This window comes from Inquilinus limosus, from assembly GCF_002195995.1.
Taxonomy (GTDB): domain Bacteria; phylum Pseudomonadota; class Alphaproteobacteria; order DSM-16000; family Inquilinaceae; genus Inquilinus; species Inquilinus limosus_C.
Genome location: NZ_NHON01000013.1, coordinates 1 through 55,774, shown reverse-complemented (window position 1 = coordinate 55,774; position 55,774 = coordinate 1). Strand labels below are relative to the sequence as shown.

Sequence of the window (55,774 nt, the reverse complement as noted above, 5' to 3'; positions counted from 1 at the left end):
TCGTCCGCCCTGCCCTTGTCCTGCTTGTTGAGAGCAGCCTCGATCGCGCGGTCGACAATGCCCCCCTTCGGGTATGGCGCGTCGGGTTCCGGCGGCGGTCGGTCAAGTGCGCCATCAAGCCATCGCTCGCCGTTCAGCCAAGTCGCCGGATGTGGGATGAACCGCTCCTCGGTGGCTTCCGACCGCTTGGCAAAGGCATGTGCCGCGGCCACCAGCGCTGACGGCTCGGCCTTCTTGAGGGCAGATCGCCACGCCTTCAGCGCCTGCCCTCTGCCGATGTGCCTGGGATAGGCTTGATAGAAGCCCTCGAACTCACGATCCGCCGAAGGGGGATCAGGGGGTTTTTTCTGGCATATGGCTTCTGGGTGTGGGGGTGGTTGTGAAGCCACCCCACCTACCACCCTGGGGGGTGGCGGAATTTTTCCTTTATTTCCAGCCGCTTGGCTCCTCCTCGATCCGGGTACACTTCCGCCCGTCAACGCCGCTGTTTCTCCGTCCTTTCGCTTCTTCTCGTCCGTGGTCATACGCCTGGAGTAGATCGTGCCGTTGCGGGATCGGCTGAACACTCCGGCTTCTTCCAGCTCATGGGTCAGCGCCCGTACCTGGTCCACCGGAGCTCTGGCGAGCGCCGCAAGCTGCTCGTCACTCGGCTTCTTTCCGTTCACGAGAAGATGCCCATGGGGATCGGCGCGATGCATGATCGCGAGCATTTCCATCCACAGACCGCGGGCGGCCAGGCTGCACATACCGAGCAGCTGGTCGGCCTGCCAATCCGAGGGGAAAAACTTCATCCACGGGCGTTTGGACGGCACTCTCAGCGCCTCCAGTCGAGGTCGCTGAAGCGCTGACGCTCTCCGTCCCAGTGCGACCGGACGGTGCATTCGCGGCCGTGCCGGTTCTTGGCGACGATCAGCTCGGCGATGCCCTGCATCTCGCGCAGCTGCTCGTCATAGGCTTCACGGCGCGCCATGAACTTGGCGCTCTCTTCACCCTCCCTTCGTTCCGGCTCCCGCAGGTAGTAGTCGGGCCGGTAGATGAACACGATCTGGTCGGCGTCCTGCTCGATCGAACCGGAATCGCGCAGGTCGCTCTTCAGGGGCCGCTTGTCGTCTCGCTTCTCCACCTCGCGGGAGAGCTGCGACAGAGCGATGATCGGCACGTCCAGGTCTTTGGCCGCCAGCTTGAGGTCGCGGGTGATGCGGCTCACCTCCTCAACGCGATTCCTGGTGTCGCCGCCAACGAGGAGCTGGATGTAATCGACCACGATCAGTGCCAGGCCGCGGCGACGCTGCAGCCGGCGGGCGCTCGCCACCATGGAGGCAACGGTCTTATGCCGGCCGTCGTCGATCTCCATAGGGAGCTCCGCGATCTCGGCGCCGACGGCGCAGATACGGCGCCAGTCCTCCGGCGTGAGCGGCCCGCTCTGCTGCCGGTCGATCGGGATGCCGGTGCGGGCGGCGATGATCCGCTGCCCGATCTGCTCGCGGGACATCTCGTGGCTGTAGAAGGCGACGAAGCCGCCGGCCCGGGCGGTCGCCTCGGCGGCATTGATCGCCAGCGCGGTCTTGCCCATGCCCGGGCGCGCCGCATAGACGATCAGGTTGCCGTTCCGGGCGCCGCCCAGCGCCTTGTCGAGATCGCCGACTCCAGTCGGCTTGCCGGCGATGGCTGCGTCCCCGCGCATCACAGCCTCGAGGTGCTGCAGCGTCGAGCGCATGACGAGGCCCATATCGCGCAGCCCCTTGTCGCCGCCGCCCCGCTGCTCCAGGTCCGCCAGGGCCGTTTCGGCATCGCGGAGGACCGTCGTGGCATCCTTGCCGTCGACGGCCTGCTGGGCGAGCCGTTGCGACAGGGTGATCAGGGCCCGGCGCATAGCGTTGTCAGCGATCTTCCGAGCGTAGCCAGCCAGCGTCCGGAAGTCGGTTGCCGCCATGCTGCCGCGCATGGCTCCGATCGCGTTCTGCCACTCCTGGGCCTTTTCGCCCACGCCCATGATGGTGATGAGGTCGGCGGTCGTCACAGGCGTGCCGCGGCCGTCGATTTCGATCAGCGCACGGAACAGCGCTCCATAGCCGTCGTCATGGAAGTCGTCCGGCCGCACGATCTCGGCGCATTCGGCGACGCGGCTGGGCGCCTGCAGCAGTCCCTCGAGCAACCACTGCTCGGCCTCGATATCCTGCGGAGCGCCGTCTGGTCGAAACGGGATGACGGTCAAGCTCAGAGCCTCCCCAGGCCGAGGACAAAGAACAAGACGTTGGCCTGGTTTCGGCCGATCTCGCCGCGCGCATAGGCATCGACGATCGCCTGCCGGGCGGCCTGCGGCCCCGCCTCGGCGTACACCGTGTAGATCTCGACCGCCTTGGGGTCCGTCGGTGGCGTCATCTCAGCGATGGCGGCCAGGCGTCGCTCGAGCTCCTCCGGCGAGGTGGCCGCCCCCGGCAAGGCGAAGGGATCCGGGTCCGGGTCATCAGGCAGGTTTTCGGGATCGCTCCAGGCCGCATGGTCCAGCGGCCACCCCAAGATCTTCGCGATCTCGGACATCGCCGCCGCCTCGATCTGCTCCAAGGTCGGGTCAATGCCCCGGGCGATGCTGTCGAGCGCCCGCGCTAGCGCATCACCGACGTGCTCGAAGCCATCGGCTGCACTCGCGAGCACTCCCTTACCAAGGGAGTGGTTCTCAGGCGGGTCCTCGATGTCGCGGGGCGTCATCGGGCCGCCTCGCCGTCGCGGATGCGCCGGTACTCCTCGGCGCGCTCGTGGTGATACCGGCCGCGTGCGGCGTCGACCTCCGCACGCCACGTGTGCCATTTGACCAGCCAGCCGGCGAGGATCCGCCGTCGGTCACGCCACGCGCCGCGCAGCTTCTGCATCCCGTGCTCTCCTGAGCTCGGCCTGGAGCGCGGCCACGTCGGCGGCGACGCGATCCAGACGAGAATCGATGTCGGTGGCGCCGGCGATCGGCGCATAGAGGAAGTCGAAGAAGGCCCGGCCCCACCTGGCGAACATGCGATCCATGTGCCGGTTCGAGGGCCGCTTACCGGCCAGCCACCCTCGCGCCGTGACCTCCTCCACCCCGAAATCAGTCGCCAGCCGCTTGGCTGCGTGCTTCGGATAGAGGCTGCGCAAATGGGCGGCCAGTCGAGGGCCGATTTCGTCATGCGCGAGGTCGAGCGAGGTCATTTCCTTATCGCTTTTGGATGAGGCAATCAGCATTCGAGTTCTCCATCTTTGCGGCATGGAGAACGCGGTTACTCAGTTCTGGATTGAAGGCGGCGCGGGAGGTGCGAACTCCCGCGCGCCGCACCCGGTCAGCGGGCCGCGCTCCGCGGAGATCAAAAATATCGAGATCGGAAGCGTGCCCGCGGCGGCTCCCCAGCGCCCGGCGCGGTTCCGGTGCGGCCGGGGCCGGACAGAAGGGATCCGGCCCCGGCGCGAGGCGGACAACCAGATAGGAGAAGCGGCCATGCCGAAGATCGTCAGCATCCTGCGGCGCCTGTGCGCCGGCTTCGCCGCTCTCCCGCAGGGCTGGAATCGTGAGATGATGGTCGTGTGACGGGCGCCAAATGGAGGGGAATATGTCAGAGGACCTCAGTCTCAGCGAAGTGTTCATGGCCGAGCGAGACGTCTTGCCGATCGTGGTCGCTGCCATTGCAAAGCAGATCAGCATCGACCTTCCTCGCCTGTCCGATGATCTCGAAAAAGCGGCTCAATCGATCGACCTCTCCGGGCCGTATCAGGAGCGGGTGCGCGATTTGGTCGAAGCGCTCGCAGGACGACTTCGCCACATTTCATCACGCGTCTAGGCCGCGCGGCCGCGCTTCGGATGGGGCGGGCTAGCCCAAGGGCCTCGGCATCGTAATGCTCGGTCATGCGGCGCACTCCTCGCGCCGCTTCTGCCGAAAGTCGCTGACGGATACGGCGCCAGCCGTCTCGTCGACGATCTTCAGCAGGGTCGGAACCGAGGGCGTTTGCTTGCCGGTCTCGATCCTAGAAAGCGATGCCACAGAGATGCCAATCCGCGACGCGAGGGTCTGCAGCGACAATCCCGTTGATCTGCGATATAGCCGGAGAGCGTGAGGCATCATTCATATTTGCGCCAAACGGAAATGAACGGCAAGACATTTTCGGATCACGATAGCGACAAAAGTTTACGCATTCCGTAAAATGGGCATCATGCCAGTGCCAAGCCGATCACCAGCCGAACGTGAGCGCCACTTCATCCGCGAATGGCGCAAGGCTCGAAACCTGACGCAAGGTCAGTTGGCGGAAGCCATAGGCACGTCGATTGCCAACATCTCCCGAATTGAGAGCCACAAGCAGGCGTATACACAGGACATGCTTGAGGCCATCGCGAGGCATCTCGGGGTGGCCACGCCCTTCTTGTTAGCCGGGCCGCCGGATGAAGAAGGAGATGGCCCGTATGTCGCCCCAAGCACATCGCAGGCGCTCCTGCGCACAAGGCGAATCACGGTCGTTGGCTTTGTGGGTGGCGCCGATCTAATTGACTACACATCTGAAGATAAGGCCCGCGGATTAGTTTTCGGCCTACCCGCAATGGCGGATGATATAGAGGCGATAGTGGTCAGGGGCGGAACTCTTTCCCCAGTCTATCGTGAGGGCGATATATTGGTATATAGACCAAGCGATAGCCGCCCCTCTCCCGATATGCTAGGCGACACTTGCGTTGTGGGATTGCCAGATGGCCGCAAGTTTTTAAAGACGCTCTTACCCGGATCATCAGCCGATCTATTTACACTCGCAAGCCTCAACCACGCCATCCCCCCTATGACTGACGTCGCTGTACAGAGTGCTGCTCGCGTTGGGCTTCGACTTAGCGGTCAGTTCCTAGCTAGCCTTAGCCGGGACCAGTCGTAAGGCACCCATCGCTCGCAGCCCGCGCCAGAGCTCGTCGGGCTGGGCGGTCACCGCGCCGTCCGGAGCGAGCATCACCCCAGCGGCAAAATCTCGGCCACACTTTCAGTGGACGAAAGCCGCTAGCGAATAGCGGCTTGACCCGGAAGTTACGTTTAACGTAAATTCCCTCGTCAGCCACCGCTGACCGCCCTTAGAGGCGCCCACTGGGGAGGTAAGCAAAATGCCTCGTGACGTCATTCCCGCCGAGCTCTCAGCCTCGGCTTCCGACCCCTTCTTCGCGGTCCATGCCAAGTTCAAGGCCGCGGACGATGCCTATCTCGCCGCGGAGACCCGCCTGAGTGAGGCCGAGGATGCTGCGAAGGCCAAGTATGGCGAGCACGCGCTGCTCCCGAAGGCCAGGATCGGCGCTATCACCGAGACCCGCGAGCCGGTCTTCGTGTTCACGGAGGAGGGGATCAAGAAGCACATCGCCCGCGAGATCCAGCATTTCCGCTGCGTTGCGCATGGCAGCGGCGATGACGCCCGCGTCGCCACCGCTCCGGGCGAGATGACTCCCCTGTCCGAAATCATCGAGCGCCTGAATGCGAAGAGAGAGCGGCTGAGAGCGGAGATGGCGGCAGACGAACAGCGGATCCATGCGATCCGCGAAGAGTTCGGCATGTACGCGCTCGAAGCCGCCCAGAGCGAAGCGGGCGATGCGATCAACGCCGCGACCGACGAGTTGCACGCCTGCCGCCCGACGACGCCGGCGGGGGTCGCCCTGAAGCTCCGCACGTTGGCCGACAACTTCATGTGGGTCCACGATCTGAGCGACGACTATGAGGGAGGGGCTTTCAAGGCCGTCCTCTCCGACATCGAGCATCTCCAGGCTAACGCCTGATTGGGAGTGCCTCGCGCGGGCCCACGCCCGCGCGTGCACGGCGCGCTGCGCATCCCTTCTTCAGTCTCACGAGGAAATCACCCATGACTCCTCTCGACGGCCAAGCCGCCCCATCCCTGCCGAGCGGCGCCGACACCACCTTTGCTCCCGCGGCGATTGTACAGCGCGGGTATGAGACGGCGCAGGGCCGGAAGCATCTGCGCCCGCCAACCCCTGAGGAATTCGACGCCGCAGCCTGGATTGCCCAGGCCCGCCAAGCCGGCATCGTCCTCAGCATCGGTGAGCTCGACGAGCTGAAGTTTGATCTGTCGGCGGCAGATCGGAGCGTCTTCCGCGGGCTGATGTCTGTCGGCGTCACTCTGTGGATGCAGGCTGTGAAGGCCGAGCTCCGCCGGGAGGAAGCCAACCCCGGGACGGGCGCGGGCCCGTGCGTGCACGCGCACACCTGACGCGCCGCGCGCTGCGCACACACGAGGCATCACCCACACAGTTTCACGAGAAAATCATCATGGCCCCTCTCGACGGCTCTGCCGCTCCCTCCTTGCCCGGCGGCGATGACGCTGCCCTCCTCTCCCTCGCCCGGATCGTCTGGCGCGAAGGCGCCGCCCTCGACGCAGCCAAGGACATCGACGAGAAGACCTTCAACCGGACCTGCGACCGGCTCAACCGGATGCGCGACCAGATCCTGGCGACCCCGGCGCGCACTGCCGCCGGCGCCGCCGCGAAGCTCCGCATTGGGCTCTGGCCGGACCTTCTGTCCAGCGATGGCGCCGCCGTCATCGTGAATCGCGAGCTGGACCCGGGCGAGCGCATGATGCTCCGAGTCCTTTCCGACCTCGATGCCATGGCCGCGGCGCAGAGAGGGGGCGCTGTATGACCGAGAACGTGATCCCGCTGCCGCCCACCGGCCGCCTGTCCGACCTGATTGGGCGTGACGTCGACCTGAAGCCATCGCGGTTCGGCCGCGGGCATGAGTTCATTGGTCTCTGCCCGTTCCATGACGAGAAGACGCCCAGCTTCACGGTCAACGACAGAAAGGGCACGTACCAGTGTCTTAGCTGCGGCGCCCATGGCGACGCGCAGCATTACGCCGAGGTTCGGCCGTGGCTTCTCAAGCGCGGCGCAGACGGCAAGCCGCAGGCTTGCCTGACCGGCTACGGCGACCAAACGCCCGGCAGCGTCGGGGATCAGACTGGCGCGCCGACCAGCGGCGCTATCACCAACTTCCGCTTCGGCGAGATGGTCGGCGCCATAGCGAATGCCCTCTCGGCCTTCACGGAAGAGGAGCGGCTGGCCCTGCTCGAGCGGTGGCCGGAGGCGGGGCGCCAGATGCCGGTGGCCTTCGAGATCGTCGCCCAGGTGCGAGCCGGCATCGCCAGCGCCGCGCCGCGGCCGAGCGCCTGACCAAGTGAGCGATCACCGCCGCAGTTGTCCTCCGGGGCGGCTGCGGCGGGTCGCGCTTCTGAACCACACGAGCATCACCGCATGGATTGCATCACGCTCATCATTCTCGCTGGCGCCGCCTGCATCGCCCTCGGCATCGGCGCCGGCTACTGGCTGGGCGCGAACGCCCTGCCGCCGATGTAGGGCCGCACCGATGACCGCCGCCCCTCAGAAGCTGCCAGGCGCCGGCTACCGCCGCACGCCCGACAGCGCCACCCGCATCGTCGTCTCGTTCGACCGCGACACGTTCGAGCAGATCAGGCAGCGCGCCGAGCGGGAGCGAACGTCGTTCGCCGAGCAGGTGCGCACGCTGGTGGAATGGGGCCTGGAGGACTGCGAGGGATGATGGCGAACGCAAGCCCCCGCCCGGGCTACTACGGCCACAAGCTGGCGCAGCCGGTCGAGCAGGCCGACGAGCCCCAGCCGGTGGAGGGCGCCGACGAGATCGCCGCGGTGGTGAAGCTGCGGCCGAAGCAGATCTATCGCATGGTCGAGGCCGCCCGACGCGGCCAGACGCCGGCTGCCGACGCCATCCCCGTCCGCAAGGTTCCGGGCGTCGGCTTGGTCGGTGATCGCGTCCAGCTGCTGCGGTGGTATGATCGCGTGGTGCGCGGCATTCCCGCGGCCTAGCAGCAGGGCAGCATGGCGGCCATCAGCCGGTGCAGTTGGAAGACGGCCAAGGGCGAGACGCGCACCGGCTACACGGTCGACTGGCGCGATGCCAACGGCGTCCGCCGGCGCAAGCAGTTCAGCGGCCAGGGCGCTCTCAGGAAGGCCAAGGCCTATCGCAGCGTCGTTGAGGCGACGCCGGAGGCGATCGAGGAGCCTGCGGCCAGCGCGGCGCCCGAGCCGACCCAGACCATCACCGTCAAGGACGGGTGCGACGCCTGGATCAAGGCAGTCCAGGATCTCGGGCGCACCGAGGCGACCTGGTCGAAGTACGAGCAGCACCGCGACAACCACATCGTGGCGGCGATGATCGAGCGCGACGGCAAGCCCGTGGCGTTCGGTTCGCTGCAACTCGGCCAGGTGACAGGGCCCGACTGCGAGGCGCTCAAGGCCGCGCTGGTCAAGAAGACCTCGGTGCCGATGACGCGGCGGGTGATGTCGTCCGTGCGGATGATGTTCGCGCATGCCCAGCGCGCGGGCACGATCCCGGCCAGCCCGGCGCAGGCAACCCGAGTCGTCGCCGCGACCGGCACCCGGAAGCGGGTCCAGATCCCGGAGAAGCCAGAGATCAAGAGCCTCCTGGGGACGGCCGCGACCGAAGCGCCCGATCCGCCGACCTTCACCGAGGTCTGGGTCAATATCGGCGTGTTCGGAGGGCTCCGGCCATCGGAGCTGCGCGGCTTGGCCGTGGAGGATCTGACCCTGGCTGGCAAGAACCCGGGCGCGATCGTCCGCCGTAAGGCCGATGAGAAGTGCATGCTGGGCCTGACCAAGACGGAAAACGGCGATCGGTTCATCACGTTCGGCCCGCAGCTCGTCGCGCTGCTGAAGCGCTGGCTGCTGGTGCTGCCGCGGTCGTCGGCGCTGCCGGATCCATCGCGGCCGAACAAGACCGTCCACCTCCTGCTGCCGACGTCGCTCGGCACGGCGCAGACGCACGCGAACGTCACGAACCGCATGTGGGTGCCGCTCTGCCAAGCGGCCGGCCTGACCCGGCGGGCGAAGTCCAGGAAGGGCGAGACGATCTTGCGGCCGAGCTACCCGCTCAACACCCTCCGGCACATCCACGCCTCACTGCTGATCGAGCGCGGCATGACGCCGAAGCAGGTCCAGATGCGGATGGGCCACAGCTCCATCCAGATCACCTATGACCTGTACGGGCACCTCTTCGACCAGCGGGACGCGGATCGGAAGATCGGGGTGGCGCTGGAGCGGGAGTTGCTGCGCTGATCCCGCAAACTTGCATTCAGAGGTCGAGCAGAACGCGGAGGTCCGAACCATACCGCCAATCGCCGACACGCTGGCGGGGGAATGGTAGCTGGCTGGTCGCGCGCAAACTATCCTGATAAAAGAGTGAAGGCGGCGTCCCTTGCGGGACCCGCCTTCTGATATTGTCCACGGTAGGGGTGCGAACACAACCTATCCGCAGCTCACCGTTCAATGATATAGCGCGGATTTTCCAAATGCAATTACCAAATTTGCCAGACGGCCCCGGTCTTCAGATAATTTCATCCGCGATGCAGCCAGAGCGCCTAATGCGCTATATGCCGGCCGCAGGATATAATAATCAAATGGCGTTTCAATATTATCTTTGGAACACCGTTCTGTGCGAAAGTTTTCACATATCGTTGCATTTTGCCGAAATCGTTTGTCGCAATGCTTTTAACAATGCGTTGATAAAAAGGATCGGTCCGGAGTGGTACTTGAATCAGACATTCCGGAATCTCCTTGATCAACGGCGTCGAGATGAGTTGGACGAAGCGTACTCCAAAGAGAAGGGACAGCACGGCCAGCAGCTGACGTCGCATCATATTGTGTCCGCCCTAATGTTCGGGTTCTGGGAACACCTTGCAACCAAAAGGTTTGAAAGATTCCTATGGGCCAAGGGGGCGCGAGAAATTTTCCCGTGCGTTCCAAGCCACGCAACGCGGGACGACATCCAGTCATGCATTGAGGATGTCAGAAGATGGAGAAATAGAATTGCGCATCACAGAGCGATTTTCGACAAGGGGCCGATGAAAAAGCACACTGAGGTTCTAAAACTTATCGAGTGGATATGTGGAGACACTAGAAAGTGGGTTGCCTCGGCATCCAAGGTTCCAGTTGCAATTGCACTCCGGCCACCCAGAGCATAGATGTTATACATCTAATCGTCGCGAACGTTTTGAGCGATCATTCTCCGGAGCCCTTGGCCGGCTGCTCGGCCAGGAACGATAGACAGTGTCTCTCGCGGCGTGCCTTCTCATGTTCAGCAATGGCGGATCGAAGCCAGACGATCGGCCAGACGGCGAGCTAAGTCATTGATTTCGGCTGCCAGCTCAGGGGAATCATAATCCCTTGGTCGGGGGTTCAAATCCCTCCCCAGCTACCATCGAATTTCCCGAACGTCCCCGCGGTTTTCCGTGTCGGGACAAGGGCTTGGAAGGCGGAGAGACCGGTCGCGGTTCTCCGCCTTTTTCGTTCGCATCCGTTCTAGCGACCCGATCGCGCTCCGCCTTTCTCCATCAAGGCCAGCAGGCCCTTCAGCAGCGCCGTCGGGTCCGGTGGGCAGCCGCGGATGTGGAGATCCACCGGCAGCACGGCGGCCACCGCGCCGGCGGTCGCGTATGACTCCGCGAACAGCCCCTGGCCGGCGGCGCAATCGCCGACCGCGACCACCCATTTCGGCGACGGCGTGGCCGCATAGGTGCGTTCGAGCGCCTCGCGCATGTTGAGCGTGACCGGCCCGGTCACCAGCAGCACATCGGCATGGCGCGGCGAGGCGACGAAGCGCAGGCCGAACCGCTCGAGGTCGTAGACGGCGTTGTTGAGAGCGTGGATCTCCAGCTCGCAGCCATTGCAGGAGCCGGCATCGACCTCACGGATCGACAGGCTGCGTCCGAGCCGCCGGCGGGCGGCGACGTCCAGCGATGCGGCCAGCGCCGCCAATTCGGGATCATCCGCGGACGGGCGGGGCTCGGTCAGCGGCGGCCGGATCAGGCCCTGGAAGAGATGCCGGCGCATGGCGTCCTCAAAGGTCCTGCCCCGCATAGGAGCAGTTGAAGGATTTGTTGCAGAGCGGGAAGTCGGCCACGATGTTGCCCTCGATCGCCGCCTCCACCAGCGGCCATTGGAACCAGGACGGATCGCGCAGGCGGCCGCGCAGCACCCGGCCGTCCTCGTCGAAGCGGACCCAGGCGAGGATGTCGCCGCGGAAGCCCTCGACCAGGGCGAGGCCCTCGCCCGCCCGGCTCGGCAGCTCGACCCGGACCGGCCCCTCGGCCAGGCGATCCAGTATCCCGGCGATCAGCGACAGGCTCTGCTCGATCTCGTGGATGCGGATCCAGACCCGGGCGTTGACGTCCCCCTCCTGCAGCACCGGGACGTCGAAGGCGAGCATCCGGTACGGCCCATCGCCGGAGAGGCGCCTGGCGTCGAAAGCCCGGCCGGAGGCACGGCCGACGAAGCCGCCGGCGCCGAAGCGGCGGGCCAGGGCGGCGGTGACGGCACCGGTCCCCACCGTGCGGTCCTGCAGCGACGTGGTGTTGTCATAGAGCTCGACCAGTGGCGGGAAGCGCAGCCGGATCTCGTCGACCAGCCCCGCGACCGCTTCGAGCCCGCGGCCGTCGGGATCGACCGCGACCCCGCCGGGAACCACCCGATCCATCATCAGGCGATGGCCGAAGGCCTGGCCGACGGCGCGCAGCACCCGCTCCCGCAACACGCCGGTATGGGCATGCATCAGGGCGAAGGCGGCGTCATTGCAGATCGCGCCGATGTCGCCGAGATGGTTGGCGAGCCGCTCCAGCTCCAGCATCAGGGTCCGCAGCCAGGCCGCGCGGAACGGAACCCTGACGCCGAGACCGGCCTCGACCGCCTGGGCGAAGGCGCAGGCATAGGCGACCGTGCTGTCGCCCGAGGCGCGCCCGGCCAGCCGGGCCGCGTGGCCGGGCGTCGCGCCGGCCATCAGGCTTTCGAGGCCGCGATGGACGTAGCCGAGACGCGCTTCGAGGCGGACCACCGTCTCGCCATTGGCGGTGAACCGGAAATGCCCGGGCTCGATGATGCCGGCATGCACCGGGCCGACCGGGACCTGGTGCAGGCTCTCGCCCTCGACCGGCAGGAACGGATAGGCCCCGCCCCCCTGCCCCGGCGGCCGGCTGCCGAGCGGCTGCCGCACGCCCCAGCGGCCGTGGTCGAGCCAGGGGCGGGGATCCGGCGCGCCGACCGGCTCCAGCCCGAACAGGTCCCGGATCGCCCGTTCAAGCCGGATCGCCGGCGGATGCAGCCACCCGACCGAGGGGAAGCTCTCATCCGGGCAGTCGAGGGTCGCCGTGGCGATCTCGCTCGCCGCCTCGTCCAGCAGCGCCATGTGCACCTGCGGCCCCCGGGACCGGTCGCCCCAGAGGTCGAGCAACGTCAGCCCGCCCTCGCCCAGGCGCTCCGCCGCGGCGGTCCAGGTCGCGGCATCGACCTGGACCCTCGGCCAGCCGCCGGCGCCGTCGATGGCGCGACCCGTGCGGAGGATGTCGCCCAACGCCTGCATCCTTCCCCTCCTCAGCCCAGGAGTCCCGCGACGTGCTGGAACCAGGCGGTCAGCGGCGGCGGCAGGTAGAGGCCCGCGGCCAGCACCAGCCCGAGATGGCCGAGCATCGGCACGGTCGAAGCCTGGATCGGCGCGGAGGATCCGGTCGGTTCGCCGAAGGCGAGGCCCTGGACACGAAGCAGCAGCGCCCCGAAGGCGATAAGCAGGCCGAGGACCAGCGGCACCGCCAGCAGCGGCTCGCGGGCGAAGGTCGAGCTGACCACCAGGAACTCGCTCATGAAGACGCCGAGCGGCGGCAGGCCGGCGATGGCGACGACGCCGGTCACCAGCCCCCAGCCGAGCACGGGGTGGCTTTCCGTCAGGCCGCGGATCTCCGTGATCTTCTGCGTGCCCTTGACCTGGGCGATATGGCCGACGGCGAAGAAGATCGCCGACTTGGTCAGGCTGTGCATCGTCATGTGCAGCAGGCCGGCGAAATTCGCCAGCGGGCCGCCCATGCCGAAGGCGAAGGTGATGATGCCCATATGCTCGATCGAGCTGTAGGCGAACAGCCGCTTGATGTCGCGCCGCCGGTACAGCATCAGCCCGGCGAACAGCAGCGAGGCCAGGCCCATCACCGCCATCAGCGGCCCCGGCGCGATCGCCGCCGGATGGGCGGCCAGCAGCATCTTGAAGCGCAGCACGGCGTAGAGGGCGACGTTGAGCAGAAGCCCCGACAGCACGGCGGAGATCGGCGTCGGGCCTTCGGCATGGGCGTCGGGCAGCCAGGCATGCAGCGGCGCGAGGCCGACCTTGGTGCCGTAGCCGAGCATCAGGAAGATGAAGGCGAGGTTCAGCAGCGCCGGGTCGAAGGCGGCGACGCGGTCGATCAGCACCGTCCAGACCATGGCCTCCAAACCTTCGCCGACGACCGGCTGCGCCGCCATGTAGACCAGGATCGTGCCGAACAGCGCCATCGCGATGCCGACGCTGCCGAGGATGAAGTACTTCCAGGCCGCCTCGATCGCCTCCGGCGTGCGGTACAGGCCGACCATCAGCACGGTGGTCAGGGTCGCCAGCTCGACCGCCACCCACATCAGGCCGATGTTGTTGGCGACCAGGGCCAGGTTCATCCCGAACATCATCGCCTGGTACATGGCGTGGTAGAAGCGCAGATGGCCGGGCGTCAGCCGCCCCGTCTCCAGCTCATGCGCGATGTAGCTGGCGCTGAACAGGCTGGTGGTGAAGCCGACGAAGGTGTTCAGCACGACGAACACGATGTTGAGGTCGTCGACCAGCAGATAGGGGCCGGGCTGCGGCTTGCCCAGGAACAGCAGCAGCGCCGACAGCAGGGTGAGCAGGCTGGCCAGCACGTTCAGCCGGGCAGAGAGCCGGTAGCCCGGCAGGAGCGCGAGGAGTGCCGCGGCCCCGGCCGGGATCAGAAGCACCAGGAGCACGGGATTCACCGCAAGGGCCGTCATCGACGCTCTCCCCGGAAGCGGTCGAGCGCCTGCACGTCCACCGTGTCGAAGCGCTCGCGGATGCGGAACAGGAAGACGCCGATGACGATGAAGGCGATCAGGATCGAGAAGGCGACGCTGATCTCCACGACCAGCGGCATGCCCTTGGCGCCGGCGGCGGCGAGGACCAGGCCATCCTCCAGCGACATGAAGCCGACCACCTGGCTGACGGCATTGCGCCGGGTGACCATCATCAGCAGGCCGAGCAGCAGCACCGAGAGCGCGAAGGCCAGGTCCTCGCGCGCCAGCGGGTTCGCGGCCGCCGTGACCCGGAGCATGACCACCATCGAGAGGGCGACGAGCCCGATCCCCGCGAGCATGGTCGGACCGATACCGACCACCGGCTCGATCTCGCGGTGGATGCCGAGCCGGGCGACGATCCGGTGCAGCGCCACCGGGATGATCATCGCCTTGAACAGCAGCGCGATCACGGCGGTGACATAGAGATGCGGCGCGTCCTGGATATAGGCCTGCCACGCGACCGAGAGCGAGAGCACCAGGGCATGGATGGCGAAGACGTTCAGCAGGGCGTAGAGCCGGTCCTGGTACAGCAGCATGAAGCTGACCAGAACCAGGCCGCCGGCGAGAAGATGCGCGACGTCGAAGGTCAGGCCGTCCATCTAGAGGCTCCGCGAGACGAACAGGAGCAGCGTGCCGAGCAGGCCGAGCATCAGCGCCGCGCCGAGGAAGTTCGGCACCCGGAAGACGCGCATCTTGGCGACCGCCGTCTCGAACACGGCCAGGGCGAAGCCGCCCACCGTCAGCTTGCCGGCATAGGCGGCGATGCCCACGGCATAGGCGGCCGGGCCGGCGCCGGACGGCGCCATGCCCCAGGGGGCGAAGACGCAGGCGATCAGGGAGATGTAGAGCAGCAGCTTCAGCGACGCGGCGAGCTCGATCACCGCCAGGTGCCGGCCGGAATATTCCAGCACCATGGCCTCGTGCACCATGGTCAGCTCGAGATGGGTGGCCGGGTTGTCGACCGGGATCCGCGCGTTCTCGGCGATCGCGACCGCGATCAGGGCGACGAGCGCGAGCCCGAGCGACACCCTCAGCCCCACCTCCGGCGACAGCATCATGCCGGCGACCGTCGACAGCTGGGTGGAGCCGGCGACCAGGGCCAGGGTGAAGACGATCATGATCAGGGCCGGCTCGGCCAGGGTGGCGATCATGGCTTCGCGGCTGGACCCGATGCCGCCGAAGCTGGTGCCGATGTCCATGCCGGCCAGGGCCAGGAAGAAGCGGGCACTGCCGAGCAGCGCGATGATCGCGATCAGGTCGGCCGACCAGCTGAACACCAGGCCGCGGGCGAAGGTCGGCACCAGCGCCGCCGCGACCCAGGTGGCGGCGACGATCAGGTAGGGCGCCACCCGGAACAGCCAGGAGGCGTGCCCGGCCAGCACCACCTCCTTGCGCAAGAGCCGGATCAGGTCGCGATAGGGCTGCAGCAGCGGCGGCCCGCGGCGGCGCAGCAGCCGCGCCTTCACCTTGCGGACGAAGCCGGTCAGGAGCGGCGCCGCCAGCAGCACCAGCATCATCTGCAGGCCCTGCACCGCGAGGTCGAGGATCACGCCCATATCGACAGCACCAGCAGCAGCGCCACGAGCATGAGGAAGACCAGGCTGAGATAGCGGCGGATGGTCAGGAACTGCAGGCGGTTGAACCGGTCGGCCAGGACCGCGACCGTGCCGGCGATCGGGGCATAGATCAGGTCCCAGACGAGATCGCGCACCTCGACCCGCAGGCGGGCCGGCCTCATGTCGCCGGGGGGCGGCATCTCGACATGCTCCCGCGCCCGGAAGACGACCGCACCGAAGACACGGCGGACCGGCTGGGCGAAGCTGCCGGCGCTGTATTGCGTCGCCGGGCTGGGATCGGGGAAGCCGCAATCCCAGGCCGGCGCCCGGCGCAGGCCGCGGGAGGCCAGCCGGTGGATGGCGAAGGCGGCGAGCGAGGCCGAGACCGCGATGAAGAGGAAGACGAGAAGGCCGTTATAGGAGCTGCGGCTTTCGCCGACCGGGACGATCGACAGCCAGGCGACCGCGGTCTGTCGCGGCATTTCCGCCCCGACCAGGCCGCGCACCGCCGGCGCCAGCGCGTCGATCGCCAGGCCGGGCAGGACGCCGAGGACGAGGCAGAGGCCGGCCAGGCCGGCCATGGCGCCGAGCGACCAGCGATCGACCTCCCGCGCCCTGGCGGCCTCCTCGGAACGGGGCCGGCCGAGGAAGGCGATGCCGAAGACCCGGACGAAGCAGGCGGCGGCCAGCGCCGCGGCCAGCGCCAGCAGGCTGCCGACGGCGGGGACCATCAGCTTCAGCCCCCATTGCGGCAACTCCGGGCTGAGCAGGATGGCCTGCAGCGTCAGCCATTCGGAGACGAAGCCGTTGAACGGCGGCAGCGCCGAGATGGCGGCGCAGCCGACCAGCATCACCAGCGCCGTCACCGGCATCCGGTGGATCAGCCCGCCGAGGCGCTCGAGGTCGCGCGCGCCGGTCGCCGTCAGCACGGCGCCGGCGCCGAAGAACAGCAGCGACTTGAACACCGCGTGGTTGACGCCGTGCAGCAGGGCGGCGGTGAGCGCCAGGGCGGCCGCCGCCTCCATGCCGTTGGCCCGGAACGCCAGGGCCAGGCCGAGGCCGACGAAGACGAAGCCGATGTTCTCGATCGTGCTGTAGGCCAGGATCCGCTTCAGATCGGTCTGCATCAGCGCCGACAGGACGCCCAGCACGGCGGTCAGCCCGCCGATGGCGAGCACCACTTCCCCCCACCACCAGTCGGGCGGGCCGAGCAGATCGAACACGATGCGGATGAAGGCATAGACCGCGACCTTGGTCATGACGCCGCTCATCAGCGCGGAGACGTGGCTCGGTGCCGCCGGATGGGCCAGCGGCAGCCAGACATGCAGCGGCGCCAGCCCGGCCTTCGATCCGGCCCCCACCAGCACCAGGATCAGGGCCGCTGCCGCCACCCACCCCGGACGGCCGGCGGCGCGGATCGCCTCGAAGGCATAGCCGCCCTCGGCCCCGGCGAGCAGGCCGAAGGCCATGAGCAGCGCCAGGGTGCCGAAGCTCGCCATCAGCAGGTAGACGTAGCCGGCGCGGAGGTTCTCGCCGTCGTGGTGGTGCGCCGTCACCAGCGCCCAGGACGCCAGCGACATGAACTCCCAGCTCAGAAGGAAGGTGAAGGCGTCGTCGGCGAGGATCACCAGGGTCATGCCGGCGAGGAAGGCCGGGAAGAACGACAGCACGCGGTGCGGCGCCGATTCGTGGCGGCCGTAGCCGAGGCCGTACCAGCTCGCCGCCGCGGCGCCGAGACCGACGATCGTCAGGAACAGCGCCGACAGGGCATCGACCCGGAACCTCGCCCCGATCCAGGGCAGGCCGAGGGGCAGCGCAATCGTCTCGGCCACGGCGTCGCCGGAGAGGAGATGGACCAGGCCGGCCGCGCCGGCCACGACCGAGACGGCGAGGCATCCGGCATAGACCACCCGCATCGCCGCCTGCCTCCCAACGGCGACGGCGTAGGCGGCCAGGCCGAGCAGGATCGCCACACACCAGAGTGCCGTGCCGACGACCATCGATCGCTCCCCGCTATCCTTTCAGCCGGACCCCGCGGCCGCCGCCCTGGCTGGCCGCGCCGTCGCCGATCAGCTCGATCCCCGCGGAGTCGAGGGCGCCGACCAGCTTCACCAGGGAATCGACATTGCCGCGGATCACCCCGCCGCTTCCCTCCATGCGCTGGATGGTCGGCAGCGACAGACCGGACAGCTCGGCCAGCATGCGCTGGTCCATGCCGAGCAGGGCCCGGGCCGCCCGCAGCTGGGCCGAGGTGATCATGTATCAACCATCACTTATGCGATTCAGAAACTCATATATGCTGGATATACCTGTGATAATGCCATTTCAAGCTGGACTCTCGATAATCCGCGCATGAGCATGCCGTGACGTCGCCTCGGCTTCACCGCGGGCGAACGGAGACCCTGCGGATCGCAGTCCACGGGACGGGAGGAGTGCCAGATGCCGGCGCGCGAACTCTACGGGCGGTATCGGCAGCGGATCGAAGCCCTGGCCGCTCGGCCACCACAGCCGAGCGATGCCTGGTTTCCCGAAATGCAGCAGATCCTGCGCAGCTTCACCGAGGATGCCCGGGTCCTCAGCCCCTCGCGAACGCATCTCCTGTGCTGGGAGCTCTGCGAGCAGTTCGAGGAGGAGGCCTATCGAGCCGCGACGCTCTACCGGAGGGATGTCCTGATCGCCGCGGTCAAGGGCTTCGAAGGGATTGCGGGGGACCGGTGACCGATGCCGTGCCACAGGGGGTCGGCATCCCGACAGCGGACATCGACCGACCGCCGGGGATCTCCGCGCTTTAGGGCGCGCAGTCACCGCACAGCCGCCTCAGCCCCGGATCGGGTTGGCCTTGGCGAAATGGCAGGCCGCGAGATGGCCGTCGCCGGCCGGCGCCAGGGCCGGCCGTTCGCGGGCGCAGATCTCCTGCGCCAGCGGGCAGCGGGTGCGGAAGCTGCAGCCGGACGGGATGGCCGACGGGCTGGGCACGTCGCCCTGCAGGATGATCCGCTTCTGCGTCCGGTCCGGGTCCGGCTCCGGCGCGGCCGACAGCAGCGCCTGGGTGTAGGGGTGGTGCGGCGCGCCGTAGACCGCCGCCTTCGGCCCGGTCTCGACGATCCGCCCGAGATACATCACCGCGACCCGGTCGGCGATGTGGCGCACCACCGCCAGGTCATGGGCGATGAACAGGTAGGACAGGCGCTTCTGCTCCTGCAAATCCTGCAGCAGGTTGACGATCTGGGCCTGGATCGAGACGTCGAGGGCCGAGACCGGCTCGTCCGCCACGATGAAGGCCGGGTCGACCGAGATCGCCCGGGCGATGCCGATGCGCTGGCGCTGGCCGCCGGAGAACTGGCGCGGGTAGCGGTCCATGGTCGAGGGCGGCAGCCCGACCTGGCGCAGCAGCTCCGCCACCTTGTCGCGACGCTCCTTCCGCGACCGGACCAGGCCGAACACCTCCAGCGGCTCGGCGACGATGTCGGCGACGCTGCGCCGCGGGCTGAGCGAGCCGTAGGGGTCCTGGAAGATCATCTGCACCTGCCGGCGCATCGCCCGCATCCGGCCGCGCGACAGCCCTGTCAGCTCGGTACCGTCGACGAAGACCTGGCCGGCGCTGGGCTCGATCAGCCGCAGCAGCAGCCGGCCGAGCGTGGACTTGCCGCAGCCGGATTCGCCGACCAGCGCCAGCGTCTCGCCGCGGCGGATCTCCAGCGACACATCGTCGACCGCCCGCACCGCCGGGCGCGGTGGCCCGAAGCCGAGGCCGCCGCCATCCTGGAAGGTCTTGGCCAGCCCCTCGGCCCGGACCAGGGTCTCGGTCGCAGCGCCGGTCATCGCATCGCCCTCGCGCCAGGCGCCGGCTCGGCGGCGGAGGCTGCCGCAGCCGTGACCCAGCAGGCGGCGCGGTGCTGCGGGCCGAAATCGAACATCGGCGGCCGCTCCACCGCGCAGCGGTCGACCCGCAGCGGGCAGCGCGGCTGGAACGGGCAGCCGGCGCCGAGGCTGCCGGCCTGCGGCACCGATCCGGCGATCTGGTAGAGGCGCCGCCGGTCGTCGTCGAGCCGCGGGATCGATTGCAGCAGCCCCTGGGTGTAGGGGTGCGATGGCCGCCGGAAGATCGAGCGGACATCGGCATCCTCGACCACCCGGCCGGCATACATCACGATCACCCGCTCGCAGATGTCGGCGATGACGCCGAGATCGTGCGAGATCAGCAGCACCGCCGTGTTCAGCGTGGCGCGGATCCGCTTCATCAGGTCCAGCACCTGGGCCTGGATGGTGACGTCCAGCGCCGTGGTCGGCTCGTCCGCGATCAGCAGTTTCGGGTTGCAGGCGATGGCCATGGCGATCATCACCCGCTGGCGCATGCCGCCGGAGAACTGGTGCGGATAGGCGCCCAGCCGGCGCTCCGGGTCGGGCATGCCGACCAGCCGCAGCATGTCGACGGTCTTGCGCCGCCGCTCCTCCCGGCTGGCATGCTCATGCAGCAGGATGGCCTCGCCGATCTGGTCGCCGATGGTCATGACCGGGTTCAGCGAGCTCATCGGCTCCTGGAAGATCATGGCGATGTCGCGGCCGCGGATCTCCGGCATTTTCGCCCGCGGCAGGGCGAGGAGATCGACGCCGTTGAACAGGATGCGGCCCCGGGCGATCCGCCCCGGCGGCTCCGGGATCAGGCGCAGGATCGACAGCGAGGTCATCGACTTGCCGGAGCCGGATTCGCCGACGATGCCGAGCGACCCGCCGGCCTGGATCTCGAAGCCGACGCCGTCGACCACCCGCAGCGGCGCCGCCTTCGGGCCGAATTCGACGGCCAGGTCCTCGACCTTCAGCAGGGGCGCGGTCACGGGGCGGTCTCCGGGTCCAGGGCGTCGCGCACCGCATCGCCGAACAGGTTGAAGGCGAGGACGACGCAGGTGATGGCGAAGCCGGCGCCGATGATCGGCCAGGGCGACCCGAACAGGTTGTTGAGGCCGTCGCGGATGATGTTGCCCCAGCTCGGATTCGGCGGCTGGGTGCCGAGCCCGAGGAAGCTGAGCGAGGCTTCGAGCCGGATGGCCGAGGCCACCCACAGCGTCACCAGCACGACGATCGGCGCCGCGATGTTCGGCACGATGTGGCGGAAGATGATCACCGGGGTGCTGACCCCGACCGCCACCGCGGCCTCGATATAGGGCTCCTGCTTCACCGCCAGGGTCTGGGCGCGGGCGACGCGGGCGAAGCCGGGGACGAAGGCGACCGTCAGCACCGCGACGACGTTCCAGAAGCCGCCGCCCAGCGCCGCGGCGATGATGATCGCCAGCAGCAGCTCCGGGAACGCCAGCAGCAGGTCGACGAGGCGGGAGATGACGCGGTCGACCGCGCCGCCGAAATAGCCGGCGACGACGCCGAGCGTGGTCCCCACGATCGCCGCCAGGGCCGGCGACAGCAGGCCGAAGATCAGCGAGTTGCGGGAGCCATAGATCATCCGGGACAACACGTCGCGGCCGAACTGGTCGGTGCCCAGCCAATGCGTCCATGACGGGCCCTGGTTGATCTTCAGGATGCTCTGCGCCAGCGGGTTGTAGGGCGCGATCCAGGGCGCCAGCACCGCCACGACCACGAAGATCGCGATGACCAGGGCGGCGAAGATCGTGGCCGGCCGGCCCAGCACGATCCGGGCCAGGATCGCCAGCCGGTTCGGGGCCGGGGCGATGATTTCAGTGGTGTCGAGGATCGCGGCCATCACGCCACCCGGATCCGCGGGTCGATGACGATGTAGACGAGGTCCATCACCAGGTTCACCAGCACCACGAACAGGGCGAAGACGATCACGCCGCCCTGGATCACGGCGTAGTCGCGCTCGGTGATCGCGCCGATCAGCAGCTTGCCGATGCCGGGGCGGTTGAACACCAGCTCGATCGCCACCGACCCGGACAGCGTCGCCAGCAGGCTGAGGCCCATGCCGGTGGACAGCGGCAGCAGCGCGTTGCGCAGCCCGTGCCGGTAGATCACCCGCCGCTCGCTGGCGCCCTTGGCCCGCGCCGTCCGCACATAGTCCTTGCCGAACACCTCGAGCAGCGAGGTGCGGGTCAGCCTTCCGAGGAAGGCGGCCTTGACGAAGGCCAGCGTCATCGCCGGCAGCACGATGTGGTGCAGCCGGTCGACGAAGCCGTCGCCGCCGCCATTGATCGGGAACCAGCCGAGATTGAGCGAGAAGGTGATCAGCAGCAGCGCGCCCAGATAGAAATCCGGGATGGCGTAGCCGATCAGCGAGAACACCCGGACCCCGGCATCGGGCATGCGGTTGCGGTGGGTCGCCGCCAGCACGCCCAGCGGGATGCCGGCGACGAGGCCCATCACCATCGCCGCGACCGTCAGCTCGATCGTATAGGGCAGGTTGTAGGCCAGCAACTGCAGGACCGAGGTGTTGTTCATCAGCGACCGGCCGAAATCCAGTGTCAGGACGCCGCCGAGGAAGTCGAAATACTGCTGCCAGAGCGGGACGTTCAGCCCCATCTTCTCGCGGAACGCCGCGATCTGGTCCGGCAGCGCATTGTCGCCCAGCGCCGCCAGCGCCGGGTCGCCCGGCAGGATGCGCATGCAGACGAACACCAGCGTCAGCACCAAGAGGATGGTCGGAACCGCATCCAGCAATCGCCACATCAGATACCGCGCCATGGCGGGCCCTCCCCTGCGGGGTCAGACGACGGTCTTGGTCGCCCGGTGGAAGCGCCAGCGCGCATACCCGCTCTTGATCGGGTAGCCGAGATCGACATTGCCCCGGCGCGCGGTGGTGAAGGACAGGGTGGACAGGCCGATCAGCGGCAGGTCGCGCAGCACCTGCAGCTCGATCTTGCGGCAGAGACCGTCATAGGTCGCGAAGTCGGTCGCCTGCAGGGCCTGGGACAGCAGGTCGTCGATGCCCGGCATGACCACGCCGTAATGGCTGTAGTTGCCGCCGCCCTTGCCGTCCGACTTGACCTCGGACTGCGCCGACAGCTGCTGGAAATACAGCTGGGTCGGAATCGGCGGGTAGCTCGACGAATGCATCGCCAGGGTGTTCTTGTCCGAGCGGTTGTCGGCGTGATAGGCGGTGTGGTCTTCGATCCTCAGATCCATGTTGAAGCCGGCCAGGCGGATCTGCTCCTGCACGATCAGCATGGTCGAGGAATAATCCTCGCGCTGACTGCACAGGGACGGGAAGCTGATCCCGTCCGGATGGCCGGCCTCCGCCAGCAGCGCCTTCGCCTTGTCCGGGTCGTAGGGGTAGCGCAGCTCCTCCGGCAGGTCCCCGGTCTTGAAGCCGGCCGGGAAGAAATCGGGCTGCAGCCCCGCCATGGTCCCGCCCATCGGCGCCAGCGCCTGGGCCACGGCCGGGCGGTCGATCGCATGCATCAGCGCCTGCCGCACCTTCAGGTCGTCGAAGGGCTTGCGGGTCAGGTTGATGTGCAGGGTGTTGAACGACCCCGGCACGGTCATGTCGATCTTCAGCGACGGGTCGCGCTGCTGCATCGAGGCGACCCAGCCGGGGGCGCGCACCGCCTCCATGATGTCGATATCGCCGGACAGGAGGGCCAGCGTCCGCGCCGAGGTGTCGGCGATGTAGACGCATTCGACGGTGCTGATCTTCGCCTTCTGGCCCCAATAGCCGTCATGGCGCTTCATCACCGTGCCGACCTGGGTGTCGAACTTCACCAGCTCGTAGGGGCCGGTGCCGACGGCGTCGGTGCCGAAGGCGTCGCCCATCTGCTCGGCCGCCTTCTTGCTGACGATCGAGGTGTTGTTGTTGAACACCGAGGAGCCGAGGAACAGCGCGTCCGGGCTCTTCAGGGTGATGGTCACCTGGTAGGGTCCGTTCGCCACGACATCGGCGATGTTCGACAGGATCGTCGTGTTGGTGCCCGAGGTCATCGCGCGTTTGAACGAATAGACCACGTCCTCCGAGGTCATCTCGCCGAAGCCCTTGTGGAACTGCACGCCCTGGCGCAGCTGGAAGGTCCAGGTCCTGGCGTCCGGCGACGAATTCCAGCTGGTCGCGAGCGTCGGCAGGAACTCCTCCGGCTTGATCGCGAAGGTGCCGTCCTCGGGGCGGACCAACTGCTCGTAGATCTGCTCGGTCGCCCAGTTGTCCGAGCCCTGGGTCGTCAGGTTCGGGTCGCTGCTGCGCGGCCCCTTCGCGGCGATGCCCATGCGGATCACATCCGCGTTCCGGGACGCGTCCTGCGCCCGGGCGCCGCCGAAGCCCGCCAGCGCCGCCGTGGCGACGCCGAGCCGAAGCATATTCCGCCTGCTGAACTCCATGGCCGTCTCCCCTGTCTCTTATCGGCGCCCGCGCGTATCGCTTTCAGCGCCGCTTGTTGATTTCCGCCTCGTCGACCTCGAGCCCGAGCCCCGGGCCCTGCGGGATCGCGAAACGGCCGTCTGCCGGCCGGGGCGGGTCCTTGAACCCGGCATCCATCCGGCCGGACGCGTCGGCGTATTCCGCCGGCTTGGTCAGGTGCATCAGCGCCGCCAGCACATGCAGGTTGGCGACATGGCCGATGGTCGGCTGGGTCTGGTGCGGCACCAGCTCGACCCCGTGCGCGTGGCAGATCGCGGCGCATTGCATCAGCCCGGTGATGCCGCCCATCTTGACGATGTCCGGCTGCACCATGCGCACCCCGGCATGGATCATGTCGACCAGCGCCTGCAGCGTGTAGGTCTGCTCCGCCGCCGAGACGGTGATGTCGAGCCGCTGCGCCACCTCGCCCATGCCGCGCACGTCGTAGTGCTGCACCGGCTCCTCGAACCAGATATAGCCGAGCTCCTCGAGGGCGCGGCCGACCCGCATGGCGCCACCGACCGAGTAGCCGTTGTTGGCGTCGAAGGCCAAGGGGAAGCCGTCGCCCACCAGCTGGCGCACGGCCCTGGCCTTGGCGATGTCGCCGGGGATGTCGAGGTCGAGGATCGAGCGGTCGCCGTCGCGGCGGATCTTGATCGCCGCCGGCGTCTCGCGCCGCCAGCGCGCCTCGACCACCCGCACCGTCTCGTCCACCGTGCGTCCGGCATTGCCGCCGATCGAGGCGTAGAACGGCACCTCGGCCCGCCAGGCGCCGCCGAGCAGCTTGTGCACCGGCAGCCCGAGCGTCTTGCCCTTGATGTCCCACAGCGCGATGTCGACCGCGGCCAGCGCGCCGGTCAGTGCGCCTTCCGGCCCCAGCTTGACGTTGCGGTGGAGCTGCCGGTCGTACAGCACCCCGGTGTCGAAGGCATCGGCGCCGACCAGGCCCGGCGCCAGGTCGCGCTCGATGATGCCGATGGAGTGCAGGCCGCCCTGCATCGGCGAGGCCTCGCCCCAGCCGACGACGCCGTCCTCCGTCGCGATCCGCACCAGGGCGCTGCGCCGGCCGGGCGGATCGCCGGGCTGCCAGCTGACCTGGAAGGCTTCGACCGATCTGATGCTGGCGGTTGGGGCCACGGTTTCGCTCCCGTCTTGTGGGTTACCTTACTCTTTTTGCATCCGTATGCAACATCGCCGCATCCGAATGGTCACGCATAGATCGAGGTCCGGCGGAACCGCGCCGCCACCCGGGCGCCGTCGACCACCAGCAGCTCCTCGGTCTCGAAATAGTGCCGGCCCTTGCGCTCATAGGCGGCGGTGACGGTGCCGGAGGTGGAGAGACGCTGGCCGGGCGACACCGGCGCGAAATGCTGGGCCTCGCCGGACACGAACACCACGGGCGCCGGGAAGCGGAAGCTGCGGTTGGCGTCGAACATGGTCCGTCGGATCAGGCAGCCGGAATGGACCAGCCCGCCGCCGAGATACAGCGGATGGCCCTCGTCGAAGGCATTGAGCGAGCGCCGGAACTCCTCCCCGGTCAGCACCGCATTGCGCGAGCCGAGGCGGGTCCCGACCACCATGCCGCCGGGCTCGACCGCCTGCGGCGGCTCCGGCAGGGGCTGGACCGGGCAGTCCGCGACCGCCGGCGGCATCGGATCCTCGAGCGGCATCGCCACCCAGCCGGTCGCCACCTCCTCGCCATCCTCGTTGCGGAGGCTGACCTCGGACCGGCGGTCCGAGCCGGTGTCCGCCAGGGCCGAAGCCTCGGCGGTCAGCACGTCGCCGTCATAGACCGGCCGGCGGAACCGTGCCCCCATCAGCCCGTGCCGCAGCCAGTCGACGCCCCAGGAATCGACAGCGATGCGGCTGACATGGCCGTAGACGAAGGCGCCTGGCACCAGAGCCGCCTTGAAGCCCATGCGTCGCGCCACCGCGTCGTCATGCACCGATCCGCGATAGCCGGGGTCATCGTCGAGGCGGATCGGGATGCGCAGCGTGCGGGGGAAATCCATGGTCAGGCTCCCGGCCGGGGTTCGGTCGCCATCGCGCCACTGGCCTCGACCGCGGCGATCTCCGCCGGCGTCAGGCCGAGGATGTCGCACAGCACGTGGCGGTTGTCGGCGCCGAAACGCGGCGCCGCCCGGCGCTGGCTGCCCGGCGTGGCGTCGAGATGGACCGGCAGGCCGGGATGCGGATGGCGGCCGGCATCGGGATGCTCCAGCACCGTGAAGAAGCCACGATGCGCCAGGTACTCGCTGCGCGCCAGGTCGTGCGGGGTCTGCACCGGCGCCGCGGGAACGCCGGCCGCCTGCAGCCGGACCGCGACCGCGTGCTTGTCCTGAGCCCTGGTCCAATCGGCGATGATCGCGGTCAGCACGCCGATGTTCTCCTGACGCGCCGCCAGCGTGGCGAAGCGCGGATCTACGGCGAGATCCGCCTGCCCCATCACGCCGCACAGGGCTCGCCATTCCGCCTCGGTCTCGGCCGCGATCGCCACCCACTGGTCGTCGCCGCGCGCCGGGAAGGCGTCATGCGGGGCGGCATAGGGCGAGCGGTTGCCGTTCGGCTCGGGATCCCGTCCGGATTCGATCGCCGCCAGCAGCTCCGGCCCGATCAGCTGCATCGCGGCTTCGACCTGCGGGACCTCGATATACTGGCCCTCGCCGGTGCGCTGGCGGTGCAGCAGCGCGGTCAGGATGGCGGCCGTGGCGTTGAACCCGCCGATCGGGTCGAGATAGGAGGGGCCGGTGGTCTCGGGCTGGCCGCCGGGATAGCCGATCATGCCGGACATGCCGGTCGACATCTCCATGGTCGGGCCCAGCGCGGCGTAGCGCGCCATCGGCCCCTCGGCGCCGAAGGCCGGCAGCTCCGCCACGATGATGTCCGGCCTGATCCGGCGCAGGCTGTCGTAGTCCAGCCCCAGCCTGGCCAGCGTGCCGGGGCGGAAGTTGCAGATCACCACGTCGCTGACCGCCGCCAGGCGCCGGATGATGTCGCGCCCCTCCCTTATCTTCAGGTCGAGGATGCAGGACAGCTTGTTGACGTTCTGCGAGTTGAAGTGGAAGGCGCGGTCATAGGGCCGGTCGCCGGGAACGCCGTCCGGGAAGTTGATCGGGTTCGGCACCTCCTTGTTGAGGCGCCAGGAATTGACCCGGGTCGGGGATTCGACGTGGATCGGCTCGGCCCCGAGGAAGCCCAGCACCCGGCCCGCCATCGGCCCGGCCCAGGCCGTGGTCAGCTCGAGCACGCGCAAGCCCGCGAGGGGACCGGGTCCGGGGACGACGGCGCCCGAGCTCGGCCGCGGGACCGCCGGTGTGGGCGCCCAGCCATTGTCGGCGCCGAGGCGCGGCGCGGCGGAGCGGACCCGGCGCGGCGTGCGGCCCAGCCGCCACGGCGGCCCAAGGATCAGCCGCCCCTCCGCCGTGTCCCAATAGCTCCGACTGGTGAGATGGGCGCCGCCGCGCAGCTCCGTCGGGCGGTAGGCCTTGGCGGCGATCACCTCTTCCCGCTGCAGCGTGGCGACCAGATCCTCGGCGCGGAGATCCGCGACCTTGTCCTGGATGATCGCGAACAGCTCCGCCCAATGGGCGCGGCGTGGGATCGGCGCGCCGAAGCGTTCGTCGCGCTCGATATGCTCCAGGCCGAGCGCGCGGCAGACCGCGCTCCAGCGATGATTGTAGATCCAGATGCAGACCCAGCCGTCGCGACAGCGCACCTGGCCGGCCGGGATGTTCGGGTCGCCCCGGCCCTTCACCGTGCCGTTGTAGATGTGCTGCAGCACATAGGGAAAGCACATCGAAGCGGCGGTCTCCGCCTCGTCCACAGTGACGGCCTGGCCGAGGCCGGTGCGGTCCCGCGCGAACAGGGCCGCGGCGATCCCGACATAGGCGGCAAGGCCGGCGGCGAAGGAGGCGCGGCGGCCGCAGCCATGGAGCGGCTCGCGCCCATGGGCGCCGTTGTTGTGCATCATGCCCGACAGGGCCTGCAGCACGATCTCCGGCCCCTTCCAGGCGGCGAGCGGCCCGTCGGCGCCGAAGGGGCTGACCACCGCGGCAACGCAGCGCGGGTTGAGGCCGAGCACGTCGCGCGGCTCGGACCCGGGCGGCAGGATCGCGACATCGGCGCTGCGCAGTAGTTCGTCGAGGGCTTTGCGCCCGGCGGCGCTGCCCGGGTCGAGGCTGACCGAGCGCTTGCCGGTGTTGAGGTGGAAGAACAGCAGCGATCCGCGGTCGCCGGCCTCGCCGAAAGGCGGCATGCGGCGGAGGGCCGAGCCCGCCGGCGGCTCCACCAGCACGACCTCGGCACCGAAGTCGGCCAGCAGCCGGGCGCAGTACTGCCCGCCGACGGTCTCGGACAGGTCGACGACGTTCAGCCCGACCAATGCAGACATCGCTGCGTCGCCTCCCCCGGCTTCCTCTTTGGCCAGGACGGTATCGAGTCTTGCATCCGTATGCAACACCTCTGCATAGTGCCGGAAGCGATGATGGCCGGGGCGGGATTCCGGCCGCGGCCGTGCTATGGCTGAGGCGGGCGACAGCGAGGGGAAGCGACCTTGAGTTCCGGAGACCTGCGCAAACCGATCACGGCGCGCCAGCTGGCCCGGCTGATCGGCGTCAGCCAGTCGGCGGTCTCGCGCGCCTACACGCCCGGCGCCTCGATCTCGCCGGAGATGCGGCAGCGTATCCTGACCATGGCCGACAGCCTGGGCTACAGCCCCAACGCCATTGCCAGCACGCTGTCGAAGCGGCGCAGCAACATCGTCGGCATCGTCGTCTCGGCGATGCAGAACCCGTTCTACCCGGTGCTGATCGAGAAGCTGTCGCGCGGCCTGCAGCAGGTCGGGCAGCAAAGCCTGCTGTTCAACCTGACCCATGGCGCCGACATCCGGCAGCAGTTGGCGGCGCTGCGGCAGTACAGCGTCGACGCCGTCGTCATCGTCTCGGCCGCCCCCCTGTCGGGCGCGGCGCTGAGCTGGGCGACCGAGGGCCGCACCGCGATCATGATCAACCGCGCGGTGCCGGATTCGAGCCTGAGCAGCGTCTGCTGCAACAATGCCGAGGGCGCCCGCGCCATCGCCGACCATCTGCACGCGCTGGGCCACCGCCGCGCCGCCTTCGTCGCCGGCGTGCCGCATGCCAGCGCCAATCTCGAACGGCAGCACGCCTTCATTGCCCGGCTGGCGGAGCTGGGCATGACCCTCACTGCCTCCGTCGCCGGCGGCGAGTACAGCTACGAGACCGGCTACCGCGCGGCGCTCGAGGTCGCGCGGACCGGCCGCCCCGAGGCGATCTTCTTCGCCAACGACATCCTGGCGGTCGGCGGCATCGACGCGCTGCGCGACGAGATGGGGTTGTCCGTGCCCGGCGACATCGCGGTCGCCGGCTTCGACGACATCGCCATGGCCGGCTGGCCGCGCTATTCGCTGACCACCTTCCGCCAGCCGCTCGACGCCATGGTCGAGCGGACGGTGCAGCTGGTGACCGGCAAGGCGGAGCCGGCCGACGGCAACGTCCACCTGCTGCCGGGCGAGTTGGTCGTGCGCAAGACCACGGCGGGGTGAGGCTGGGCGACGGAACGGAGCCGTCGACGTACTCGTCCGCCTTCTATCGAATTCTCTCTGAGTCCCCCCTCCCCTTGCGGGAGGGGGATAGGGGGAGGGGGTTTTCTCCGCCCGAGCCGGCTCGAGACGCCGACGAGCCGGAACCGTGCTAAACAAGCCTTTCGCGCGCGGACGCGCGCAGACCCCTCCCCCTGCCCCCCTCCCGCAAGGGGAGGGGGGACTTAAAAAGAAACGCGGCCAGGCTGCGCGCGTCCCCGGCCGCGGACATTGCCGGGGCGTCGGGATGGGGATCGCGCGGCGGGCCGGCAGCGGCATCTCACACCTGCAGCGCCGTGAGGTAGGGCTCGTTGGCGAGGTCGTCGCGCAGCCCTGGCGCGAGGACCAGCCGGTCGCCGGCCACCGCGCTGACATAGAACTGCAGGTGGTAGGGCGAGTCCGTGTAGTCGGGCGGGATGGTCGCCGAAAAGCCGTTGCCGCCACGCGGCATCGGCGTTGACCGCCAGCGCTCCGCCTGGTTGACGTGGCGATAGTGCAGCACCGGCTCACCGCCGCCCGGCAGCGCCGCCGCCAGATCGGCCCGCACCTCCAGCGCCTCGCCGCGCCGGAAGGTCGTCGGGGCGGTGACGCCCACGGCCAGGCCGCGGGTCGGCCCCCTCCCCTGCAGCCGCGCGATCGCCGCCCGGGTCCGGTCGTCGGGATGGACCGTCTCGTGCGGCGCCTCGGACCGCATCGCCTGCAGGTCGGTCAGCTCGATCTCGATCTCGCGCAGCCGCTGCTGCCAGGAACCGCGCAGCCAGCTCTGCGGCCCGTAGGTCAGGTCGTCGTGATAGACGTCGCGGGCGATGTCGGCGATGCCCTGCCAGGCCAGCACCGCCCGCTTCAGATGAGCCTCGGCCCGGTCCAGCGTCACCGCCGCCTTCGACAGCAGGAACAACTCGACCCAGGTCGAGGCGCGGAACTTCTGGGCGAAGAACCGGGCGATGCCGGACAGGATGCCGACATCGATGACGATGCGCTGGACCTCCGCCGTCTCGAAGGTGCTGCTGCCCTTCAGCGATACCAGCGCGCTGTCGCAGCCCCCGGCCAGCCGCTCCAGCCAGTCGGCGACGTCGAGCGGCGAATAGCGCCGGTCGGGACGGGCTTCGTGCAGCGCCTCGGCGAACTCCCGCGGCGTGGCGAAGAGCTGCGGGTCGAAGGTCGGCGCGTTGCCGAAGCGGACCGGGCCGTCCATGTCGCTGCCATAGGGCCGGCGGTTGCCGACCGTGCCGATGGGAAGGTTGGAGTAGATCTCCGGCCAGTAATGGTTGTTCGAGGCCGAAGGCCCATGCGCCAGACTGACCAGCGGCAGCACCCGGCTGGCCAGCGACAGCGCCGTTTCACACGCCTCGGCGGCATCGCCGCAGGTCCGGCGCAGATGGCGCATCCAGCCGTCACGATCAGCGTCGGGGTTGTAGAGCAGCCGCCCCCAGACCCGGTAGAGATAGGCATATTTCTGCCAGTCGTGTTTCGTCGCCAGGCCCTGCTTCTGGTAGTTGAAGCGCTGCCCCGGCACGCCCGTGCCCATGCGGCCCTTGAACGAGCCGGGCTCGCACCACTCCACCCCGTCCGAGCCGCAATAGGTCGAGCTGCGGCCGTAGCCGGCAGCCAGCACCGGGTCGCCCCACAGCAGCACGCGCTGGGTGCCGGCCCAGATCCGGTACAGCACCTTCCAGTCGCGGTCCTTGGCCAGCAGGTCGCCATAGCTGTAGCGCAGGAACTTGCGCGAGCCCTCGCTCAGCTGCTCGCGCTCGCTGCGCGCCACCTCGGGCGGGTATTCGCGCTCCCGGATCGCCGACTGGTGATAGGGCAGGCCCATATGCTCGGCCATGTATTTCGGCGAGGCGGTGATCGGCATGCCGGAGGCGCGGGCTAGGCCGATGGTCTCGTGGTCGAGACCCTTGCCGTGCATGTCGATCTCGACCGGCCGGCCGGCCGCGGCGACGCCCTGGAACGCCTGCTCCCAGAACGCGTAGTCGCCCTCGGGGATGCCGCCCTCGACATGCACCCGGAAGGTCAGGCCGGTGATCTCCGGCACCGCCTTCAGGAGTGCGGTGATGGCGTCGCGGCAATACGGCGCCAGGTTGTCCCGGGTGATGCCGCGCACGGTGTAGTTGGCGTTCGGGACGTCGTCGAAATCGTAGCGCTGGGTCCACAGCGCCAGCTGGAAGTCGAGCCCGCGCCGCGCCGTCTCACGGGCGATGAACTTCAGCGTCTCGAGATTGGCGTCGCGCTCCTCCGGCGTCAGCTCCTTGACGTCGACATCATAGCCGGAGAGGTCGAGCAGGAACGGGTACGGGAAGTAGAAGGTGACGTCGCGGATGAAGTTGTTGTGGTAGGGGTAGTTGTAGCCCATGCCCAAAGTCAGGGCGAAGCGGTTGAACCGCTGGCCGGCCAGCATCGACAGGTATTCGTGCCAGAATTGGCGATCGTGAAACCAACCCTTGTCCTCCTCCTCCGAGCAGAACAGGCGGGCGATGCTGCGGATCCGGGCAGAGGGCCGTTCCACCAGCGGCAGGGCGGGGCCGAACAGGTCGCCCTCGGCATGGCGCACCCGGTCGGCCAGTTCGGTCAGAGCATAGACCAGGCCGCGGGTGTCGAAGCCCCAGGCGAGGATGCCGTCCGCCGCCCGCAGCAGCGCCATGCCCTCCGCCGTCTCCGGCAGGGTCACCGACGCGGCGGAGGCCGCCGCCGCGGCCGCCCGGTCGCTGCCCGCCGCGACGCGGATGGTGAAGCCCTCCGGCACTCCCGCGATGGCGGCCGGGATATCGCGCTGCCGCAGGGCCCGCAGCAGCTCCTCCGCCGCCCAGCGGACCGGGGCCGAGACGATGACGGCGTCGCCATCGGGCATCAGCAGGGTGACGGAAGCGGGCGTGTCTGCAGCGGCCATGGGTGTCCTCTCGCTGGCGCGGGCCGGGCCCCCTGCCCGTCCCACGCCCCTGCTGGTGCCGGTCGTGATCGGTCGCCGCGCGCTCAGGTCAGCGCGGCGACCTCGTAATCGGCGATGCCGTCGAGCGTGAAGCGGACGGTGGTGCCGGTCTGGGTGAAGGGCAGGCTGCGGCCGGCGCGCAGGGCCTCCACCGCCCGGATCGTCCGGCCCGGCGCGACCTCGAAGGTCACACTCTGCGGGCCCAGCGGATAGGTCTCGCGCACCCAGCCGCGCATCATGTTCGGCGAGGTGTAGTTGAGGATGTGCAGCGCGTAGCCGTCCTGCGTCTGCCAGGGAAAGACATCGACCAGCCCCTGCCCCTCGATGCGCACCGGCTGGCGGCCGTCCAGCGCCCAGCGCACCGCATTCGCCATCAGCCGGCCGAGATCGCCATTGGTCGACAGCCAGAAGGAGCGGTCGATGTCGCCCGAGAACCAGACCACCCTGCCCTGCCCGTGCCGCCGCGCCGAGAGGGCGGTTTCCTGGGTCCTCGGCATGTCGGTGTAGACCATCTCCGGCGGGAAGGCGGCGTAGGGCTCGACGATGCTCAACAGATCGGCGCCGCCGGGCGCGACCGGCAGCCGGAACTCGCCATAGGGCAGCAGCGTGGTGTCGCCGAAGCCGGTGACGATCGGGTGGTCGCCCTCGATGCGGGCGAGATGCCCGCGCCGATGGTGCCGGTGCTCCCCCTGAGCGGCGCCGAAGGGCGGGCCAGCGACCTCGACCCCGAACAGCCGGGCCAGGGCCGGCGCGGCACGGCGGTGGCCCCATTCGTCGAAGCAGCCGCTCTCGAAGGTCGCGACCACCGCGCCGCCGCCGGCAACATAGTCCTCGACGGCCTTCGCCTGGGCGTCGGACAGCATCGCCGTGTTCGGCAGGACGATGGCGGCGAATTTCTTCAGCCGCTCCGCTGTCAGGTTCTGCTCGTGCAGGAACTCGAACGGGATCCGGGCCTCGAGCAGGGCGTAGTACCAGCCCTGCAGATAGTCGGTGACGTCGCCGCCGCCGGGCGGCTGGTAGAAGGCGTTGGTCCGCTGCGAGAACACGATGGCGAGGTTGGCCACCGGCGCCTCGTTGCGGAAATGCCGTTCATGCTCGGCCAGCCAGCCGAAGAAGGCCTCGCCGGTGCGGCGGAAGCGCTGGTCGTCCGGCGCGCCGCCGAGCCAGTGGTACCAGGGAACCATGCCGCTGGCGGTGGACTGCGCCATCCACAGCGTCGTTTCTTCCGGCGCCTTGGTGATGTGCCGCCAGAACGGGTCGGCATTGGCGTAGCCGCCGGTCACGTTGGTCACCGCCCGCCCGTCCATCACGGCATGGGCGACGCGGCCCTGCTGGGCGCAGTCCCACACCGGGGTCTGGTTGTTGCGGCCCTGGTGGTCGGCGTTGAACCAGCCGGCGACCTTGGCGATCGCCATCACGTCGGTCACCGCGCGGATGCCGCCGCCGAGATTGCCGACATAGAGATTCTCCGGCGACCTCTCCTTGGCGATGGAGTCCCAAAGCCGCCAGATCTCCAGCACCCGGTCCTCGTAGATCCGATAGAACTCCTGCGGCGGCAGCCCGGCTAGACGCTGATGCTCGGTGTTGTACCAGGGCGGCCGGCGGCCGGTGCTGGGCCAGCCATTGGTGAAGAAGCCGTCGATGTCGTAGCGGGCGTTCATCTCGCGATAGATCGCCGACATCTGCTCCGTATAAAAGGTCGAGAACATGCAGGTGCGGAACAACTCCGGCACCTCCGGATGGTGCACCGGCTGGCCGTCGGCGGTGCGCGCGACCCATTCGGGATGGGCCTCGGCACCGTCCGCGTAGCACCAGTTCGGATCCATCCGCGCCACCACCCGCATGCCTTCGCGCTTGGCCGCGGCGGCGAACTCCCCGAACAGGTCGCGGTCGCCGAGATAGCGGCTGCGGTGATGGTACGGGATCTCGGTCGGATAGAAGGCCATGATGCCGCCGCCGCTCAGCAGCAGCGTGTTGATCTTCAGCCGCTTCCAGTAGTCGATCCAGGCCTCGACATCGAGGATCTCGGGATCGCGCTCGTTGAAGTTGTTCTGCCCCGCGCGGCGCATCGTGTCGTACCAGAAGGTGCCCGGCGCGAGGACGCGCCTGTCGCCGGGGGCGCTGCCGGATCGAAGGGCGGTTGCGGTCATGGTCGTTCCTTCCCGAAGCAGTGCTGAGGCGGCGGGGCGCCTCAGGCGATCTTCGCCTTGTCCAGCCGCCAATAGGCGTAGCCGGACGACACCTCGTAGCCGAGCGTGACCCGCGGATCGCGGGCGATGAGATAGCCGTTGGTGGCGATCGGCAGGACCGGCAGGTCGGTCATCACCTTGCGCTCGGCCTCCTGGATCAGCGCCAGGCGCTTGTCGTAGTCCGGCTCGTTCCCCGCCCGGTCGAGCAGGTCGTCGATGCCCGGGATGGCGACGCCGTAATGCGAGTAGTTGGTGCCGCCGCTGCCGTCGGACTTCACCTCGGCGGTCTTCGACAGGATGTCCGCCAGCGGCAGCGTCGGCACCGGCGGATAGGCCGACGAGTTCTGCGGCAGCGTGTTCATGTCCTTGCGGTTGTTGGCGTGGAAGGTGGTGTGGTCGATCATCTGCAGGTTGATGTTCACCCCGATATTCCGGAGCTGTTCCTGCACCACCAGCATCGCGGCGGAATAGTCCTCGCGCTGGCTGGTATAGGCGTCGAGGGTGAAGCCGTCGGGGTGGCCGGCCTCGGCCAGCAGCGCCTTCGCCTTGTCCGGATCGAAGCTGTAGCGGAGCTCCTCCGGCACCGTATCCGCCGTGTAGCTGCCGGGGAAGCCGGGCGGGTTGAGCCCATAGGTGCGGCGGCTGATCGGCGCCATGGCCTCGACGATCGCATCGCGGTCGATGGCGTAGGCGAAGGCCTGCCGGACGCGCAGGTCGTCGAGCGGCTTGCGCGTCAGGTTGAAGCTCATGGTGAACAGGCTGCCCGGCGCGGCGACGTCGAACAGCAGATTCGGGTTCTTCTGCTTCATCGCCGGCACCCAGCCCGGCGCTCGCACACCCTCGATCATGTGCACGTCGCCCGACAGCAGCGCCAGGGTGCGCGCCGTGGTGTCGAGGATGTAGATCACCTGCAAATTCTTGGTGACCGGCGCCCCGCCGAAATAGTCCGGGTTGGCCGTCATCATGATGCCCTTGGACGGGTCGGGATCGATGCTGACGAACTGGTAGGCGCCGGTGCCGACGGGGTCGCGCTGGATCGCCTCGCCCTTCTCCTGCACCGCCTTCCTCGACAGGATGACGCAGGAATAGTCCTGGATGGTGCCGCTCAGCAGCAGCGGGTCGGGCTGCTGCAGCGAGACCTTTACCCCGTATGTCCCGTCCGGCTGGACGTCGATGATGTTCTGGTACAGCACCTTGTTGCCGCCGACCTGCTTCGGGTCGCGCATGCGGTTCAGCGTGAAGACCACGTCGTCCGAGGTCATCTCGCCATAGCCCTTGTGGAACTGGACGCCCTGGCGGAGCTTGAAGTTCCAGGTCCGGGCGTCGGGCGACATCGTCCAGCTCTCGGCCAGCTGCGGCACGAACTCCTCAGGCCGCTCGGCGAAGCGGCCGTTGGGCGAGGCCACCAGCGTGTCGTGGATATGCACGATCGACCAGTTGTCGGCCCCCTGGATCGAGTTCGAGGGGTCGAGCGTGCGATTGTTGCGCGCGGCGAAGGCGATGCGGATGGTGTCGGTCGACTGGGCGGAGGCCCGGGTCCCGAGGGTCGCCGTCAGGCCCGCCCCCAGCAGCGCAGCCGATGCCCCGAGAACGTCCCGCCTGGTGAAAGGCATAGGTTCCTCCCCGTCGGATTTTTGGGCAAACGCATCCGCCCCTCGAATTCATGAGGACAGAAGCGGATCTTTGCCTGCGATGCACGAATGGTAGCGCTGCCATTTTTGGAGAGTCAAGACGTCACCTGGAGATTTATTTGGACCTGTCCGCCAGGACACGTCGAGGACGGCGTTCAGCTTGAATTGCGCCGCGTTCCGCCGCGATACTGCCGGCAGACCGGTAGGAGACGACCATTTCCGAGAAGCCCCGCAAGAGCCGCAGCGGCGGCACGCCGACCATGGCCGATGTCGCCGCCTATGCCGGCGTCGGCATGATCACCGTCTCCCGGGTGCTGCGCGAGCCGCACCGGGTGTCGGAGACGCTGCGGCGGATCGTCAACGACGCCATCCGTGAGCTGAACTACGTCCCCAATCTCAGCGCCCGCGCCCTCGCCTCCACCCGCAGCGGCGTGATCGGCGCGCTGGTGCCGTCGCTGACCCAGGTCGTCTTCGCCGACGTGCTGCGCGGCATCTATGACGGCGTCGACGGCACCGAGCTGCAGATCCAGGTCGGCAACACCCGTTACGACCCGCTGGAGGAGGAGCGGCTGGTCGGCCTGTTCCTGCGGCAGAAGCCGTCGGCGATGATCGTCTCCGGCATCAACCAGACGGCGCAGGCCCGGCGGATGCTGGAGCAGGCCGGCTGCCCGGTGGTGCAGATCATGGACCTGTCGCCCGACCCGATCGACCGGATCATCGGCTTCTCGCACGAGGATGCCGGCCGGCGGATGACGGAACACCTGATCGATCAGGGCTACACCCGCATCGCCTTCCTCAGCGGCTGGATGAACAGCCGGTCGGCCGGCCGCCGGGGCGGCTACCAGAAGGCGCTGGAAGCGGCCGGGCTGGACCGGCCGGGCCTGATCCATTCGATATCCGAATCCAGCCTTCGCCATCTCCTGGACAAGGTCAATCCGGCGACCGGGCGGCCGATGCTGGAATTCGCGACGCCCGCTTTGGGGCGCGAGCTGTTCCGCCGGGCGCTGGCCGCGGACCCGGCGCTCGACGCCGTGTTCTGCAACAACGACATCCTGGCGCTGGGCGTGCTGTTCGAATGCCTGCAGCGCGGCATCCGGGTGCCCGAGGACATGGGCATCGCCGGCTTCAACGACCTCGACTTCATGGAGGCGGCGGAGCCGAGCCTGTCGAGCGTCCGCACCCATCGCTACCGTGTCGGCCATTCGGCGGTCGCGGCGATCCGCGAGCAGCTCGCCGGCAGATCGCCGGGGCCGCGCATCCTCGACGTCGGCACCGAGGTGATGACGCGCCGGAGCACGGCACGCGCGACCCGCCGCACCTAGGCGAGCCATTGACAGGCATCGCCCCCTATGGCCCTGCCCCGCGGACCAGGGCGTCGCGAGCGTCGTCGGTTGGCGCGGAAGCATCCCGGCTTGACATCGCGGGCCTCAGAAACATACCAACTAATATGTATGATATTTGATCCGGACATCGAATGGCCCAGGCGCGGCGCAGGCAGATCGACCGAACGACCGAAACCCAGACGCTGCTGCTGCGCGCCGCGGCGGAGCTGCTGCAGGAGGTGGGCTTCTCCGGCACCACGACAGCGCTGATCGCGCGCCGGGCGGGCGTGACCACCGGCGCCCTGCACCATCATTTCGCGACCAAGGACGACCTGATGCTGGGTGTGCTGGACCGGATGACGGAGCGGGTCCTGCACCGGATCGAGCAGCAGGACCACGTGACGCCGGATGGGCGGATCGACGTGCCCAGCCTGGTCGCCCATCTCTGGGAGATCTATGGCGATCCCGGATACTGGGCGATCTGGGAGATCATCATCGGCACCCGCGCCGACGCGGCGTTCCATGGGAAGGTCGTGGCCCATCGCCAGGAAACGATGCGCCGGGTGCTGCCGTCCTGGCTTGAGCGCCATGTCCTGTCCGAAGCGCGCCGCCCGGACCTGGCGGCGCTGTTCGAATTCCTGCTGATCGCGATCCGCGGCCTCAGCCTCGAGCGCTTCCTCGACAAGGAGGCCGCCTATTTCGATCGCAACCTGGCGCTGCTGGCGGAGCTGGTGGACCGGAAGCTCGCGAACCTGGCCGGAGGCACCTGACCGGCATCAGACCATAAGAACGAACAGGGGGCATCATGAGCGAGAGACTTCACGCCGGAGCGACCGGCGCAACCCTGGCCGCACCAGCGGCCGCCGGGCGGGCACGGACACTGGTCGGCGGGGCGATCGGGCATTTCATCGAGTGGTACGACTGGTCGATCTACGGGTTCCTGGCGGGCATCTTCGCGGTGCAGATGTTCCCGGCGCATGATCCGACGGCGTCGCTGATCGCCAGCTTCTCGGTGTTCGCCATCGGCTTCCTCGGCCGGCCGATCGGGGCCTTCGTGCTGTCGCCGCTGGCCGACAAATATGGCCGCCGCGCGATGCTGTCCGCGACCATCGTCATGGCCGGCATCGGCGGCCTCGCCATCGCGCTGTGCCCGACCTATGCGCAGATCGGCATCGCCGCGCCGATCCTGATCGTGGCGGCAAGGCTGCTGCAGGGCTTCTCGGCCGGAGGCGAGTACCAGATCGCCATCACCTTCCTCAACGAACATGCCAGCAGCCGCAACCGGGCCTTCGGCGCATCGCCGCAGCAGGTTTCGATCGGCCTGTCGGTCCTGGCGGCGACCGGCGTCGCGAGCCTGACGACGTCGTCCCTGACGCCGGAGGCGCTGGCCTCCTGGGGCTGGCGCGTGCCGTTCCTGATCGGCGCCGTGCTGTCGCTGTTCGGCCTGTATCTGCGCCGCAACCTGGCGGAGACGCCGTCCTTCGAGAAGGCCGGCCCGTCACGGGACGTCCGCGCCGTCTCGATCCTGGCCTCCATCGCGGAATTCCCGAAGGAGGTCTTCATCGTCTTCGTCGTGCAGTTGAACGGCCTGCAGTACTATCTGTGGATGATCTTCCTGCCGACCTACGCCAACCTGGTCGGCGGGCTGGATCGCACCTCCGGATTCGTCGGCGGCATCCTGGCCAGCGTCGCCTACTGCATCGGCGTGCCGCTCTTCGCCTTCGTCTCGGACCGCATCGGCCGTAAGCCCTTCCTGATCGGCGCCGCGGTCGCCTTCCTGCTGTTCACCTATCCGCTGCTGTCGATGCTGGCGGTGCCGGCCCTGAGCTTCGGCACCTTCGCCTTCGTCGCCGTGGTCGGGGCCGCCTTCGTCTCGCTGAACAACGCGGTGCTGGGCACGGTCTTCGCCGAGCTGTTCCCCACCCGGGTGCGCGCCTCGGGCATCGGCATCCCCTACGCCGTCTGCGGCGCCATCTTCGGCGGCACCGCCCCGATGGTCGCGACCTGGCTGCAGCAGGCCGGCGGCCCGCTCTACATCTCGCTCTACGTGATGCTGGTCTGCGTCGTCACGCTGGCCACCCACATCCTCCTGACCCCCGAGACGCGGGGCCGGTCGCTGGACTGACCGCCCCCACCAATCGCTTTCCCGAAGGATCCCAGATGCTCGTCATCCATCATCCGGACCAGGCGCTGCACGATCCGGATCAGGTGTTCCGCACCGGCCGGTTCATCGACCAGCCCGACCGGGCGGAGCGGTACCGGATCTTCCTCGACACCGTGCGGCAGGACCGGCACGAGATCGTGGAGGCGCCGCTGAACCGGGCCGGGGCCGTCACCGAGATCCACGATCCGGACTATGTCGCGTTCCTGCGGACGGTCCATGCGCGCTGGACCGAGAATCCCGGCTACGGCCCGGTCGTCATCCCGAATGTCCATCCGACGCACCGGATGCATCGCAAACCGACCGAGCTGCTGGGCGAGTTGGGCTGGTACAGCAACTCGACCTCCTGCCCGATCACGGCCGGAACCTGGCCCGCCATCTTCGCCGCCGCCCAGGTCGCGGTCCATGGCGCCGAACGGCTGGCCTCGGCCGCGGCGCCGGTCTATGCGATGTGCCGGCCGCCGGGACACCACGCCTATCCGGACCTGATGACCGGGGTCTGCTACCTGAACAACGCGGCGATCGCCGCGCACCAGCTGACCCGGCGCTTCGGCAAGGTCGCGATCATCGACATCGACGTGCATCACTGCAACGGCACCCAGTTCATCTTCTGGGAGCGGCCGGACGTGCTGGTCTGCTCGATCCACATCGATCCCAGGCTGTCCGCCCCATATTACGCCGGCCATGCCGACGAGACCGGCGAGGGCGCCGGGGCCGGGCTGACCTTCAACCAGCCGCTGCCCTGGGCCACCCCGGATCCGGTCTGGATCGACGCGATCGACGCCGCGATCGGGAGGGTGCGGGGCTTCGCGCCCGGCGCCCTGCTCGTGTCGCTCGGCTTCGATGCCGGCGAGCATGATCCCGTGGCGACCTTCAGGATCACCGATGCCGGCTTTGCCGAGGCAGGACGCCGGCTGGCGGCGCTGGCGTTGCCGACGCTGCTGGTCCAGGAGGGCGGCTATCTCAGCCCCTCCCTCGGCGGCTATCTGCGCAGCTTCCTGCGTGCCTTCGAGCATCGGCCGATCTGACACCCCAGTGAAAGGCAGCCCCATGGACGCTTTGCCCGCCCTGCGCACCGGAACGCCCCGTTCGGAGCGCGGCTTCATCACCCCGGTCGAGGGTATCGAGATCCCGTTCGGCCTGGTCGAAGGCCGGGTGCCAGGCCCCACCCTGCTGGTGACCGCGGGGGTGCACGGCTCCGAATACTGCTCGATCGAGGCGGCACTGCGGCTGATCGGACGGGATCCGGCCGGGCTGACGGGCACGATCCTGGTCCTGCCGATCCTGAATCCCGGCGGTTTCCGCCGGCGCAGCATCTATGTCATGCCGGAGGACGGCCGCAACCTGAACCGGATGTTCCCGGGCCGGCCGGACGGAACCTTGAGCGAAAGGCTGGCCGACTGGCTGGTGGCGACGATCTATCCGCAGGCCGACGCCTATCTCGACCTGCATGGCGGCGATCTGAGCGAGGCGCTGGCGCCGTTCTCGCTGTTTCCCGCAGGCAGCGACGCTTCACAGGCGCTGGCGGTCGCCTTCGGCCTGCCGGTCGCGGTCGCGGCGGGCGGCGAGGGCTATACCATCAACACGGCGGGACGGCTTGGTGTCCCGAGCATCATCGCCGAGGTCGGCGGCAATGGCGTGTGGGATGAGGCTGGCGTTGCCGCGATGACGGCCGGAATCGACCGGGTGCTGCAGCATCTGGGCATGATCCCGGGACCGGCGCCGGCGGCGCCGCAGGACCGGCCGCAGATGGTGACGATGTGGGTTCCTGCCGCCGGCACGGACGGCTTGTGGTATCCGGCGAAGGAGATCGGGCAGACGGTCGCGACAGGCGAGGTGCTCGGCGAGATCCGCGACGTGTTCGGGTCGATATGCGAGACCGTCCGCTCGAAGCAGGACGGCTTCGTCCTCTACCGCCTGAGCAGCCTGGCCGTGAACAAGGGGGAAGCCCTCCTCGGCGTGGGGACGCCGATCTGAGACGGCCGGGCCCGGAACGCGCTCTTCGAAGTGTTGGGCGAGCGATCTTCATCTCGCCGCGTGGAGAAAGTGCAGCCTACCGGGAAGGTTGATACGGATGGCCGCATGCCGATCGAATCGATGTGCGACACGCCCTCGCGCTCATCGTCCCCTGTCAGCGGCCCAGAGCTCCGCGATCGCGACCACCGCGGCGTTGATCGGGCCGCTCGGGATGGCCGGAATGACCGAGGCGTCGACGACGAAGAGACCGTCGATCCCGCGCACCCGCAGCGCGCCGTCGACCACCGGCCCCAGGCTGCAGGTGCCGACCGGATGGTGGTGGGTCATCGCCGCCCGGGCCAGGAAGGCGTCGAGATCCGCAATCGCCTCCACCCCGGGCCCAGGCAGGAGCTCGCCGTCGCTCCAGCCCGAGAGCGGCGCCGCCCGGCCGACCCTGCGGGCCAGACGCAGCGCCGCGCGGAAAGTCCGGCGATCATCCTCGGTCGAGAGATAGGCGGGATCGATGACCGGGGCATCCGCCACCGACGGCCCGCCGGGGCGGATCGTGCCGCGGCTGGTCGGGTGGGTGACCCCGCACATGATGGTAAAGGCGCTGCCAGCTGCCGGCCGGTCGAACGCCTCGGTCACCACCGGCAGCACGACGCAGGCCAGGACGACGTCCGGCGCCCCCTCTGCCCGCGACGGGTCGTCGCTGTGCAGGTACATCAGCGATTCCGAATGCTGCAGCCGCGACGGGGCGACCGGCCGCGAGGCGCGATAGACGTTGCCGGCCGCGAGCAGATGGTCGTGCAGGTTGCGCCCGACCTCGGGCAGCTCGTGCCGGCAGGGGATGCCGGCGCCGCGTAGCACCTCCGGATCGCCGATGCCGGAGCGCATCAGCAGCAGCGGCGAGGCGACCGCGCCGGCGCAGACCACGATCCGGTCGGCGGTCACGATCTCCTCCGCCCCGTCGCGGGTGACCCGCACGCCGCGGGCCTGGCCGGAGCCCAGCACCAAGTCATGGACCAGGACGCCGGTCAGCACCGTCAGATTCGGCCGGCCGAGGACCGGCGCGAGATAGGCGTCGGCGACGCTGACCCGGCGGCCGTCGCGGATCGTCAGCTGGTTCGGCGCCACCCCGGCCAGCGGCCCGGCATTGTGGTCGCCGAGCCGTGGCGCGCCGATCGCCAGGCCGGATTCCATGTAGCCGCGGACCAGCGGGTGGATCTGCTCGTCCGGCAGCAGCACGTCGAGCGGGCCGGTGTCGCCATGCATGGCCGACGCCCCGCCCGAGAACCGCTCGCTGCGGCGGAAGGCGGGCAGCAGCGCGTCATAGGACCAGCCCGGCCCGCCGGCCGCGGCCCAGGGTGCGAAATCGTCCGGATGGCCGCGGACATGCGCCATGGCGTGAAGGCAGCTGGAACCGCCGACGACGCGGCCGCGCGGCCAGTCATGGGCCCGGCCGGCGGTGCCGGGCTGGGGCACGGTGCGATAGGCCCAGTCATAGGACCGCCCCTGCAGGAAAGGCCATTGCGCCGGTGCCGTGATGTCGGGGTCGGACGGCATCCCGCCCGCCTCGATCAGCCCGACCGACAGGGCTGGGTCCTCGCTCAGCCGCGCCGCCACCACCGACCCGGCGGAGCCGGCGCCGATCACCAGCACGTCGAAACCGGCCATCGCGCGCTCCGCTGAACCGAGGGAAGGCCCGTCAGGCCACGGCCATGCCGGGGCCGAGGCGGTCGAGGATCTGGCGCTGTACCGCCCCGAGATGGGCCCGCATGGCCTGTTCCGCCGCATCCGGGTCGCGGGCGGCGATGGCGTCGGCGATCGCCTTGTGCTCGGCGTCGCGCTGGCGCAGCCGGTTCGGGCAGCTGGGATTGTCGCTGGTGCTGAAGCGCAGCCGGGCGTCGGTCGCCACCTGGCGGATCAGGGCGTAGAGCTCGGTCGCCAGGCTGTTGCGCGCACCGGCCGCGACCGCCTTGTGGAACGCCAGGTCGACGGCGCCGGCGGAGGCACCCGGCGGGGTGTTGGCGGCGCGCTGGATCCGCGTGATCTCGAAGGGCGAGGCGCGCAGCGCGGCCAGCCGGGCCAGCGCCGGCTCCAGCATCATGCGCAGCTCGATGATCTCGACCGGGTTGGTGTCGCGGGCGAGATCGTCTCCCCGCCGCGGCGCCGCGGTCCGCGGCCGCCCGGCGCGGGCCGGCTCCAGCTCCCCCGCCGCGCGCAGCTGGTCGAGCGCCTGGCGCAGCCGGTGGCGCTTGATGTTCAGCCGCTCCGCCAGGGCCCGTTCGGACGGCTTGCCCTGGCCGCCGGCGAGGATGTCGCGCACCGCCGCGACGATCTCGGCGAGGCTGTCGTCGCGGCTGGAGGGACCTGGCGTCTGATCGTCGGCGTTCGGGTGCTCGGAAGGCGCCGATCGGTTCATCCTGATCCCTCTGGCTTGGTTCTGGCGTTTCCCCGCGGCCGGCTGCCTTGCCCGCACGGCATCGGCAGTCCCGACCACAGTGCCCACCATAACAACCATTTGCCATGGTTGACAACAATGGTTGGCAGTGGTCGAGTTGTCCCGGCAAGCGCCGCCCAGATCGGCGCAATCCCGACAGGAGGCTTCCGATGCCCGGACAACCGGCTGGCCATAGAGGGTCGGCGGGCCCGACGGACCAGGGGGCGCTGTGACCCCCGCCGCAGGCTACGACACGATCATCGTCGGCGCCGGCTCCGCCGGCTGCGTCCTCGCCGCGCGGCTGAGCGAGGATCCCGCCCGCCGCGTGCTGCTGCTGGAGGCCGGCGGCTGGGATCGAGACCCCTGGATCCACATCCCGCTGGGCTGGGGCAAGATCCTGCAGAAGCGGCTGCACGACTGGGGCTATTTCAACGAGCCCGAGGACACGGTCGACGGCCGCCGGGTGGAATGCGCCCGCGGCAAGGTGGTCGGCGGCTCCTCCTCCACCAACGCCATGGCCTATGTCCGCGGCAATCGCGGCGACTACGACCGCTGGGCCGCGTCGGGGCTGGACGAGTGGTCCTATGCCCACGCCCTGCCCTATTTCCGGCGGCTCGAATCCTGGGAGGGTGGCGCCGATGCCTGGCGCGGCGGCGACGGGCCGATGCGGGTGCAGAATTGCCGTTACCAGGATCCGCTGCTCGACGCCTACGCCGCGGCCGCGGGCGAGGCCGGGCACGGCTGGACCGACGACTATAACGGCGCCCGGCAGGAGGGCTTCGGCCGGCTGCAGATGACCATCCGCGACGGCCGGCGCTGCAGCGCCGCGACCGCGTATCTGCGCCCGGCGCTGGCCCGCCCGAACCTGACGGTCAAGGTCGGCGCCATGGTCACCCGCGTGCTGTTCGAGGGCACCCGCGCGGCCGGGGTCGACTATGTGAAGGACGGGAAGGTCCAGACCGCCTGGGCCGATGCCGAGGTCATCCTGTCCGGCGGCGTGATCAACAGCCCGCAGCTGCTGATGCTGTCGGGCATCGGCGGCCCGGAACGGCTGGCGGCGCATGGCATCCGTACCCGCATCCCGCTGACGGGCGTCGGCCGCAACCTGCAGGACCATGTCTCGACCATATTGATGTATCAGCGGCGCGAGCCCGGGCCGTTCCATCGGATGATGCGGGCCGACCGGATCGCGCTGGAGCTCGGCAAGGCCTACGCCTTCGGCAAGGGCTTCGCCGCCGACGTGCCCGGCGGCGTGGTCGCCTTCCTGAGGAGCCGGGCGGAGCGGCCGCTGCCCGACGTCCAGTTCCTGCTGACCGCGGCGCCGCTCGGCGCCTGGCCCTATTTCAAGCCGTTCAAGCAGCCCTTCACCGACGCCTTCGCCTGCCGCGTGGTGGCGATCCAGCCCGAGAGCCGCGGCACCGTCGCCCTCGCCTCCGCCGACCCGATGGCGGCGCCGCTGATCCGCCAGAACTTCCTGGCGACCGACGCCGATTGGAAGAGCCTGCGCGCCGGCATCCGCATGGCGCGCGAGGTGATGGCGCAGAGCCCGATGGCCCGCTTCGTCGCCCGCGAATCCGCGCCCGGCCCGGCCAAGGCGACGGATGCCGAGATCGACGCCTATATCCGCGCCACCTCGATCACCGTGCACCACCCGCTCGGCACCTGCCGTATGGGCGTGTCAGCCGATGACGGGGCGGTGGTCGACCCGCAGCTGCGGGTGCATGGCGCCGAAGGGCTGCGCGTGGTCGACGCCGCGGTGATGCCCGATTTGACCTGCGGCAACATCAATGCCCCGGTGCTGATGATCGCCGAGCGCGCCGCCGACCTGATCCGCGGCGTGCCGACCCTGGCGCCGGCCTCGATTCCGACCAATGGATCAACCAATTACCAACCAATCTCACCTCAACCAAACAATATGGTTGAAACGGTCGGCCAGAGGGCATACCGTTAGGGCCAAGGCTGAACGACAATCCGAAAACAGGGGTGCGACATGACGGACACGCGCGCCGCGGCGCAAGGGGCGTCCAATCGCGATGCCGCCCTGAAGGCGCTGTACGACGACGTCTTCACCAAGAACATGTTCCCGTTCTGGGCCAGCTCGACCGGAATCGACCACGACGAGATCAAGCAGCTGATGGGCACGCAGAAGGCGGTGCCCTTCCTGTGGCGCTACCAGGACGACATCGCGCCGATCCTGCAGCGCTCCGCCGAGCTGATCCATATGGATGATTCCGAGCGGCGCTCGCTGATCCTGGTCAATCCCGGCCTGTCGCCGCGGCGGGCGACGGTCAGCACCATGTACACCGCCTACCGGCTGAACGACCCGAACGAGGTGATGCCGCCGCACCGGCATTCGCCCAGCGCCATCCGTTTCGGCCTGACCGGCAAGAGCAACTTCACCGGCGTCGAGGGCGAGGACATCACCTTCGGCCCGGGCGACATGGTGCTGACGCCGGTCGATGCCTGGCACAACCACGGCAACACGGGCGACGAGCCGGCGGTCAACCTGTCGGTCCTGGACCTGCCGCTGGTGGAGACGCTGAACGCGGTCTATTTCGAGCACGACTACGCCGAGAACGGCGTCGCCAGGAAGGTGCAGAGCGCCCGCTTCCCGAGCGACTATTCCGCCCGCGTCTACGGCGCCGGCGGGCTGCGGCCGCGCTTCATCGACCACCATCGCGGCTCCGGCCTGTCGTCGCCGATGTATGTCTATCGCTGGGACGCGATGCGGGAGCAGCTGGAGCGGTTCAAGGACTGGGACGGCGACCCGTATGAGGCGCTGATGATCGAGTATGTCGACCCGCTGACCGGCGGGCCGGTGTTCAAGACCATCACCTTCTTCGCCCAGATGCTGCGCCCGGGCGAGCGCACCCGCCCGTTGCGCCAGACCGCCAGCCTGCTGGTGGCGCCGTTCCAGGGCAGCGGCCATTCCGTGGTCGATGGCAAGCGCTTCGACTGGGCCGAGTTCGACACGCTGGCGGTGCCCGGCGGGTCGTGGTGCGAGCATGTGAACGGGTCCGACACCGAGCCCGCGATCCTGTTCGTCGCCAGCGACGAACCGGCGCTGAAGGCCTTCGGCCTGTTCCACAGATGGGGCCGCGACGCGAGCGGCGACGTGGTCCGCATGGTCTGACGCGGCAGGCCCGGCTGCCGCCGGGCCGCGACCGTCCGATCGCCTTCCGTCCCGGCCCGACATGCGGCCGGAGGACGGGAGGGGTACGCCTGAACGATCCAGAGGCTTGACGTGCCGAATTCCCGCAACACGACCCTCGTCTCGCATATCGACTGCCCCGGCGGCGGCCAGGTCTGGGTCGAGGGCACCACGCTGTACATCGGCCATATGCGGTCGCCGAGCGGCACCACCATCGTCGACGTCGCCGACCCTCGCAACCCGAAGGTGATCGCCCGGTTGGAGCTGCCCGAGGGCTGGCATTCGCACAAAGTGCGGGTGTCCGGCGACATCATGATCGTCAACCACGAGAAGCTGGGCCAGAGCGGTCCGAAGGAATTCGGCGGCGGCATCGCGGTCTACGACGTGTCCCGCCCCAGCGCCCCGAAGCTGATCTCGAAGTGGCTGACCGCCGGCCGCGGCGTCCACCGCTACGATTTCGACGGGCGCTACGTCTATATCTCGCCGACCGCCGAGGGCTATGTCGGCAACATCGTCATGATCCTCGACCTGATCGATCCCGCCCGCCCGGTCGAGGTCGGGCGCTGGTGGATCCCCGGCCAGTGGACCGGCGGCGGCGAGGAATATCCCTGGGCCGAAGGAGTGTCGCCGCGCTGCCACCACCCGATCCGGGCCGGCGACCGGCTCTATGTCAGCTATTGGCATCACGGGCTGTTCATCCTGGACATTGCCGACATGGCGCGGCCGAAGCTGGTCTCGCAGCTGAACACCAGCCCGTCCTTCCCGCACCCCACCCACACCTGCCTGCCGATCCCGCAGCCGTTGAAGGGGCGGAAGATCATGGTGGTGGCCGACGAGGACGTGGCCAAGCTGCGGCCGTCGCCGCCCGCCTTCACCTGGATCTACGACATCACCGAGGAGCGGCTGCCGCTGCCGATCGCGACCTTCCAGGTGCCGGGGCTGGACCCGGACGGGTCGCCGCAGCCGCCGATGACCGGCTGCCACCAGCCGTCGGAGCGCTTCACCGGTACGGTCATCCCCTTCGCCTGGTTCGCGCGGGGGCTGCGGCTGGTCGACATCGCCGACCCCTTCGCGCCGCGCGAGGTCGGCCATTTCCTGCCCGACCCGCCGGCCGGCGAGGAGCGGGCGTCGTCCAACGACGTCACCATCGACGATCGCGGCCTGATCTACCTGATCGACCGGATCAACGGCGTCGACATCATCGAAACCGGCGTCTTCTGAGGGGAATCCGCCATGCCCGACACCGCAGACGCAGCGCCGCACTACGCCATCGGCCGCAAGAATCCGAACCTGCCGTTCCACCCCGCGGTGCGGGCCGGCGACTTCATCTTCGTCTCCGGCCAGGTCGGCAAGGATGCCGAGGGCAACATGGTCGACGGCACGATCGAGGAGGAGACGCGGGCGACGATCGAGGCGATCCAGCGGGTGCTGGCCGAGGACGGCGCCACCCTGGCCGATGTCGTCCGGGTCACGACCTATCTCGAGGATACCCGCGACTTCGGCCGCTACAACAAGATCTTCGCCGAATACTTCAAGGACGCGGTGCTGGCCCGGACCACGGTCGAGGCCCGCGCCGTGATCAACACCAAGGTCGAGATGGACGCCATCGCGTACAGCCCGGCGAAAGGAAGGCAAGGATGATCAGACTGCTGGGCCGGCACACCTCCGGCAATGTGCAGAAGGTGCTGTGGCTGCTGGAGGAGCTCGGCGTCGCCTATGAGCGCGAGGATTACGGCCGCCAATTCGGCAACACCCAGACCGACGAATACCGGGCGCTGAACCCGAACGCCAAGGTGCCGACCCTGGTCGCCGGTGACACGGTGATCTGGGAGTCGCACACCATCCTGCGCTATCTCGTGGGCATGTACGGCCCGGCCCTGACCGGCGCGACCCCGGCCGAGAGGACCGATGTCGAGCGCTGGATGGACTGGCTGCTGGCCAGCGTGAACAGCCTCTACGTCGCCATCTTCAAGGACGCGAAGAAGCCGCCGGAGGAGCGCGGCGCCGAGTTCGCGGCGCAGGCCAAGGAGCTGGCGGAGCTGCTGGCGATCGCCGACCGGCATTTGGCCGGGCGGGACTGGTTCGCGCTGGGCCGGCTGACCGTCGCCGATATCGCGCTGGGCCCGATCCTGAAGCGTTGCCTGGGCTTCCCGATCGACCGGCCGGCCTTCGCCAATCTCGACCGCTGGCTGGCAGCGCTGGAGACCCGGCCGGCCTTCCGCAAGGCGACGGCGGGGTGAGCGGCAGCGGCCGTTGACGGCCGGATACGGACGGAGCGGATGGGAAGAGCTGGATCATGCCCGTGGCAAGATTGAAGGAGCCCCCGGCGACGCCGTCGCCCGACACCGCGCAGATCGCGGTCGAGGGTGTGTCGGTGACCTTCGACATCCTCGGCGTGCGGCAGCAGGCGCTGCGCGACATCAGCCTGAGCGTGCCGCGGGGATCCTTCGTCTGCCTGATCGGCCCGTCAGGATGCGGCAAGAGCACGCTGCTGAAGGTGCTGGCCGGGCTGGTGCCGCCGACCGAGGGCCGGGTCCGCGTCGCCGGGCTGGCGCCGCAGGAGGCGGTGCGGCGCCAGATCATCGGGCTGGTGTTCCAGGAGCCGAACCTGCTGCCCTGGAAGAACGCCCTCGACAACGCGGCGCTGCTGCGCGAGGTGGCGGACCGGTCGCTGTCCCGGGCCGAGGTGCTGGAGCGGGCCCGGGCGATGCTGCGGCTGGTCGGGCTGGAGGATGCGGAGGCCAAGCGGCCGAACCAGCTGTCCGGCGGCATGCGCCAGCGCGTCGCCATCGCCCGGGCGCTGACGCTGGAGCCAGACATCCTGCTGATGGACGAGCCCTTCGGCGCGCTGGACGCCATCACGCGCGAGGAGATGAGCCGGTCGCTGCTGGAGATCTGGGAGCAGACCGGCAAGACCATCGTGCTGGTGACCCATTCGATCGACGAGGCGGTGCTGCTGTCGCGCCACGTCCATGTCATGGGCGTCGGGCCCGGCCGGATCATCGACAGCCTCGAGATCCCCCTGCCCTATCCGCGCGGCGAGGACAGCTATGCCGATCCGCGCTTCCGGGCGATGGAGAGCCGGCTGCGGTCGCTGCTGATCCAGGGCCATGCCACGAGGGGACGGTCATGAGCGACGCCACCATCCTCGCCCGGCGCAGTGCCGCGAGCTCGGCATGGCTGCCGGCCGTCGTGCTGCTCGTGATCACGATCGCCGCCTGGGAGGCGGCAATCCGGATCTTCGAGGTCTCCAGCTTCATCCTGCCGACGCCCTCGGCGATCGGGGCGACGCTGCTGCGCGAGGCCGGGCCGCTGTGGCAGGCGACGCAGGTGACCGCGGTCGAGATCCTGGTCGGCTTCCTGGTCGCCGCCGTGGTCGGTATCGCCCTGGCGATGATCATCGCCCGGTTCCGCCTGCTGGGCCGGGCGCTGTACCCGCTGATCGTGCTGTTCCAGACCGTGCCGAAGGTCGCGCTGGCGCCGATCTTCATCCTGTGGTTCGGCTACGACCTGGCGCCGAAGGTCGGGCTGATCCTGGTGATCGCCTTCTTTCCGGTGACGCTGTCGATGCTGGCCGGGCTGGAGGCGGCGGATACCGGCCTCCTGTCCCTGATGCGGTCGGTCGGCGCCAGCCGGACCGCGATCCTGCTGCGCATCCAGATCCCCTACGCCCTGCCGCAGCTGATGGCCGGGCTGAAGATCGCGGTCACCTTCAGCGTCATCGGCGCCATCGTCGGCGAGTTCGCCGGCGCCTCGGCCGGCCTGGGCTACCTGATCCAGTTCGCCTCGACCCAGCTGGACACGCCGATGGTGTTCGCGGCGCTGCTGGTCGTCTCGGTGGTCGGGGTCGTCTTCTACTACGCGATGGAATGGCTGGAGCGGCTGGTGGTGCCCTGGGCCCCGAAATTCGATCCGGCGCTGCGGTCCGCCTGATCCGAGCAAACGCAAAAGGCCGCGGGAGGCTGATGATGCTGAGGAGATCGGTCTGTGGAGCCCTGGTGGGGCTGGCGGCGGCGGTCCTGGCGGGCCCGGCCATGGCCGCCGACCAGGTGAGCGTGCAGCTCGACTGGGTGGTGCGCGGCAACCACGCCATGTTCTTCGTGGCCAAGGACAAGGGCTATTTCGCCGAGAACGGGATCGAGGTCACCGAGATCCGCAAGGGCACCGGGTCGCCCGACGCCATGCGGCTGGTGGCGAACGGCAATGCCGACTTCGGCTTCGGCGACCTGCCGACCCTGGCCGTGGCCCGGTCGCAGAACGTGCCGGTGGTGGCGCTGGCCGCGGTCAACCAGCGCTCGCCGATCGGCATGATCGCCCTGGCCAAGAGCCACCAGCTGAAGACGCCGGCCGACATCAAGGGCCTCAACATCGGCATCCATCCCGCCGGGTCGACCTACATCTTCTACAAGGCCTTCCTGGCCGCGAACGGCATGACCGAGGCCGACATGAAGATGAGCAGCGTGTCGCCGCCCTATGAGAGCTATCTGCTGCTCGGCCGGGTCGACGCGGTGCCCGGCTATATCGACGCCGAGGTGCCGGAGCTGGAGGCCAAGGCCGGGGGCCCGGGCTCGCTCAGCATCATCCTCGGTGCCGATTACGGCTACGACGTCTACGGCTCCGGCCTGTTCACCTCCGAGGCGATGATCAAGGACAAGCCGGATGTGGTGAAGCGCTTCGTCGCCGCCTATCTCAAGGCCTTCCAGTTCACGGCCGAGCATCCGAAGGAGGCGGCGGCGATCACCGCCAAGGCGGCGCTCGGCTATGCCGGCAAGGCGGATGTCCTGGCGGCGCAGCTGCAGGCCGACATCGATCACACCTTCACCGATGCCGACACCAAGGCCAACGGCCTGGGTTGGATGACGAAGGAGAAATGGGCGAACACGATCAAGGTGCTGACCGACCAGGGGGCGCTGAAGGGCACGGTGGCGGCGGACGCCGCCTTCACCGACGCCTTCCTGAAGCCCTGAGCCGAAGAGGACGACGATGCCGGATGCACGCCTTCACGTCGCGGTGATCGGCCTCGGCACCATGGGACCGGGGATCGCGGCGACGCTCGCCCGCGGCGGCATGGGCGTCCGGGTGCACGACACCGTGCCGGCCGCGATCGAGCGCGCCCGCGCCGCGATCCCGCAGGCGGGATCGGTGCTGGACCGGCTGGGCATCGCCCCGCCGGACTCCGGCGAGGGCGCTGTCAGCTTCCACGAGGACCTGGAGAGCGCGGTCGCCGGGGCCGGCCTGGTGATCGAGAACGTGCCGGAGAAGGTCGAGGTCAAGGCCGCGGTCTATCGCGCGCTCGACCCGCTGCTGCCGGCGGAGACCATCGTCGCCTCCGACACCTCCGGCATTCCGATCACGACGCTGCAGGGCTTCCTGTCGCATCCGGAGCGGCTGATCGGTATGCACTGGTCGAACCCGCCGCACATCATCCCGATGATCGAGGTAATCGCCGGCCGGCACACCGCACCCGCGACCGTGAGCTTCATCGCCGACCTGGTCCGGTCGCTGAAGCTGCTGCCGGTGGTGGTGAAGAAGGACGTGCCCGGCTTCGTCGAGAACCGCATCCTCTACGCCCTGCTGCGCGAGGCGATCGACCTCGTCGACCAGGGGGTGATCGACGAGGAGGGCATGGACACCTGCGTGTCCTGGGGCATCGGCTACAAGCTCGCCGTGGTCGGCCCGATGCGGCTGCTCGACATGGCGGGGCTGGACATCTACCAGTCCGTCGCCAGCTTCCTGAATGCCGATCTCTCCGACCGCAAGGATGTCGCAGGCTATGTCACCGAACGGGCCCGGGCCGGCAAGCTGGGGATCAAGAGCGGCGAGGGCATCTTCCCCTATACGCCGGAGCAGATCCGCGAACTGCAGGCCGAGCGCGCCCGGCAGCTCGTCGCGGTGCGGCGGATCCTGGAGGGACGGGACGGATGACTCAGCGGCAGACCAGCCGGTCGCCTGCCGGCGCGCAGCCCACAGTGATCGCCATCGTCGCAACCGGGCCGGCATGGCGCGGCAGGTCGATGACGCTGCGCGTCGCCCAGCTGCGGCCGGCTTCGCCGCACCACAGCGTCTCGACCGGCAGCCGGTCCTGCTTGTCGTTGAGCAGGTACACCGCGCCACCCGCGGGATCGAACCATAGCCGGGCGCTCACCGACGCCCCTGGCCCGGCCTGCCCGAGATCGACCGAGTACCAATGGGCAATGGCGGCGTCGCAGGCGATGCGGCCATCGCCGCGGTTCTCCGCCTGGAACGCCCGCTCCGTCAGCCCTTCTGTGCCATGCCCGGCCGCGAAAGCCGGGCCGGCGGTGAGCGCGAACGCGATCATCGGAAGGGCGCAGGACCGGAACCGCATCATCGGACCACCCCGAAAAGCTGACTTGCAGAAAACAATATCGTATAAATACTCTTCCACAAGATAATAAATAAATCTGAAAGTGCACTTCACAACAATAAACAGGGAGTCGAGACATGATGAAGAACCTGATGATCAAAGCCAGCCTCGGCGTGCTGATGCTGGCCCTGGCGTCGGCGGCGGGCAGCGCCGCGGAGGTGAAGAGCATCGCCATCCTGACGCCGGAACAGGGTACCGATTTCGGCTGGAACCAGCAGGGCGTCACCGCCGCCAAGGCCGCCGGCGAGAAGGCGGGCGTCAAGGTCACCGTGGCCGAGGGCCTCGGCTATGGCGACGTGCGGCCGACCATGCGCGAGCTTGTCGAGGATGGCGCAAACCTGCTGATCGCCCATGCCAGCGGCTACAACACCGCCGCGCCGGAGATCGCGGCCGAGACCGGCGTGCCGGTGGCGATCGTCGACCGGCCGGACCTGCTGAAGCCCGGCCTGATCGCCGACTACACGCTGAGCGGCCATGAGGGCGCCTATCTCGCCGGCCGGCTGGCGGCGAAGATGACGCGCACCGGCACGGTCGGCATCGTCGTCTCGGGCGAGCCGCCGTCCTGGAACTCGCAGTCGGCGGCCTTCGCCCAGGGCGTGAAGGCGGAGAAGCCGGCGGTGAAGATCCGCTACGCCGTGATCGGCCCGGCCGCCTACAGCGACGCGGCCGGCGGCAAGCGGGTGACGGAATCGGTGATCGCCGCCGGCGCCGACATCATCTTCGGCCAGGGCAACGGGTCGAGCTTCGGCATGATCCAGGCGGTCGAGACCAGCAAGGCGACCGATGGCGGCAAGGTCTATTTCATCGACGTGATCGGCGACAAATCCAGCATCGACAAGGGGAACCTCCTCTCCTCCGTCGTCTGGAACATCACCCCCGTCTATGCGGCGATGATCCAGGACCTGAAGGCCGGCAGCTTCGGCACCAAGCACTACGCCATCCGCCTCGCCGATGAGTCCGTGCAGCTGCTGAAGACCAAGGCGATCCCCGACGACGTCTGGACCCAGGTGCAGGCGATCCGCGCCGACATCGTCGGCGGCAAGATCAAGGTCGAGCCGGTGTGGGACGCGGCGGCGGTGCGGGCGCTGATGTCGGATGTCTCGGCAGCGGCGCAATAGACTGTTGCCAGGAACGGCACCCCGCCGGGACAGGCCGGCGGGGTGCGGAGCGACCGAACCATGACCGAAGCACCGCCGCCCGATGCCGGCGCGCCGATCGTCGCGCTGCGCGGCATCACCAGGCGCTTCCCCGGGGTCGTCGCCAATGACCGGGTCGATCTCGAGATCCGGCCCGGCGAGGTGCATGTGCTGCTGGGCGAGAACGGGGCCGGCAAGTCGACCCTGATCGCGATGCTGTCCGGGCTGCTGCAGCCAGACGAGGGCACGATCCTGGTCGATGGGCGGGAACAGCCCATCGCCTCGCCCCGCCATGCCCTCGGCTTCGGCATCGGCACGGTGTTCCAGCATGGGATGCTGGCCCCGACCCTGACCGTGGTCGAGAACCTGGCGCTGGGCCTGCCCTGGTGGCGCCGGCCCGACCGGGCCCGCCTGGCCGCCGAGTTCACCCGCACCGCCGGAGAGCTGGGCCTGTCGATCGACCCGCACGCCGTCACCGGCGATCTGTCGCTGGGCGAGCAGCAGCAGGCGGAGATCGTGCGCGCGCTGCTGCGCGGCAGCCGGGTGCTGGTCCTGGACGAGGCAACGTCGATGCTGACGCCGAAGGGGGTGGAGGAGCTCGGCGCGCTGATGCGGCGGCTGGCCGGCCGCGGTATCGCCGTCGTCTTCATCACCCACAAGCTGAAGGAGGCCTTCGACTTCGGCGACCGCATCTCGATCCTGCGCCTCGGCCGCAAGGTCGGCGAGATCCCGCCCGAGCGGCTGCGGACGCTGGGCGAGCGCGAGGCGACGGCCGAGATCGTGCATCTGATGTTCGGCGCCGCGTCCCCCCACCCCTCGCCTTCCTTGAGTCCTGCCTCCCCTCGCGGGCTACGGCATTCACACATCGCCTCTTTTGAGTCCCCCCTCCCCTTGCGGGAGGGGGGCAGGGGGAGGGGGTTTTCTCAGATCGAGCCGGCCCAGACTGTCGCAAGTCCGGCGGGGGCCCCTCGCCTTCCTTGAGTCCTGCCTCCCCTCGCGGGCTACGGCATTCACACATCGCCTCTTTTGAGTCCCCCCTCCCCTTGCGGGAGGGGGGCAGGGGGAGGGGGTTTTCTCAGATCGAGCCGGCCCAGACTGTCGCAAGTCCGGCGGGGGC

General features: G+C 68.9%; 54 protein-coding genes (1 of these 54 cut by a window edge). 27 read left to right on the top strand and 27 right to left on the bottom strand.

Features of this window, described 5'->3' with window-relative positions:
- The 5 genes in view from BWR60_RS36285 to BWR60_RS09505 are tightly spaced (at most 2 nt apart) and all read right to left on the bottom strand, a layout consistent with a single transcriptional unit that may run on beyond the window.
- On the bottom strand, positions 1-812 hold the 5' portion of the coding sequence (locus tag BWR60_RS36285) for a hypothetical protein (protein ID WP_144445568.1). Its footprint begins 76 nt before the window's first position; only the first 812 of its 888 coding nucleotides appear in the window; it begins with the start codon at positions 810-812; its stop codon lies beyond the left edge, outside the window.
- 2 nt (positions 813-814) lie between these two features.
- On the bottom strand, positions 815-2,215 hold the full coding sequence (locus BWR60_RS09515) for a replicative DNA helicase (protein ID WP_088150775.1): 1,401 nt from the start codon (positions 2,213-2,215) through the stop codon (positions 815-817).
- Positions 2,216-2,217: 2 nt separating this feature from the next.
- Entirely contained in the window at positions 2,218-2,709 is a 492-nt protein-coding gene (locus tag BWR60_RS09510) for a hypothetical protein (protein WP_088150774.1), read from the bottom strand.
- Positions 2,706-2,870 carry a hypothetical protein gene (locus BWR60_RS36935; protein WP_179221702.1) on the bottom strand — a complete coding sequence of 55 codons (165 nt, stop codon included), beginning with the start codon at positions 2,868-2,870 and terminating at the stop codon, positions 2,706-2,708. Before BWR60_RS36935 ends, BWR60_RS09510 begins: the two co-directional genes overlap by 4 nt.
- On the bottom strand, positions 2,842-3,213 hold the full coding sequence (locus BWR60_RS09505) for a hypothetical protein (RefSeq protein ID WP_088150773.1): 372 nt from the start codon (positions 3,211-3,213) through the stop codon (positions 2,842-2,844). The genes BWR60_RS36935 and BWR60_RS09505 overlap by 29 nt, the downstream gene beginning before the upstream one ends.
- Positions 3,214-3,575: 362 nt before the next feature.
- Between BWR60_RS09505 and BWR60_RS09500 the strand changes: the two genes are divergently transcribed.
- The gene (locus BWR60_RS09500) at positions 3,576-3,803 is read left to right on the top strand and encodes a hypothetical protein (RefSeq protein ID WP_144445567.1); all 228 of its coding nucleotides are present in this window, start codon (positions 3,576-3,578) and stop codon (positions 3,801-3,803) included.
- Positions 3,804-3,866: 63 nt separating this feature from the next.
- Here BWR60_RS09500 and BWR60_RS09495 read toward each other — a convergent pair whose 3' ends face one another.
- On the bottom strand, positions 3,867-4,082 hold the full coding sequence (locus BWR60_RS09495) for a helix-turn-helix domain-containing protein (protein WP_275542374.1): 216 nt from the start codon (positions 4,080-4,082) through the stop codon (positions 3,867-3,869).
- Between the two features lie 82 nt (positions 4,083-4,164).
- Here BWR60_RS09495 and BWR60_RS38970 point away from each other — a divergent pair, with 82 nt between their 5' ends.
- From BWR60_RS38970 to BWR60_RS09455, 8 genes are all read left to right on the top strand, one after another.
- Complete coding sequence (locus BWR60_RS38970) at positions 4,165-4,875, top strand: helix-turn-helix domain-containing protein (RefSeq protein WP_088150770.1); 711 nt, start codon at positions 4,165-4,167, stop codon at positions 4,873-4,875.
- 220 nt (positions 4,876-5,095) lie between these two features.
- A complete protein-coding gene (locus BWR60_RS09485) occupies positions 5,096-5,755 on the top strand; it encodes a hypothetical protein (RefSeq protein WP_088150769.1) in 660 nt (219 codons plus the stop codon).
- A gap of 83 nt (positions 5,756-5,838) precedes the next feature.
- Complete coding sequence (locus BWR60_RS09480) at positions 5,839-6,204, top strand: hypothetical protein (RefSeq protein ID WP_088150768.1); 366 nt, start codon at positions 5,839-5,841, stop codon at positions 6,202-6,204.
- 59 nt (positions 6,205-6,263) lie between these two features.
- Complete coding sequence (locus tag BWR60_RS09475; protein ID WP_088150767.1) at positions 6,264-6,632, top strand: hypothetical protein; 369 nt, start codon at positions 6,264-6,266, stop codon at positions 6,630-6,632.
- Entirely contained in the window at positions 6,629-7,159 is a 531-nt protein-coding gene (locus BWR60_RS38965) for a CHC2 zinc finger domain-containing protein (protein ID WP_088150766.1), read from the top strand. Before BWR60_RS09475 ends, BWR60_RS38965 begins: the two co-directional genes overlap by 4 nt.
- A gap of 193 nt (positions 7,160-7,352) precedes the next feature.
- Positions 7,353-7,544 carry a hypothetical protein gene (locus BWR60_RS09465; RefSeq protein WP_088150765.1) on the top strand — a complete coding sequence of 64 codons (192 nt, stop codon included), beginning with the start codon at positions 7,353-7,355 and terminating at the stop codon, positions 7,542-7,544.
- The gene (locus BWR60_RS09460) at positions 7,541-7,828 is read left to right on the top strand and encodes a hypothetical protein (RefSeq protein ID WP_088150764.1); all 288 of its coding nucleotides are present in this window, start codon (positions 7,541-7,543) and stop codon (positions 7,826-7,828) included. The genes BWR60_RS09465 and BWR60_RS09460 overlap by 4 nt, the downstream gene beginning before the upstream one ends.
- 12 nt (positions 7,829-7,840) lie before the next feature.
- The gene (locus BWR60_RS09455; protein ID WP_088150763.1) at positions 7,841-9,097 is read left to right on the top strand and encodes a tyrosine-type recombinase/integrase; all 1,257 of its coding nucleotides are present in this window, start codon (positions 7,841-7,843) and stop codon (positions 9,095-9,097) included.
- 1,242 nt (positions 9,098-10,339) lie between these two features.
- Here the strand turns inward: BWR60_RS09455 and BWR60_RS09450 are convergent.
- The 7 genes from BWR60_RS09450 to BWR60_RS09420 are packed head-to-tail and all read right to left on the bottom strand — an operon-like array spanning position 10,340 to position 17,727.
- The gene (locus BWR60_RS09450; protein ID WP_088150762.1) at positions 10,340-10,870 is read right to left on the bottom strand and encodes an NADH-quinone oxidoreductase subunit B family protein; all 531 of its coding nucleotides are present in this window, start codon (positions 10,868-10,870) and stop codon (positions 10,340-10,342) included.
- Positions 10,871-10,877: 7 nt separating this feature from the next.
- Positions 10,878-12,392, bottom strand: a complete 1,515-nt coding sequence (locus tag BWR60_RS09445; protein ID WP_088150761.1) for an NADH-quinone oxidoreductase subunit C — start codon at positions 12,390-12,392, stop codon at positions 10,878-10,880.
- Between the two features lie 11 nt (positions 12,393-12,403).
- A complete protein-coding gene (locus BWR60_RS09440) occupies positions 12,404-13,852 on the bottom strand; it encodes a hydrogenase 4 subunit F (RefSeq protein ID WP_088150760.1) in 1,449 nt (482 codons plus the stop codon).
- Positions 13,849-14,511, bottom strand: a complete 663-nt coding sequence (locus BWR60_RS09435) for a hydrogenase-4 component E (RefSeq protein WP_088150759.1) — start codon at positions 14,509-14,511, stop codon at positions 13,849-13,851. The genes BWR60_RS09440 and BWR60_RS09435 overlap by 4 nt, the downstream gene beginning before the upstream one ends.
- Positions 14,512-15,468 (bottom strand): respiratory chain complex I subunit 1 family protein, encoded by a 957-nt coding sequence (locus BWR60_RS09430; RefSeq protein WP_088150758.1) that lies wholly within the window; start codon positions 15,466-15,468, stop codon positions 14,512-14,514.
- Positions 15,459-17,468, bottom strand: a complete 2,010-nt coding sequence (gene hyfB / locus BWR60_RS09425) for a hydrogenase 4 subunit B (protein WP_088150757.1) — start codon at positions 17,466-17,468, stop codon at positions 15,459-15,461. The genes BWR60_RS09430 and hyfB overlap by 10 nt, the downstream gene beginning before the upstream one ends.
- A gap of 13 nt (positions 17,469-17,481) precedes the next feature.
- Positions 17,482-17,727 (bottom strand): helix-turn-helix domain-containing protein, encoded by a 246-nt coding sequence (locus BWR60_RS09420; protein WP_088150756.1) that lies wholly within the window; start codon positions 17,725-17,727, stop codon positions 17,482-17,484.
- 180 nt (positions 17,728-17,907) lie between these two features.
- On the opposite strand from BWR60_RS09420, the gene BWR60_RS09415 reads away from it, so the two are divergent.
- Positions 17,908-18,186 (top strand): hypothetical protein, encoded by a 279-nt coding sequence (locus BWR60_RS09415; protein ID WP_088150755.1) that lies wholly within the window; start codon positions 17,908-17,910, stop codon positions 18,184-18,186.
- A gap of 99 nt (positions 18,187-18,285) precedes the next feature.
- On the opposite strand, the gene BWR60_RS09410 is transcribed toward BWR60_RS09415, so the two are convergent.
- The 8 genes from BWR60_RS09410 to BWR60_RS09375 all read right to left on the bottom strand — a co-directional run bounded on the left by BWR60_RS09410 (position 18,286) and on the right by BWR60_RS09375 (position 28,148).
- Entirely contained in the window at positions 18,286-19,290 is a 1,005-nt protein-coding gene (locus BWR60_RS09410) for an ABC transporter ATP-binding protein (RefSeq protein WP_088150754.1), read from the bottom strand.
- The gene (locus BWR60_RS37625; RefSeq protein WP_088150753.1) at positions 19,287-20,303 is read right to left on the bottom strand and encodes an ABC transporter ATP-binding protein; all 1,017 of its coding nucleotides are present in this window, start codon (positions 20,301-20,303) and stop codon (positions 19,287-19,289) included. Before BWR60_RS37625 ends, BWR60_RS09410 begins: the two co-directional genes overlap by 4 nt.
- The gene (locus tag BWR60_RS37620; RefSeq protein WP_088150752.1) at positions 20,300-21,181 is read right to left on the bottom strand and encodes an ABC transporter permease; all 882 of its coding nucleotides are present in this window, start codon (positions 21,179-21,181) and stop codon (positions 20,300-20,302) included. Before BWR60_RS37620 ends, BWR60_RS37625 begins: the two co-directional genes overlap by 4 nt.
- The gene (locus BWR60_RS09395) at positions 21,181-22,116 is read right to left on the bottom strand and encodes an ABC transporter permease (protein ID WP_088150751.1); all 936 of its coding nucleotides are present in this window, start codon (positions 22,114-22,116) and stop codon (positions 21,181-21,183) included. Before BWR60_RS09395 ends, BWR60_RS37620 begins: the two co-directional genes overlap by 1 nt.
- A 21-nt stretch (positions 22,117-22,137) precedes the next feature.
- Positions 22,138-23,718: an ABC transporter substrate-binding protein gene (locus BWR60_RS09390; protein WP_179221698.1), complete on the bottom strand. Its 1,581-nt coding sequence runs from the start codon at positions 23,716-23,718 to the stop codon at positions 22,138-22,140.
- Between the two features lie 64 nt (positions 23,719-23,782).
- A complete protein-coding gene (locus BWR60_RS09385) occupies positions 23,783-24,895 on the bottom strand; it encodes a mandelate racemase/muconate lactonizing enzyme family protein (protein WP_088150749.1) in 1,113 nt (370 codons plus the stop codon).
- Positions 24,896-24,966: 71 nt separating this feature from the next.
- The gene (locus BWR60_RS09380; protein ID WP_088150748.1) at positions 24,967-25,770 is read right to left on the bottom strand and encodes a MaoC family dehydratase; all 804 of its coding nucleotides are present in this window, start codon (positions 25,768-25,770) and stop codon (positions 24,967-24,969) included.
- Between the two features lie 2 nt (positions 25,771-25,772).
- Positions 25,773-28,148 (bottom strand): CaiB/BaiF CoA transferase family protein, encoded by a 2,376-nt coding sequence (locus BWR60_RS09375; protein WP_088150747.1) that lies wholly within the window; start codon positions 28,146-28,148, stop codon positions 25,773-25,775.
- 162 nt (positions 28,149-28,310) lie between these two features.
- On the opposite strand from BWR60_RS09375, the gene BWR60_RS09370 reads away from it, so the two are divergent.
- Positions 28,311-29,318, top strand: a complete 1,008-nt coding sequence (locus BWR60_RS09370) for a LacI family DNA-binding transcriptional regulator (RefSeq protein WP_088150746.1) — start codon at positions 28,311-28,313, stop codon at positions 29,316-29,318.
- A gap of 316 nt (positions 29,319-29,634) precedes the next feature.
- On the opposite strand, the gene BWR60_RS09365 is transcribed toward BWR60_RS09370, so the two are convergent.
- The 3 genes from BWR60_RS09365 to BWR60_RS09355 all read right to left on the bottom strand — a co-directional run bounded on the left by BWR60_RS09365 (position 29,635) and on the right by BWR60_RS09355 (position 36,085).
- A complete protein-coding gene (locus tag BWR60_RS09365) occupies positions 29,635-32,244 on the bottom strand; it encodes a hypothetical protein (protein WP_088150745.1) in 2,610 nt (869 codons plus the stop codon).
- 83 nt (positions 32,245-32,327) lie between these two features.
- Positions 32,328-34,433, bottom strand: coding sequence for an alpha-amylase family protein (locus tag BWR60_RS09360; protein ID WP_088150744.1), 2,106 nt, complete (start codon positions 34,431-34,433; stop codon positions 32,328-32,330).
- Between the two features lie 41 nt (positions 34,434-34,474).
- Positions 34,475-36,085: an ABC transporter substrate-binding protein gene (locus BWR60_RS09355; RefSeq protein ID WP_088150743.1), complete on the bottom strand. Its 1,611-nt coding sequence runs from the start codon at positions 36,083-36,085 to the stop codon at positions 34,475-34,477.
- Between the two features lie 278 nt (positions 36,086-36,363).
- Here BWR60_RS09355 and BWR60_RS09350 point away from each other — a divergent pair, with 278 nt between their 5' ends.
- From BWR60_RS09350 to BWR60_RS09330, 5 genes are all read left to right on the top strand, one after another.
- On the top strand, positions 36,364-37,425 hold the full coding sequence (locus BWR60_RS09350; RefSeq protein ID WP_088150742.1) for a LacI family DNA-binding transcriptional regulator: 1,062 nt from the start codon (positions 36,364-36,366) through the stop codon (positions 37,423-37,425).
- 152 nt (positions 37,426-37,577) lie between these two features.
- Complete coding sequence (locus BWR60_RS09345; RefSeq protein WP_088150741.1) at positions 37,578-38,195, top strand: TetR/AcrR family transcriptional regulator; 618 nt, start codon at positions 37,578-37,580, stop codon at positions 38,193-38,195.
- Positions 38,196-38,230: 35 nt separating this feature from the next.
- Positions 38,231-39,550, top strand: coding sequence for an MFS transporter (locus BWR60_RS09340; RefSeq protein ID WP_088150740.1), 1,320 nt, complete (start codon positions 38,231-38,233; stop codon positions 39,548-39,550).
- A 35-nt stretch (positions 39,551-39,585) separates the two neighbouring features.
- Positions 39,586-40,614, top strand: coding sequence for a histone deacetylase family protein (locus BWR60_RS09335; protein WP_088150739.1), 1,029 nt, complete (start codon positions 39,586-39,588; stop codon positions 40,612-40,614).
- Between the two features lie 22 nt (positions 40,615-40,636).
- Positions 40,637-41,563 (top strand): succinylglutamate desuccinylase/aspartoacylase family protein, encoded by a 927-nt coding sequence (locus tag BWR60_RS09330; protein WP_179221697.1) that lies wholly within the window; start codon positions 40,637-40,639, stop codon positions 41,561-41,563.
- A gap of 141 nt (positions 41,564-41,704) precedes the next feature.
- Here the strand turns inward: BWR60_RS09330 and BWR60_RS09325 are convergent, their stop codons facing one another.
- Positions 41,705-43,219, bottom strand: a complete 1,515-nt coding sequence (locus BWR60_RS09325) for a GMC family oxidoreductase (protein ID WP_088150737.1) — start codon at positions 43,217-43,219, stop codon at positions 41,705-41,707.
- Between the two features lie 31 nt (positions 43,220-43,250).
- The gene (locus BWR60_RS09320; protein WP_088150736.1) at positions 43,251-43,967 is read right to left on the bottom strand and encodes a FadR/GntR family transcriptional regulator; all 717 of its coding nucleotides are present in this window, start codon (positions 43,965-43,967) and stop codon (positions 43,251-43,253) included.
- A 247-nt stretch (positions 43,968-44,214) separates the two neighbouring features.
- Between BWR60_RS09320 and BWR60_RS09315 the strand changes: the two genes are divergently transcribed.
- From BWR60_RS09315 to fhmpcd1, 9 genes are all read left to right on the top strand, one after another.
- The gene (locus tag BWR60_RS09315; RefSeq protein ID WP_088150735.1) at positions 44,215-45,936 is read left to right on the top strand and encodes a GMC family oxidoreductase; all 1,722 of its coding nucleotides are present in this window, start codon (positions 44,215-44,217) and stop codon (positions 45,934-45,936) included.
- Between the two features lie 39 nt (positions 45,937-45,975).
- Positions 45,976-47,118, top strand: coding sequence for a cupin domain-containing protein (locus BWR60_RS09310; protein ID WP_088150734.1), 1,143 nt, complete (start codon positions 45,976-45,978; stop codon positions 47,116-47,118).
- 111 nt (positions 47,119-47,229) lie between these two features.
- Positions 47,230-48,357 carry an LVIVD repeat-containing protein gene (locus BWR60_RS09305; protein ID WP_179221696.1) on the top strand — a complete coding sequence of 376 codons (1,128 nt, stop codon included), beginning with the start codon at positions 47,230-47,232 and terminating at the stop codon, positions 48,355-48,357.
- Positions 48,358-48,369: 12 nt separating this feature from the next.
- Complete coding sequence (locus BWR60_RS09300; protein WP_088150732.1) at positions 48,370-48,777, top strand: RidA family protein; 408 nt, start codon at positions 48,370-48,372, stop codon at positions 48,775-48,777.
- Complete coding sequence (locus tag BWR60_RS09295; RefSeq protein ID WP_088150731.1) at positions 48,774-49,376, top strand: glutathione S-transferase family protein; 603 nt, start codon at positions 48,774-48,776, stop codon at positions 49,374-49,376. Before BWR60_RS09300 ends, BWR60_RS09295 begins: the two co-directional genes overlap by 4 nt.
- 62 nt (positions 49,377-49,438) lie before the next feature.
- Positions 49,439-50,269 carry an ABC transporter ATP-binding protein gene (locus tag BWR60_RS09290; RefSeq protein ID WP_230983003.1) on the top strand — a complete coding sequence of 277 codons (831 nt, stop codon included), beginning with the start codon at positions 49,439-49,441 and terminating at the stop codon, positions 50,267-50,269.
- On the top strand, positions 50,266-51,069 hold the full coding sequence (locus tag BWR60_RS09285) for an ABC transporter permease (protein ID WP_088150729.1): 804 nt from the start codon (positions 50,266-50,268) through the stop codon (positions 51,067-51,069). Before BWR60_RS09290 ends, BWR60_RS09285 begins: the two co-directional genes overlap by 4 nt.
- A gap of 35 nt (positions 51,070-51,104) precedes the next feature.
- A complete protein-coding gene (locus tag BWR60_RS09280; RefSeq protein ID WP_088150822.1) occupies positions 51,105-52,103 on the top strand; it encodes an ABC transporter substrate-binding protein in 999 nt (332 codons plus the stop codon).
- 16 nt (positions 52,104-52,119) lie between these two features.
- A complete protein-coding gene (fhmpcd1, locus tag BWR60_RS09275) occupies positions 52,120-53,061 on the top strand; it encodes a 5-formyl-3-hydroxy-2-methylpyridine 4-carboxylate 5-dehydrogenase (RefSeq protein WP_088150728.1) in 942 nt (313 codons plus the stop codon).
- A 1-nt stretch (position 53,062) separates the two neighbouring features.
- Here fhmpcd1 and BWR60_RS09270 read toward each other — a convergent pair whose 3' ends face one another.
- On the bottom strand, positions 53,063-53,455 hold the full coding sequence (locus BWR60_RS09270) for a hypothetical protein (protein WP_088150727.1): 393 nt from the start codon (positions 53,453-53,455) through the stop codon (positions 53,063-53,065).
- A 143-nt stretch (positions 53,456-53,598) separates the two neighbouring features.
- Between BWR60_RS09270 and BWR60_RS09265 the strand changes: the two genes are divergently transcribed.
- Both BWR60_RS09265 and BWR60_RS09260 read left to right on the top strand, forming a co-directional pair.
- Positions 53,599-54,639: a putative B6 ABC transporter substrate-binding protein gene (locus BWR60_RS09265; RefSeq protein ID WP_088150726.1), complete on the top strand. Its 1,041-nt coding sequence runs from the start codon at positions 53,599-53,601 to the stop codon at positions 54,637-54,639.
- Between the two features lie 60 nt (positions 54,640-54,699).
- A complete protein-coding gene (locus BWR60_RS09260; RefSeq protein WP_088150725.1) occupies positions 54,700-55,638 on the top strand; it encodes an ATP-binding cassette domain-containing protein in 939 nt (312 codons plus the stop codon).
- Positions 55,639-55,774: the final 136 nt, after the last annotated feature.

Excerpts from the sequence above, each read along its gene's own strand:
- BWR60_RS09510 (WP_088150774.1), bottom strand. The coding sequence starts at position 2,709 with ATGACGCCCCGCGACATCGAGGACCCGCCTGAGAACCACTCCCTTGGT.
- BWR60_RS36935 (WP_179221702.1), bottom strand. The coding sequence starts at position 2,870 with ATGCAGAAGCTGCGCGGCGCGTGGCGTGACCGACGGCGGATCCTCGCC.
- BWR60_RS09505 (WP_088150773.1), bottom strand. The coding sequence starts at position 3,213 with ATGCTGATTGCCTCATCCAAAAGCGATAAGGAAATGACCTCGCTCGAC.
- BWR60_RS09500 (WP_144445567.1), top strand. The coding sequence starts at position 3,576 with ATGTCAGAGGACCTCAGTCTCAGCGAAGTGTTCATGGCCGAGCGAGAC.
- BWR60_RS09495 (WP_275542374.1), bottom strand. The coding sequence starts at position 4,082 with ATGCCTCACGCTCTCCGGCTATATCGCAGATCAACGGGATTGTCGCTG.
- BWR60_RS38970 (WP_088150770.1), top strand. The coding sequence starts at position 4,165 with ATGGGCATCATGCCAGTGCCAAGCCGATCACCAGCCGAACGTGAGCGC.
- BWR60_RS09485 (WP_088150769.1), top strand. The coding sequence starts at position 5,096 with ATGCCTCGTGACGTCATTCCCGCCGAGCTCTCAGCCTCGGCTTCCGAC.
- BWR60_RS09480 (WP_088150768.1), top strand. The coding sequence starts at position 5,839 with ATGACTCCTCTCGACGGCCAAGCCGCCCCATCCCTGCCGAGCGGCGCC.
- BWR60_RS09475 (WP_088150767.1), top strand. The coding sequence starts at position 6,264 with ATGGCCCCTCTCGACGGCTCTGCCGCTCCCTCCTTGCCCGGCGGCGAT.
- BWR60_RS38965 (WP_088150766.1), top strand. The coding sequence starts at position 6,629 with ATGACCGAGAACGTGATCCCGCTGCCGCCCACCGGCCGCCTGTCCGAC.
- BWR60_RS09465 (WP_088150765.1), top strand. The coding sequence starts at position 7,353 with ATGACCGCCGCCCCTCAGAAGCTGCCAGGCGCCGGCTACCGCCGCACG.
- BWR60_RS09460 (WP_088150764.1), top strand. The coding sequence starts at position 7,541 with ATGATGGCGAACGCAAGCCCCCGCCCGGGCTACTACGGCCACAAGCTG.
- BWR60_RS09455 (WP_088150763.1), top strand. The coding sequence starts at position 7,841 with ATGGCGGCCATCAGCCGGTGCAGTTGGAAGACGGCCAAGGGCGAGACG.
- BWR60_RS09450 (WP_088150762.1), bottom strand. The coding sequence starts at position 10,870 with ATGCGCCGGCATCTCTTCCAGGGCCTGATCCGGCCGCCGCTGACCGAG.
- BWR60_RS09445 (WP_088150761.1), bottom strand. The coding sequence starts at position 12,392 with ATGCAGGCGTTGGGCGACATCCTCCGCACGGGTCGCGCCATCGACGGC.
- BWR60_RS09440 (WP_088150760.1), bottom strand. The coding sequence starts at position 13,852 with ATGACGGCCCTTGCGGTGAATCCCGTGCTCCTGGTGCTTCTGATCCCG.
- BWR60_RS09435 (WP_088150759.1), bottom strand. The coding sequence starts at position 14,511 with ATGGACGGCCTGACCTTCGACGTCGCGCATCTTCTCGCCGGCGGCCTG.
- BWR60_RS09430 (WP_088150758.1), bottom strand. The coding sequence starts at position 15,468 with ATGGGCGTGATCCTCGACCTCGCGGTGCAGGGCCTGCAGATGATGCTG.
- hyfB (WP_088150757.1), bottom strand. The coding sequence starts at position 17,468 with ATGGTCGTCGGCACGGCACTCTGGTGTGTGGCGATCCTGCTCGGCCTG.
- BWR60_RS09420 (WP_088150756.1), bottom strand. The coding sequence starts at position 17,727 with ATGATCACCTCGGCCCAGCTGCGGGCGGCCCGGGCCCTGCTCGGCATG.
- BWR60_RS09415 (WP_088150755.1), top strand. The coding sequence starts at position 17,908 with ATGCCGGCGCGCGAACTCTACGGGCGGTATCGGCAGCGGATCGAAGCC.
- BWR60_RS09410 (WP_088150754.1), bottom strand. The coding sequence starts at position 19,290 with ATGACCGGCGCTGCGACCGAGACCCTGGTCCGGGCCGAGGGGCTGGCC.
- BWR60_RS37620 (WP_088150752.1), bottom strand. The coding sequence starts at position 21,181 with ATGGCCGCGATCCTCGACACCACTGAAATCATCGCCCCGGCCCCGAAC.
- BWR60_RS09395 (WP_088150751.1), bottom strand. The coding sequence starts at position 22,116 with ATGGCGCGGTATCTGATGTGGCGATTGCTGGATGCGGTTCCGACCATC.
- BWR60_RS09390 (WP_179221698.1), bottom strand. The coding sequence starts at position 23,718 with ATGCTTCGGCTCGGCGTCGCCACGGCGGCGCTGGCGGGCTTCGGCGGC.
- BWR60_RS09380 (WP_088150748.1), bottom strand. The coding sequence starts at position 25,770 with ATGGATTTCCCCCGCACGCTGCGCATCCCGATCCGCCTCGACGATGAC.
- BWR60_RS09375 (WP_088150747.1), bottom strand. The coding sequence starts at position 28,148 with ATGTCTGCATTGGTCGGGCTGAACGTCGTCGACCTGTCCGAGACCGTC.
- BWR60_RS09365 (WP_088150745.1), bottom strand. The coding sequence starts at position 32,244 with ATGGCCGCTGCAGACACGCCCGCTTCCGTCACCCTGCTGATGCCCGAT.
- BWR60_RS09360 (WP_088150744.1), bottom strand. The coding sequence starts at position 34,433 with ATGACCGCAACCGCCCTTCGATCCGGCAGCGCCCCCGGCGACAGGCGC.
- BWR60_RS09355 (WP_088150743.1), bottom strand. The coding sequence starts at position 36,085 with ATGCCTTTCACCAGGCGGGACGTTCTCGGGGCATCGGCTGCGCTGCTG.
- BWR60_RS09350 (WP_088150742.1), top strand. The coding sequence starts at position 36,364 with ATGGCCGATGTCGCCGCCTATGCCGGCGTCGGCATGATCACCGTCTCC.
- BWR60_RS09345 (WP_088150741.1), top strand. The coding sequence starts at position 37,578 with ATGGCCCAGGCGCGGCGCAGGCAGATCGACCGAACGACCGAAACCCAG.
- BWR60_RS09340 (WP_088150740.1), top strand. The coding sequence starts at position 38,231 with ATGAGCGAGAGACTTCACGCCGGAGCGACCGGCGCAACCCTGGCCGCA.
- BWR60_RS09335 (WP_088150739.1), top strand. The coding sequence starts at position 39,586 with ATGCTCGTCATCCATCATCCGGACCAGGCGCTGCACGATCCGGATCAG.
- BWR60_RS09330 (WP_179221697.1), top strand. The coding sequence starts at position 40,637 with ATGGACGCTTTGCCCGCCCTGCGCACCGGAACGCCCCGTTCGGAGCGC.
- BWR60_RS09325 (WP_088150737.1), bottom strand. The coding sequence starts at position 43,219 with ATGGCCGGTTTCGACGTGCTGGTGATCGGCGCCGGCTCCGCCGGGTCG.
- BWR60_RS09320 (WP_088150736.1), bottom strand. The coding sequence starts at position 43,967 with ATGAACCGATCGGCGCCTTCCGAGCACCCGAACGCCGACGATCAGACG.
- BWR60_RS09310 (WP_088150734.1), top strand. The coding sequence starts at position 45,976 with ATGACGGACACGCGCGCCGCGGCGCAAGGGGCGTCCAATCGCGATGCC.
- BWR60_RS09300 (WP_088150732.1), top strand. The coding sequence starts at position 48,370 with ATGCCCGACACCGCAGACGCAGCGCCGCACTACGCCATCGGCCGCAAG.
- BWR60_RS09295 (WP_088150731.1), top strand. The coding sequence starts at position 48,774 with ATGATCAGACTGCTGGGCCGGCACACCTCCGGCAATGTGCAGAAGGTG.
- BWR60_RS09285 (WP_088150729.1), top strand. The coding sequence starts at position 50,266 with ATGAGCGACGCCACCATCCTCGCCCGGCGCAGTGCCGCGAGCTCGGCA.
- BWR60_RS09280 (WP_088150822.1), top strand. The coding sequence starts at position 51,105 with ATGCTGAGGAGATCGGTCTGTGGAGCCCTGGTGGGGCTGGCGGCGGCG.
- fhmpcd1 (WP_088150728.1), top strand. The coding sequence starts at position 52,120 with ATGCCGGATGCACGCCTTCACGTCGCGGTGATCGGCCTCGGCACCATG.
- BWR60_RS09270 (WP_088150727.1), bottom strand. The coding sequence starts at position 53,455 with ATGATCGCGTTCGCGCTCACCGCCGGCCCGGCTTTCGCGGCCGGGCAT.
- BWR60_RS09265 (WP_088150726.1), top strand. The coding sequence starts at position 53,599 with ATGATGAAGAACCTGATGATCAAAGCCAGCCTCGGCGTGCTGATGCTG.
- BWR60_RS09260 (WP_088150725.1), top strand. The coding sequence starts at position 54,700 with ATGACCGAAGCACCGCCGCCCGATGCCGGCGCGCCGATCGTCGCGCTG.